38 protein-coding genes and 3 pseudogenes (1 of these 41 running past the window's edge) are annotated in these 57,671 nt (G+C 44.9%); 24 read left to right on the top strand and 17 right to left on the bottom strand.

The window, feature by feature from the left end; all coding sequences use genetic code 11:
* On the bottom strand, positions 1-1,376 hold the beginning of the coding sequence (locus VM932_RS12135; protein WP_326279053.1) for a CheR family methyltransferase. 2,626 nt of this gene lie to the left of the window's left edge; the window shows 1,376 of its 4,002 coding nt (coding positions 1-1,376); the start codon lies at positions 1,374-1,376; its stop codon lies beyond the left edge, outside the window.
* A gap of 260 nt (positions 1,377-1,636) precedes the next feature.
* Between VM932_RS12135 and tnpA the strand changes: the two genes are divergently transcribed.
* The 4 genes from tnpA to VM932_RS12115 are packed head-to-tail and all read left to right on the top strand — an operon-like array spanning position 1,637 to position 4,292.
* The gene (tnpA, locus tag VM932_RS12130) at positions 1,637-1,906 is read left to right on the top strand and encodes an IS66 family insertion sequence element accessory protein TnpA (RefSeq protein ID WP_275650454.1); all 270 of its coding nucleotides are present in this window, start codon (positions 1,637-1,639) and stop codon (positions 1,904-1,906) included.
* Positions 1,906-2,259 (top strand): IS66 family insertion sequence element accessory protein TnpB, encoded by a 354-nt coding sequence (tnpB, locus tag VM932_RS12125; RefSeq protein ID WP_326279052.1) that lies wholly within the window; start codon positions 1,906-1,908, stop codon positions 2,257-2,259. The genes tnpA and tnpB overlap by 1 nt, the downstream gene beginning before the upstream one ends.
* A 42-nt stretch (positions 2,260-2,301) precedes the next feature.
* Positions 2,302-3,777 carry an IS66 family transposase gene (gene tnpC / locus VM932_RS12120; protein WP_326279051.1) on the top strand — a complete coding sequence of 492 codons (1,476 nt, stop codon included), beginning with the start codon at positions 2,302-2,304 and terminating at the stop codon, positions 3,775-3,777.
* A gap of 11 nt (positions 3,778-3,788) precedes the next feature.
* On the top strand, positions 3,789-4,292 hold the full coding sequence (locus VM932_RS12115) for a DUF6398 domain-containing protein (RefSeq protein WP_275650457.1): 504 nt from the start codon (positions 3,789-3,791) through the stop codon (positions 4,290-4,292).
* Positions 4,293-4,805: 513 nt separating this feature from the next.
* Here the strand turns inward: VM932_RS12115 and VM932_RS12110 are convergent.
* The 3 genes from VM932_RS12110 to VM932_RS12100 all read right to left on the bottom strand — a co-directional run bounded on the left by VM932_RS12110 (position 4,806) and on the right by VM932_RS12100 (position 11,696).
* Positions 4,806-10,817, bottom strand: coding sequence for a PAS domain S-box protein (locus VM932_RS12110; RefSeq protein WP_326279050.1), 6,012 nt, complete (start codon positions 10,815-10,817; stop codon positions 4,806-4,808).
* 291 nt (positions 10,818-11,108) lie between these two features.
* Positions 11,109-11,510: a response regulator gene (locus tag VM932_RS12105; RefSeq protein ID WP_326279049.1), complete on the bottom strand. Its 402-nt coding sequence runs from the start codon at positions 11,508-11,510 to the stop codon at positions 11,109-11,111.
* A 42-nt stretch (positions 11,511-11,552) separates the two neighbouring features.
* Positions 11,553-11,696 carry a hypothetical protein gene (locus tag VM932_RS12100; protein WP_326279048.1) on the bottom strand — a complete coding sequence of 48 codons (144 nt, stop codon included), beginning with the start codon at positions 11,694-11,696 and terminating at the stop codon, positions 11,553-11,555.
* Positions 11,697-12,153: 457 nt separating this feature from the next.
* Here VM932_RS12100 and VM932_RS12095 point away from each other — a divergent pair, with 457 nt between their 5' ends.
* Positions 12,154-12,561 (top strand): hypothetical protein, encoded by a 408-nt coding sequence (locus VM932_RS12095; RefSeq protein ID WP_326279047.1) that lies wholly within the window; start codon positions 12,154-12,156, stop codon positions 12,559-12,561.
* Positions 12,562-12,798: 237 nt separating this feature from the next.
* Here VM932_RS12095 and VM932_RS12090 read toward each other — a convergent pair whose 3' ends face one another.
* Both VM932_RS12090 and VM932_RS12085 read right to left on the bottom strand, forming a co-directional pair.
* Positions 12,799-13,677, bottom strand: coding sequence for a sugar phosphate nucleotidyltransferase (locus VM932_RS12090; RefSeq protein ID WP_326279046.1), 879 nt, complete (start codon positions 13,675-13,677; stop codon positions 12,799-12,801).
* Positions 13,678-13,778: 101 nt separating this feature from the next.
* Complete coding sequence (locus VM932_RS12085) at positions 13,779-14,807, bottom strand: mevalonate kinase family protein (RefSeq protein ID WP_326279045.1); 1,029 nt, start codon at positions 14,805-14,807, stop codon at positions 13,779-13,781.
* A 134-nt stretch (positions 14,808-14,941) separates the two neighbouring features.
* On the opposite strand from VM932_RS12085, the gene VM932_RS12080 reads away from it, so the two are divergent.
* Positions 14,942-15,970, top strand: coding sequence for a LacI family DNA-binding transcriptional regulator (locus tag VM932_RS12080; RefSeq protein ID WP_326279044.1), 1,029 nt, complete (start codon positions 14,942-14,944; stop codon positions 15,968-15,970).
* Positions 15,971-16,083: 113 nt separating this feature from the next.
* On the opposite strand, the gene VM932_RS12075 is transcribed toward VM932_RS12080, so the two are convergent.
* The 8 genes and pseudogenes from VM932_RS12075 to VM932_RS12045 form a co-directional block, all read right to left on the bottom strand.
* Positions 16,084-17,184, bottom strand: coding sequence for an acyltransferase family protein (locus tag VM932_RS12075; RefSeq protein ID WP_326279043.1), 1,101 nt, complete (start codon positions 17,182-17,184; stop codon positions 16,084-16,086).
* 44 nt (positions 17,185-17,228) lie between these two features.
* Positions 17,229-18,554, bottom strand: a complete 1,326-nt coding sequence (locus VM932_RS12070; protein WP_326279042.1) for a vanadium-dependent haloperoxidase — start codon at positions 18,552-18,554, stop codon at positions 17,229-17,231.
* Positions 18,535-20,514 (bottom strand): annotated as a pseudogene (locus tag VM932_RS16785) (FG-GAP-like repeat-containing protein); the annotation flags it as partial. The gene VM932_RS12070 and the pseudogene VM932_RS16785, both read right to left, overlap by 20 nt.
* Before the next feature lie 108 nt (positions 20,515-20,622).
* A pseudogene (locus VM932_RS16780) lies at positions 20,623-21,897 on the bottom strand (FG-GAP repeat domain-containing protein); the annotation flags it as partial.
* Between the two features lie 173 nt (positions 21,898-22,070).
* Entirely contained in the window at positions 22,071-25,595 is a 3,525-nt protein-coding gene (locus VM932_RS12060; RefSeq protein ID WP_326279040.1) for a VCBS repeat-containing protein, read from the bottom strand.
* A gap of 132 nt (positions 25,596-25,727) precedes the next feature.
* Positions 25,728-27,266, bottom strand: a complete 1,539-nt coding sequence (locus VM932_RS12055; RefSeq protein WP_326279039.1) for a RagB/SusD family nutrient uptake outer membrane protein — start codon at positions 27,264-27,266, stop codon at positions 25,728-25,730.
* A 22-nt stretch (positions 27,267-27,288) separates the two neighbouring features.
* Entirely contained in the window at positions 27,289-30,387 is a 3,099-nt protein-coding gene (locus VM932_RS12050; RefSeq protein WP_326279038.1) for a SusC/RagA family TonB-linked outer membrane protein, read from the bottom strand.
* A gap of 240 nt (positions 30,388-30,627) precedes the next feature.
* Complete coding sequence (locus VM932_RS12045) at positions 30,628-31,791, bottom strand: AgaS family sugar isomerase (protein ID WP_326279037.1); 1,164 nt, start codon at positions 31,789-31,791, stop codon at positions 30,628-30,630.
* Between the two features lie 174 nt (positions 31,792-31,965).
* On the opposite strand from VM932_RS12045, the gene agaR reads away from it, so the two are divergent.
* From agaR to VM932_RS12015, 6 genes are all read left to right on the top strand, one after another.
* A complete protein-coding gene (agaR, locus tag VM932_RS12040; RefSeq protein ID WP_326279036.1) occupies positions 31,966-32,751 on the top strand; it encodes a transcriptional repressor AgaR in 786 nt (261 codons plus the stop codon).
* 595 nt (positions 32,752-33,346) lie between these two features.
* On the top strand, positions 33,347-34,303 hold the full coding sequence (locus VM932_RS12035; RefSeq protein WP_326279035.1) for a carbohydrate kinase family protein: 957 nt from the start codon (positions 33,347-33,349) through the stop codon (positions 34,301-34,303).
* Positions 34,304-34,306: 3 nt separating this feature from the next.
* A complete protein-coding gene (locus VM932_RS12030) occupies positions 34,307-35,122 on the top strand; it encodes a class II fructose-bisphosphate aldolase (protein WP_326279034.1) in 816 nt (271 codons plus the stop codon).
* A 5-nt stretch (positions 35,123-35,127) separates the two neighbouring features.
* Positions 35,128-36,195, top strand: coding sequence for an amidohydrolase family protein (locus tag VM932_RS12025; RefSeq protein ID WP_326279033.1), 1,068 nt, complete (start codon positions 35,128-35,130; stop codon positions 36,193-36,195).
* A 1-nt stretch (position 36,196) separates the two neighbouring features.
* Positions 36,197-38,254 (top strand): glycoside hydrolase family 36 protein, encoded by a 2,058-nt coding sequence (locus VM932_RS12020; protein ID WP_326279032.1) that lies wholly within the window; start codon positions 36,197-36,199, stop codon positions 38,252-38,254.
* A gap of 30 nt (positions 38,255-38,284) precedes the next feature.
* Positions 38,285-39,637, top strand: a complete 1,353-nt coding sequence (locus VM932_RS12015; RefSeq protein WP_326279031.1) for a Gfo/Idh/MocA family protein — start codon at positions 38,285-38,287, stop codon at positions 39,635-39,637.
* Between the two features lie 415 nt (positions 39,638-40,052).
* Here VM932_RS12015 and VM932_RS12010 read toward each other — a convergent pair whose 3' ends face one another.
* Positions 40,053-40,217 (bottom strand): hypothetical protein, encoded by a 165-nt coding sequence (locus tag VM932_RS12010; RefSeq protein ID WP_326279030.1) that lies wholly within the window; start codon positions 40,215-40,217, stop codon positions 40,053-40,055.
* A gap of 672 nt (positions 40,218-40,889) precedes the next feature.
* Between VM932_RS12010 and VM932_RS12005 the strand changes: the two genes are divergently transcribed.
* The 9 genes from VM932_RS12005 (at position 40,890) to VM932_RS11965 (ending at position 51,332) form a co-directional block, all read left to right on the top strand.
* A complete protein-coding gene (locus VM932_RS12005) occupies positions 40,890-41,996 on the top strand; it encodes an amidohydrolase family protein (RefSeq protein ID WP_326279029.1) in 1,107 nt (368 codons plus the stop codon).
* A gap of 26 nt (positions 41,997-42,022) precedes the next feature.
* On the top strand, positions 42,023-43,363 hold the full coding sequence (locus VM932_RS12000; protein ID WP_326279028.1) for a Gfo/Idh/MocA family protein: 1,341 nt from the start codon (positions 42,023-42,025) through the stop codon (positions 43,361-43,363).
* A gap of 14 nt (positions 43,364-43,377) precedes the next feature.
* The gene (locus VM932_RS11995; protein WP_326279027.1) at positions 43,378-44,250 is read left to right on the top strand and encodes an MBL fold metallo-hydrolase; all 873 of its coding nucleotides are present in this window, start codon (positions 43,378-43,380) and stop codon (positions 44,248-44,250) included.
* 59 nt (positions 44,251-44,309) lie between these two features.
* Positions 44,310-45,398 carry an amidohydrolase family protein gene (locus VM932_RS11990; protein WP_326279026.1) on the top strand — a complete coding sequence of 363 codons (1,089 nt, stop codon included), beginning with the start codon at positions 44,310-44,312 and terminating at the stop codon, positions 45,396-45,398.
* Positions 45,399-45,556: 158 nt separating this feature from the next.
* A complete protein-coding gene (locus VM932_RS11985) occupies positions 45,557-47,038 on the top strand; it encodes a flavin monoamine oxidase family protein (protein WP_326279025.1) in 1,482 nt (493 codons plus the stop codon).
* Between the two features lie 28 nt (positions 47,039-47,066).
* On the top strand, positions 47,067-47,849 hold the full coding sequence (locus tag VM932_RS11980) for a c-type cytochrome (protein WP_326279024.1): 783 nt from the start codon (positions 47,067-47,069) through the stop codon (positions 47,847-47,849).
* A gap of 19 nt (positions 47,850-47,868) precedes the next feature.
* A complete protein-coding gene (locus VM932_RS11975; RefSeq protein ID WP_326279023.1) occupies positions 47,869-48,603 on the top strand; it encodes a LamG domain-containing protein in 735 nt (244 codons plus the stop codon).
* Between the two features lie 273 nt (positions 48,604-48,876).
* Positions 48,877-50,415 (top strand): hypothetical protein, encoded by a 1,539-nt coding sequence (locus VM932_RS11970; protein ID WP_326279022.1) that lies wholly within the window; start codon positions 48,877-48,879, stop codon positions 50,413-50,415.
* Positions 50,416-50,426: 11 nt separating this feature from the next.
* The gene (locus VM932_RS11965; protein WP_326279021.1) at positions 50,427-51,332 is read left to right on the top strand and encodes an EamA family transporter; all 906 of its coding nucleotides are present in this window, start codon (positions 50,427-50,429) and stop codon (positions 51,330-51,332) included.
* Between the two features lie 30 nt (positions 51,333-51,362).
* Here the strand turns inward: VM932_RS11965 and VM932_RS11960 are convergent, their stop codons facing one another.
* Complete coding sequence (locus VM932_RS11960) at positions 51,363-52,049, bottom strand: 3-keto-disaccharide hydrolase (protein WP_326279020.1); 687 nt, start codon at positions 52,047-52,049, stop codon at positions 51,363-51,365.
* Positions 52,050-52,171: 122 nt separating this feature from the next.
* Positions 52,172-53,113, bottom strand: coding sequence for a 1-phosphofructokinase family hexose kinase (locus VM932_RS11955; RefSeq protein WP_326279019.1), 942 nt, complete (start codon positions 53,111-53,113; stop codon positions 52,172-52,174).
* 217 nt (positions 53,114-53,330) lie between these two features.
* On the opposite strand from VM932_RS11955, the gene VM932_RS11950 reads away from it, so the two are divergent.
* The 3 genes and pseudogenes from VM932_RS11950 to VM932_RS11940 all read left to right on the top strand — a co-directional run.
* Complete coding sequence (locus tag VM932_RS11950; protein ID WP_326279018.1) at positions 53,331-55,622, top strand: carbohydrate binding family 9 domain-containing protein; 2,292 nt, start codon at positions 53,331-53,333, stop codon at positions 55,620-55,622.
* A gap of 44 nt (positions 55,623-55,666) precedes the next feature.
* On the top strand, positions 55,667-56,941 hold the full coding sequence (locus VM932_RS11945) for a hypothetical protein (protein ID WP_326279017.1): 1,275 nt from the start codon (positions 55,667-55,669) through the stop codon (positions 56,939-56,941).
* A 581-nt stretch (positions 56,942-57,522) separates the two neighbouring features.
* Positions 57,523-57,671: pseudogene (locus VM932_RS11940) on the top strand (xylose isomerase); the annotation flags it as partial.

Below are 57,671 nucleotides of genomic sequence, written 5' to 3'. Positions count from 1 at the left end.
CTTTTGCTCAACTCCAAAAAATTATCTTGCGCCCTTCCCAAGGATTCGCTAGTGCCCAAAAACAAAATGCCCTGGTTCCTTAAGGCATACTGGAAAACCGAAAAGACCTGCTGTTGCAATGAGTCATTGATATAGATCAAAAAGTTTCTGCAGCTGACCAAATCAATTTTATTGAAGGGGGGGTCTTGTATCAAATTATGTGCGGAGAAGACCACCATATCACGGATTTCTTTGGTTACCGTGAATCCGGATGGCTTTGAATAAAAATAGGTTTCCAAATATTCCGTGGGAACATCACTGACTATACTCTCCGGGAATATTCTGTTGCCTGCAAATTTAATGGCCTCACCATTGAGGTCGGTTGCAAAAATACTTACATCATAACGTAACTTGTGCTTCCATAAATAATCCTTGATAAGGATAGCAATGGAATATGCCTCCTCCCCCGTTGAGCAGGCCGGAACCCAAACACGGATCGTCTTGGTATCCCTGTTTTGCTCCACTATCCTAGGTATTGCCTTTTCCTTGAGTGCCATAAAAGCTTCCTGGTCCCTAAAAAAACGGGTCACCCCAATGAGCAGCTCTCGGGCAAGCTTGTTGGCCTCGGTAGGGGTATCTTTCAAAAATTCTCGGTATTCTTCAATATTGGTATATCCTAAAAGGCTGATTCTCCTGTGTATTCTCCTATGGACCGTTGATGGCTTATAAGCGCTAAAGTCCATACCTGTTCGTTCAAAAAGCAAGCGCAATACAGCCTGCGTATTTGGTTCATCCTCTCTTTTGGGTGGCCCCATTGGGTCCATTTTCATCAGGTTGTCGAAGAACGCAGTGATCTCAGTGCCCATTTCCTCTACGCGACAGACCTTATCGACCATTCCGCTTGCAATCGCGCTGTTGGGCATACCATTGAACTTGGCCTGTGCCGGGTCCTGTGCCAAAATAAGTCCCCCGTACTCCTTTACATCCTTTATACCATTGGTCCCATCGCTTCCCGTGCCCGAGAGGACAATTGCACAACATTTGCCCTCGCTGTATTCCGCCAAGGAGCTAAAAAATGAGCTTATGGGAAAACTGAGTTTTTTGTTCGGCTTTTCCACGAGCACAAAGGCACCTTCATCCAAAAGCACTGTTTTCTTTGGTGGATTCAAATAAATGCAACCGGATTTTGGCACCATGCCATCTTCGATGATTTCAATCGGCAAGTTGGTATGTCTGGCCAAAAGCTCGTCCATAAGACTTTTATGGTCCGGGGCAAGATGCTGTATCACTACAAAGCACAAGTTTGTCCTGGTGGGTACCAACTCAAAAAAGTCTTCCAATGGCTCCAGCCCGCCTGCAGACGCCCCTATACCTATTATACAAAGCCTGTCATTCATGTTTTTCCTTTTTTAAGGCACTCTTTTATATAAAAGGCACATCGCCGCCCCATTGATGGAATGCACCAATAAGCTACCGATACCCAATAATCTTTTCACTTGTGGCCATACCAACTCCATTACCCCCTTTACCATGCAATCTACTGAAAGTTTTGAAAATTATATCAAAGTGATCATTTGATATTCCGTATCCGTCCGTCCAAGTGCATCTTTTCTAAACCCTCTGTGGGTTATAATTTAGCTTTCTAAATATAATCAAAATGACCCGATCTTCAATTGCCACAGAAATGCGTGAGCTGGTCAATAGCTATTATGAATCAGGACAGAGCCAATCGGTTTTTGCCCGTGCCCATGGAATCAGCAAAGGAAAACTCTGCTATTGGCTCCAGAAGTTTCCCAGGGAGGGGGTTGCCAAACCAACAAAAAGTAATTTTGTTCCTTTATCGGCGACCCATTCTTCCCGGCCAACATCCTCCCGGAGTATGTACATCCGGTTGGGCAACGGTGTAGAAATCGAAATTCCCCTGTAATGTTCGCTTTAAGTTCCTCCCTGAATTACCAATTATATCTTCCCGGTACCGATATGCGGAAGAGCTTTGACGGATTATGTGGTCTGGTCCTTGGAGAATTGGGACATAGTCCCCTGGATGGTTCGGTCTATATCTTTATCAATAAAGCCCGCAATAAGGTCAAGTTGCTGCATTGGCAGTCCGGAGGCTTTGTTTTGTATTACAAGCGCTTGGAGGGAGGCACCTTTGAGTTGCCAAAATACGATGCATCCGTGGGTGTGCTCCAGTTGGATTACACCCAACTGGTGATGCTCATCGACGGGGTGGCCATCACCAATATTGCCCGAAGAAAACGCTATGAAAAAGCCTGCTGAATACTGGTGTATTTTTAACAAGGGTAGTATTTTAGCTATCCGATGACCTATCAGGAGCTACAGAGAGAAAACCGGCAACTTAGAGCGTCCAATGGAGCCTTCAAGGAGAAGATCTCCGCTTTGGAGGTACAACTCGGGCAACTCTACAAACTGATCCAGGGCTTTAAATCGGAACGTTTTATTCCTGAGATCTTGGAGGAGCAACTATCGCTTTTTTCCGAAAACGCAGATAAGACCGGGCAAGTGGCCATTCCTAAAGAGACCATCACCTATACCCGGGAAAAACAAAAACACCCTGGGCGCGGTAGTTTGCCGGAACACCTTCCGGTACGGGAAGTAATTCTTGAACCGGAAGAAGATGTAAGCACCCTGAAAAAGATTGGCCAGAAAGTCAGTGAAACTCTGGAATACACCCCGGCCAGTCTGGTCAAAAGACGGACCATTCGTCCTAAATACGCCAGAAAAGACCAGCAAGGGGTGGTCATCGCGCCACTTCCCACACGTCCTATCGAAAAATCCATTGCCGAGGCCTGTTTATTGGCCTATATCCTGGTAAGCAAGTATATTGACCACTTGCCGTTCTATCGTCAGATCCAGCGTTTTAAACGGGAGTTTGGCTGGGAACCCGCTTCCAGTACCTTGAGTGACTGGATGTCGGGTTGTTGCCGATTACTGGAACCCCTCTACAATACCTTAAAGCGGAAAATCCTCGAAGACGGGTACATCCAGGCCGACGAAAGTCCGATCAAGGTATTGGACAGTGATAAAAAAGGCAGTACACATCAAGGGTATCAATGGGTCTATCATGACCCCTTGCGAAAACTGGTGCTCTTTGATTACCGCAAAGGACGCGGGCAACATGGCCCCAAGGAACTCCTTGACGGGTACAAGGGTTACGTCCAATGTGATGGATATAGTGTGTATGATAAAATCGGCGTAGATCCGGACATTGCCATGGCGGGCTGCCTTGTGCATGCCAGGCGAAAATTTGTGGATGCCCGGGACCAGGATAAAGCAAGGGCAGAAAAAGCATTGGCTTTATTTAGTGAAATTTATAGCCGGGAACGGGCGATCAAAGAAACAGCGGCCGGGGATGCCGAAATGCGCAAAGAACTAAGGCTGCAAAAGGTGCTGCCGCTACTTCAAGAGGTCAAGACCTGGATACAGGAAGAGCAATTTAAGGTGTTGCCCAAAAGTGCCATGGGAAAAGCAATGACGTATTTTTTAAATCAATACCCCAAGTTCGAGGTGATCTTTGAGGATGGCAGGATCGAACTTGACAACAACCTTATCGAGAATGCCATTCGTCCGCTGGCCCTTGGCCGAAAAAACTTCTTGTTCGCAGGCTCCCACAAGGCTGCACAAGATGCGGCCATGTTATATTCCTTTTTCGGTAGTTGTAAAATGCAAGGCATTGACCCTCAAGAGTGGTTAGAGGACACACTCCAAAAAATACCTGATCACAACATCCAAAAACTGGAGGAATTATTGCCAGGGTACCGTGCAGACAAACCATAAAAGATAAAACAATGACCAAAGACCAAGTTAAAGAAAGACAAAAACACCTTCTGGAACTTACCGGGGCCTTTTGCGCCCAGAAACTTGATGGGGAATATTTTGAACTCTGCGAAAAGCTCATCAAAAAAATGGGCAGAAAAAGGGAAGTCCCATTTAAAAGGGGAAAACTGGAAATATGGGCTGCTGCGGTAATACAGTCCATAGGTTCCATCAACTTCCTGTTCGATAAATCCTTTGAACCCTATATCCCTTCCAAGGAAATCCACGATTATTTTGGTACAAAGCCTACAACAGTATCCAATAAAGCCAGGGTCATAAAAGAAATGTTCGATATGTGGCATTTCAGCCCAGAGTTCTCTACTTCCAGAATGGAAAAAGACAACCCTTTTAACAATATGGTCATGGTTGATGATCTTATCCTCCCTATTGACTCCCTCCCTGAAGATATGCAACAAATGGTACGTCAGGCAAGGGCTGAAGGCAAAGACATTAGCTTTACCACAAAACAGGGATGATTAATCTCCCCAGAAAAATGGGCTAAACCCAGATATGAGGTGTAGTTGCTCGGACGGATACGATATTCCTATGCCTTTATCAATGGCCTTTATCATGTGGTGCCTTTGGCTTGGGGCAAGGGGCGTGTGCAATGTTATTGTTCGGGCCTTCCCCATAACAGCGATACTCAAGGGCCTTGTCGGTCAAATTTTGAAGAAGTGCCCTTATCGCCATATGTTGGCACAAACCTTTAGAAATTGATTTGTTATGGCCAATACATTTTTTTCAGAACCCCAATGCCCAACAAACTTTCCGCCTCCTTGCATACCCCCTTTATATCCGCCCCCGTGGAAATGTCAGGGGCCTGATCCCAATCTGACAAATTCAATCAAATCAGGGGTGGGCCAAATTATTCGGGGATACACATCCTTATACCTGAAATGCCCATATCACCGCGAATATCTTATAAAACAAGTTACATCCAAATCCAGAAATGGTATTTATTCTATCCGGGACAACAACGGTTCATCGCACTATTTGGGAATGGTAAAATAGAATGTGGAACCTTTTCCCGGTTCCGACTCCAACCAAATCTCGCCCCCTAAATGCTCCACTTGTTTTTTCACGATTGACAACCCCATACCTGTTCCCTCGTAGGCTTCATCGTTGTGAAGCCTTTGGAAAATCAAAAATATTTTATTGAAGAACTGGGGCTTGATCCCTATGCCGTTATCGTCAACACAAAATTCCCAATGTTCTGTCCGATCTCGGACCGTTAGTGAGATTTCGGGACGACGGCCCTCCTCAACATACTTGATCGCATTGTCCAAAAGGTTATATAGAATCTGAGTAAGGCTGGATGGGTTCGCCGTAACGATTGGCAGTTGTTCAAAGGTGATTACCGCGGAAGTCTCGTTAAGTGTCTTTCGGCGTAAATGTCCATAATCCTCCATAAGCAGGTTCAAATCCACAGCCTCCTTTTCTGAGGATGGGGAGTTGGCCCTCGAATACTCCAAAAGATCCAAAATGATCCTTTTCATACGCTTTGCACCGTCAATGGCATAATGAATATATTGATGCGCCTTCTCATCCAACTGATCGCCATATTTTCGTTTTAGCTGATCCATAAAACTGGAAACCATGCGCAGGGGTTCCTGCAGGTCATGCGAAGTCACAAAGGCAAATTGTTCAAGTTCTTCGTTGGAACGTTCCAATTCCTTGGTATAATTTTCCAAAGAACGGTTTAGTTCAAATAGTTGCTGCTCGTTTTCTTTACGTTCGGTAATATCCGTTATGGCACCTACCATTCGGATAGGATCCCCCTTTACATTTCGGATGACAATGCCACGGTCGACCACAAAGGCAAAATCGCCATTGCTTTTTTGATATCGGTACTCCCCTGTCCAGGTCGACTGCTGGCTTTTTAAGGCATCGTCAAGGCTTTCCAGGACCCGCTCCTTGTCATCAGGGTGGATGTGGTCCGTCCAGGATTTCAAGGTGGGCGTGATTTTTTCCACTTCATAGCCAAACAGTTTTTCAAAACCGTCGCCCCAAAAAAGGGTGTTTTCCTTGATATCGAAATCCCAAATGGCATCATTGGTCGCTTGGGCCACCTTTTCAAATCGTTCATTTGCACGTTTCAATCGAATATCCGCCTTTTTGCGAAGTGTGACATCCTTAAAATAAACGGATATTCCATCCTCCGATGGATAGGCCGATACCTCGAACCAACTGTCCAAGGCTGGGTAATACTCTTCAAAACTTACCGATTTCCCGGTATCTTTGGCTTTATGGTATTGACTGTAAAAGTCCGAATCAATGGCGTCATCATATTCTTCCCATAGATTTTTCCCAATGATTTCCTCGCGTTTTTTGCCCAGTACCTTCTCGGCTTCCTTGTTCCAATATTTTACAACCCAGTCCGTATCTACCGAGAAAAAGGCATCTCCGATACTTTCCAAGATCGTTTCTTTCTCCAAGTAGGCCTTTTCAAGTTCCCTCTTGGCCTTTCGGCGCTCATCAATATTTTTAAAGTAGGCGGAAATCCCATTGTTGCCTGAATAGACATTGATCTCATACCAGCAGTTATCTCCGGGATATAGGTATTCAAAACTCTCCGGTTTACCGGACCGTGACACCCTTTTATAGACTGTTTCCAATTCGGTGTTTTTGGCCGGTGAAAATACCTTCCAAATATTCTTTCCGAGCACTTCCCGACTCGACTTTTCCAGTAGAAGTTCAGCTTGTTTGTTGTAGTATCGAAAATTCCAATGTTCATCAAGGGCATAGAAAGCGTCAGAAATACTTTCCAGCACTTCCACACGTTCTGCTTGTTCGCGAAGATAATTTTGTTCAAATATTTTTTGATCGGTAATGTCCAAAATCAGGGAATTCCAAAGGATGGCTCCATCCGGCAATTCCTGGGGCGTACCAATGCCTTGATAATAGCGTCTATCGCCTTGAGGGGATTGGTTCCACCAACTAGCGTTCCAGGTGGAAAGGTTTTTTGCGGATTCATCGATGGACTCAACTACTTTATCCATGTCTCCCCCCGCCGCAATCTGAGACCATATTTTCTCAGGATGTTCGCGACATTCATCTGGAGTCATCCCCCATATCCGGCGACTTCCCTCACTTATGTACAAAATACGGTCCATACCTTCGCCCAAACGTAAATATTGAAATACAACGCCAGGCATATTATCGGTCATGGTTTTCAACTGTATCTCTGCGGTCTTTCTTTCATCGATGTCCTGATAGCTTCCAAATATGCGCTCGCAGCGGCCATTGACAAACTCGGCCTTTCCTATACAGCGCACCCATTTTACATGGTTTTGGGCGGTCTTGACCTGCAGTTCTAAATCAAAGACTTCCCCTGTCTCGATCAAATTGGACACTGCCTCTTGGATTTGCATTTTGCTATTTTCTTCATAGAACTCAAAACCACCGGTCAAACTGGGGTTGTAATCCTCATCGACCTCTAGGATCTCCCTAAGCATGGGGGACCAAAACATTTCATCGGTGCCCCCTTGATCAAGGACCAATTCCCAACTGCCGATCTTGGCCAAGTTGGAGGCCTCATTGTATAGGTTGACGGCCTTTCGCTTTTCGGTCACATCGAAAACCATGGAATTGAACACAACTGTCCCATCGGGCAAAAAACTCGGGGTCCCATATCCTTCGTGCCATCGTTGCTCCCCATTGGGCAAAATATTGCGCCATACACTGTGCCACTTGGATTTTCCTGCAATGGATTCATTGATGTCCTTGACCACAGTATCAAAATCCCCGCCATTCCTTATCTGATCCCATACAAGGTCGATATTCTGTTCACAGTGCCCAGGGGAAATATGCCAAATATCATGGGCGCTCTCCGAAACCGATAGCAATCGATCACTGCCGTCCGGATACAAGTGGTATTGGAAGACAACCCCCGGCAGATCATTGGTAATGGATTGCAGGCGAAGCTCCGTCAATTTGCGCTTGTGAATATCTTGGATACTGCCATATATCCTGATGGGGACACCTTCGACTTTTTCCACTTGACCTATCGCCTTTATCCATCGCTCGTTCCCTTTAAGGGTAATTATGGGCGCCTCGATTTCCCAAGGATTATCGGATGCTATTCCCCTTGCTATCTCATTTTTGACAAAGTCGCGATGATCTTGATGGTAGAAATCGATCGCCTGATCCAATTCGAGCTGAACCGCCTTGTCCATTTCATGTATTTCCCTGGTAATCTTTGAAAAGAACACTTTTTTATCGGAAAGATTTACTTCCCAACTGCCCATACGCGCCAGCTGGGCAGTTTCCTCATAGAGTAAGGTCGCCCTTTTCTCTTCGGTGATATCAAAAATCAAACTGTTAAAGACCACTGAACCGTCCGCCATGGCATTGGGGGTACCAAAACCTTCATGCCAACGTAGCTCCCCGGATGGAAGTACATTTCTCCATCTGAAGTTCCACTTTTCACCGGTTTCAATGGACTGGGCAATCGAATTATTCACCTCTTCCCAATCACCTCCCTTTTTGATCTGTTCCCAAACCAGTTCATTGTCGGCCTCGCACTCGGATGGCTTGAGTTTCCAGATGCGACTTGATGCCCTGCTTACACTCTGCATGGAGTCCGTGCCGTCAGGTCGGATGACGTACTGAAATGCAACTCCCGGCAAATCATCGGTTATGGACTGCAAACGCTGCTCCGCAATCTTGCGTTCATGGATATCTTGAAAGCTACCATACATTAAGACGGCCCTGCCATTGCCCATATTTACATTTCCGATGACCCTTACCCATCGTTCCTTTTGCTTGGTCGTGATCAATATGGCCTCAAAATCAAATCCCTCACCGGTGCGTATAGATCGATCTACATAATCCTTGACCATGCCCCTATATTCGGGATGATAAAAATCGATTGCTGTTTCCAAATCCGGCCGAAAGCTTTCGGGATCGGTTTCATGCAATCGATGTACAATCTCCGACCAATATACCTCCCCATTTATCAGGTCCACCTCCCATCCCCCAATTTTGGCCAATTTACCAGCCATTTGGTTGAGCTCACGGAGTTTCTTCTGTTCGGTAATGTTCTTGGCCGTTGCATAAACAATCTGTTCCCTTACCGAAGCCCTGCTGGTCCAACTCAGCCATAAAACATCACCTGATTTGGTAATGTAGCGATTCTCAAACCCTAAGGTACGATGACCTTTGGTAAGACTTTCCAAATCGGCGTTGGAAGCCGCAACATCGTCAGGGTGGACAAATCTATGGTAGGAAACATTGAGTATCTCTTCCTCTTCATACCCTGTAAGTTCACAAAACGCTTTGTTGATTTTGAGAAATCTACCTTCCAAATCGGTAATACAGACAATATCCGGCAAGGTATCCAGCATTTGGCCCAGATCGCTCTCCAGTTGCTTTCGGTAAAGCTCAGAACCCAATTGGGCCTTTAGATGGTCAAGTATCTCCACATACCTCCTTAAACTCGTCCGTTCCAGTTGACTCCCGATGACCAGAACACCTACAACTGTATTGCCATGCATCAAAGGAAGGCCCAATATCGATTTTAACCCTATGGTCTTGGCAGCGGCTTGTCGGACAAAATGCCGATCCACTTCCCGCCCGGACCAAAGAATTCGCTTCTCGCCCGCCCAGACCATACCGGGCAATCCCTCCCCCTTCTTAAGGGTATCCCTGGTTGGGGTCCCTTTGTAGAACCCTTCCACGGAATCGTCCTTGGTTTGATGTCCAAGCTGTCTTAAAAGACTGTTTTCAAGGTTCAGTGCCCATAGTTCGACAAAGAGGAAATCACCAAATTGTTTGATTGAGCTACATAGCCTATTTACGGTAGCTGGGATATCGGGCGTTGTATTGAAGCTTCTGGAAACCTCCGCAATGAGTTCTTGCTCCAACGCTTTGTTTTTTTGGGTCGTGACATCTCGTTCAATGGCTATCCAATGGGTATACCACCCTTTCTCATTGGCCACCGGGGTAATGGATAGGTGTATCCAAAACTCCTCCCCATTCTTTTTGTAGTTGATCATGGTGGCTTCACAAGATTCCCAATTTCTCAGTGATCTGCCCAACTTCCCAAGTTCTTCCCTATCTGTTTTGGGGCCTTGCAGGATTCGAGGTGTTTTCCCAATAACCTCTTCTGCCCCGTACCCGGTCAACTTGGTAAAAGCTTCATTGACATATAGGATTCTAGGGCCAGGCTCATCAAAAGGTTCCGCTTCGGTAATCAAAACTGCATCATTGGTATTGGTCACTACACTTTCAAGTAGTTTATGCTGCTGCTCATGTTCTTTGATAGTCGTAATATCCTGTACCGTTCCCTCAAAAACAATCGGATTACCCTGCTCATCCTTTATCAACCTACCCAATTCATGTACCCAACGAACACTTTTGTCCGGACAAATGATACGATGGACAAAATCATGGGGCCTTTCTCCTGAAGATGAAATACGCTGCTCTTCCTCAAAAACTTCCTGATCGTCCGGGTGTATGCTATTGAAAAAGTTCTGGTACGTTAGTTCGAATGTTTCCTTGTTCACGCCCCATATGACATATACCTCATCTGACCAAGAAAGTGTCCCATCCTCCATATCCAGACTCCAGTAGCCCAATTTGGCTATGGAAGATGCCGTTTTGAGCCTGGCTTCGGACTCCTGCAACCTTATTAACTGATTTTCTTTCTCTGTAATATCATGACAAACCACCAAAATACAGGGCTTATCATCAAAGTCGAGGATATGTCCATTGATTTCCATTCGCACCAATTCCCCGGATTTTTTTTGGTGGGTGAAGATCCCGAAATAGAAATTTCCTTCAGATTGGCCAATACGCTCATTTGCTTCAAGCAGATGGGGAATTTCTTGTTTGGGCTGGAGTTCCTTTAGGGTAAGCCCCATAAACTCCTTTTGAGTGTACCCATAATGATCCATAGCGGCTTGGTTGACCTCCAAAATCTGAAATGTTTTGCGATCATAAATCCAACTTGGCAGGGGATTTAAATAAAATAGATTACTGAGGTTTTTCTCTGAGCCCATGATTTTTTATTAATTGACCATTACATACTATAAACAAACGTGCCCGAGCACAAATGTGAACAGTACCGGGTCTTGTTTTTTTCCGGCCCAATGGTCCGATGGCCTTTGACCCGAGCAACAAACCTGTTGCTCTGGAACATGTTTGCATATCCCTCATCGACCAAAATAATTCAGTGCCAAGGTTAAAGGTTTTTAACCAGTGGCATTGTAAGCCATCCTATGCTTCCACCTCGACCGAGCATTAATCTTAAGTCGGGTAGGTCAACAAAAGATTTCCTATTATCATTACCGTTAGCAATAGTTCCAAAAGTGAACGACTTTCTTGATCGTTTCCAAAAAATCGTCTATTTCCGAAGGCTTGGTCACAAATGCATTCACCTGATGCCGGTAGGCAAAGTCAATATCCCTTTCATCGTTACTCGTGGTCAATATGACTACTGGAATGGAAGCATGGATACTGTCCCCCTTAAGCTGCTTAAGGATTTCACGGCCATTTGGGGCAGGAATATTAATATCCAGCAAAATCAGTTCATACCGCTTCGAAGTCTTAGTTCCCACAGAATCTTTGACCCTATCCAATACACTGCTACCTTCCTTTACAAAATCCAATTGATAACCACTTCCCAATTCCTCAAATGCTTCTTGGACAATAATAATGTCCGCGATATTGTCCTCTACGAGCAGAACCCTCATTCTTAACTTTTTTTTAAGGGAAATTTAAGGAATGAAAATAGATTACAAAAAGAAAGTACCTGAAAATCCATTCAACAATGCAAAAAAAAGAATCCGCTTCTCCCCAACCGGATATTCCACGCTCCCGGCTCCCCTGATGGCAGTTGTGTGGCCACCGTGAAGATCGACACCGGAGAGATCGAACATCTCCCTCTACCTTTTTAAAATGGTGGTCCGACAATCCAGAAATGTGCGGAACGGCAGCATTTGCGATAATGGTAGCAGACCCATGGCCAGCTCTGTACCTTTTGGCCTTGGTCAGGTACTTCCATTGTAGGGCCATCTCCAACTTGTATCATATCGCATTGACAATCTTGCACAAGGGTGCCGTTGGGGCAAAACCTCTTTTTTTGGTCAAAGGCAGGGGGGTAATAATTTCCCCTTTGATTTCCTTGATACTTGCTTCCTAAATTTTAAGGGGGCTGTTTGGTTCTTTTATTGGGGACCCATAAAATTTGATGGGCGCCCGAACGGATCTAAGGTCTTCCAGAGCAAGGCCCCAAGAAGGGATTGCAAAGGAAGGACGCCCCAAAAATACGTTTGGACGAACCTAGAGTTTGGCACAGCTTTTGAAACCTCTAATATGAACCCAAAATGAAAGCTTATGAAAACGTATATATTGTTTATAGTGTCCCTGCTTTTCATTTCTGGAGATGCCTTGGCACAGCATCGGGGCAAAGAAGATTGGAAAGCCCATAAAAAAATGCAGAAGCAAGAAAGGAAATGGCAAAAGGAACAGGACAAAAGAAAGGCCGAGTACCTTAGGGAAATGCGAAAGAACGAGCAGGAATACCATCGTGAACTTGCCAAGGATCAAAGGGAATATTACAGGGAACTGAGGAAGCGTGAACTGGAGCACCTTAACGAGTGTCATCACTGTGACCATGGTTTTTACCACAATGACGGCCATTATTACCGGGACGGGGTCTATTATTCCACAAGGACCCGTGCCCCGTTGACCGTGGATGCCGAGCTTGTGCTCCCCAACGGTTCCATACGGGTAAGGCTATAGTGGGCCACCGGCCATGATCCACATAAAATTACAGTGCACAACCCCGATCAGGCAAGCTTGGCCGGGGTTTTCCCCTCTTGTCTCGGGTCGGGTTCCAAGGGCTGCTCCACCATCGATGCCCCTTCCAATCCATAATGGCCGAACTCTTCGGTCACCATATCGATAAAATCACCAAGGATGTTCCGTTAAATTAGATTGCACATCCACAGAATCCATTGCCGGATTTAATGCTCGTCATTACCAAGTAAGATCTGGATAATGTTCCTTTAGATAAATCTTCACGTTCACAATATCGTCTTTGGCCGTAAGATCCGGAACGTGTTCAGAGAGCGGTATACCAACAGCTGATCCTGGATAGTTGCGCAACATATTTAAAAATGCCGTGGGCAGTTCCTTTTCGCCGCGCTCAGGATGTATGGGACAATCCTGCAGAAATGGCTGCATGGTGGCACCATCGAAGGTAAAGGCGTTCATACTCACCCGTAGTTTGCCCGATTTATCCCTATAGGAATCCACCTGTTCCGGTCGTGGCTTTTCCAGAATGTCCCTAACGTACCCAAGATCATCCAACTTGAGCAGTGCAAAACCTGAAATACGTTCCTCTGAAAACTCCATGGCCTCCCTGTCATAGGCTATCAACGCATTGGGGGAACCAGTCTCCCGTAGGGCCCTTAAAGCCTTTTCCGAATATAAATTATCACTGTTGCAAACAGTATACCTTTCCGATTTGAGTTCTGGGTATTGTTGGGTGGCCTGATACAGCGCATCGGCTGTTCCCAAAGGTTTTATCCTATCTTTGGGTATATGTTGGACAACAAAACGTATTTGTAGTCCATGGAACGAGCCTCCGCTATCGGTTCCCCCATAAAACTCCTTGAAGAGCTGGCCATTTTCTCCAATGACCATATATATCTTGGCATAACCGGCCAGCTTGGCATTGTACAACAGGTAATCCAGTAAAGGTCGGCCTTCCTGGCCCACTCCAATGAGCCCTTTACTACGTTCGTTGGCCTGTTTGATGTCTTCTTGACTAAGGCCCTCCCCTTTGGATGCCTGCTTTTTCATTCTGGAAGATGCCCCCCCAGCTAAAATCACTAAACTTGAAATTGCGTCCATTTTTACAAATTTGGTTGGTTAACGATAACTTCTGGATCAACATTTACCCCATAGGCGTCCCTTGCCTTAGCCCGCTTGATGGCGTCGATCACATCTTGTTGCTAATCTGGTAGTGCCAATGCCACTATGCTCCCTCCACGGCCGTACCCGACGATCTTGCCCCCCAGAGCACCTGCTCTCAAGGCGGCATGCACCATATCGTCTATCAACGGCAAGGTAATCTTTAAGTATTCTTTCAACACATGATAGTGTTCATTCATCAATTTACCGATCGTTTCCAATTCCAAAGAGGGTTTTCGAAATTCCAATAGAGCCCTTTGGGTTATGTCGTGATTGAGAACGGCCGCTTCGAAACATATTTTTAAATCATCCGGTATATATTCGGCGTATTTGGGAAACTCTTGCCCGGACACCTGTCGAATATCGAAAGTCGGCAACCTTTCCCTGACCTTTGCAATGGCCAGCAAAGCCTTTTCCTTAAGTTCCCACAATACCCCCGTGGTCTGTTTGGGTATTCCTGATTCGCCAACAATGGGCCCGGGAATTCGTGTTTCAAATATTTCATGGTAATCGGTTCCCGACGTTTCCAGATAGATTACATGTCCCAGAGCGATACTGTATTGGTCCATTTTACCTCCTGACGATCCATGGAAAGCCACTTCGGCCTCATAGGCCAAACGCGATATCAATTCCTTTGTCACTATCCGTTCACAGCCAAATGCCGTGGTCATGAACCGTATCCAGGCCACCACTACCGCACTAGAACTGGAAGTACCCGCATTAATGGTGATATTGCCCTTTATGCAAATATCATATCCGGAATTTGGAATACAACCATATGTCGCCAATATTTTTATGGCAGCCAATAGATGGTCCTCTTTTTCGACATACTCGATTTTATCCATTATGTCTATGACCCGATATTCCCCAATATCAGGTTTATGGATACGAAATTTTCCCGCCGAATTTTTGGTGGCCCTAAGGACAATATGCCTGTGTATGTCGCAAGCTATTACAGGTAGTCCCAAATAATCCTGATGATTTCCGAACAAACAGGTACGACCTGGTGCTTGTACGAGAATGGACTCTGATTCCTCAGTGGTATCCATAGATGTATTCAACAATCCCATAGCATTGACAATGATTTATTTAAACGTACTGTCATCTTCCATTAAAGTGCAAGATATAAAAATTAGTGTGTACGTACACACTTTTCACTTTATAATGAAAGGCAAACGAACACCTTTCTTTATATTTGCTTGGTATGAACAAAAAAATAAGGATCAGGGATATTGCAAGCATAGCGGAGGTATCCATCGGGACCGTGGACAGGGTCCTTCATCAAAGGGGAAAAGTTTCTGATAAGGCCCTGCAAAGGGTCAATGCTGCCTTGAAGGAACTCAACTACAAGCCAAACCCTATGGCCAGGTCTTTGAAAAACAACAAAGTCCATTCCATCTGTGTACTGGTACCCGACCCCAATAAAGATTTGTATTGGTTGCCCTGCCAGCAAGGAATCGTTTCGGTTATCAAGGAATATGAGGCCTTTGACCTGGACATCACCGTTGCATATTTTGATCCGGAGGCACCCGATACTTTGGTTCACGAGGGGCAGGTCCTGATCGACAGATTCCCGGATGCCTTTTTGTTCGTTCCGTTGTTTGAGCAGGAGAGCGATATATTGCTCAAAAAGTTATTTAACAGGAACATACGCAGCGCCACCTTCAACAGTTTGCCAAAAAAACATGTAAATCATCATGTCGGACAAGATCTTCACAGAAGTGGCAGGGTCGGGGCCAAGCTCATCTCCAGTTTTCTTGCTGCGGATTCCAACATAGGGATCATCCATATGGACGAGGCCTTTGGCAACGCCATCCATATGCAACAAAAGGAAAAGGGGTTCAGGTCCTATTTTGAGGGTACTGAAATCAAGGCGAACATATATACAAAAACCCTTGACTCCGATGCCATGGGAGATGACTTGTCCAGTTTTAAGGAAACCTATGACATAGACGCATTCTTTGTAACCAATTCCAAAGCATACAAAGTGGCGCATATGCTTGAGGTTATGGACAAAAATGCCTTTGTCATAGGGTACGACCTACTGCCCCGCAATATAGACTATCTGGAATCGGGGAAAATCCAGTTCCTTATCCATCAGGCACCACGGCTACAGGCATCACGGTCTTTGAAGCATTTGGCAGAGCTTTTATTGTTCGGAAAACATACGCCCACAAAAGAGTTCCTTCCCATCGAAATCATCAATTCTGAAAATTTGATGTGTTACCTGTAATGCCGAACCTGCATATAACGGGAAGGGTTTGCATCAAAGAACGGGCGCTTGGCAATGGCCCCCGTTACAAGGTCGACCCAAGCATCGACCTATACCCAAAACGACCGGCTTGATTATACCTTAAAGTAAATTTTATGCTTATTGAGAAAATACGTAAGATACCAAAAGATAAACAGCACCAAAAGTGCATTCAACACAAGAACTGCATCATGGGACAGTCCGATGGCACCAAAGATACCTTCGGTAAAGATCAAACCAAATCCCCGGAACCACTGTATGCCCAAGGTTTCCGAGAACAGGTATATAAATATGGAGTTGGTGCCCACAACAGCAAAGATCTTTAACGCTTTTCTTGGGCCTTTCCCCATATCTATATACCAATAAAAAAGGGCCAAAGCCAAAAGGGTATAGCCACCGGAAACCAAGGTAAATGAAGTCGTGGCTATTCTTTTTATGATCGGGGTGATACCTGTCAAGTCCAACAAATAACCACTGGCTAAAAGAATCGCCCCACCGGCGATAAAAATTTTGACCTTTTTATTTTCCCCTTTGTCGGATAGCAACAATTGTCCACAGATCACCCCCCAGATGGTATGGGCCGCTGTAGGTATGAAATTTATGGCTACCCAGCCACCGTCATTAATTTTGCCCATCAGCAACATATCCATGAAGGAACCAAAACTTTCACCGTTATTGTAAGGGTCGAGGGGATTATAGCTACGGTACAAAACCTCCGTTAGGATCAGCAGGCCGACAGAAAAAAGGAGTTGGTATTTATGGGGCAGACCCATTATGGCATATGCGATAAGAATTGTAAAAGCGAGCTGTACCAGTACATTCCACAATTCCCAAACCAAATCGTGCCGGTAGACACAGTGCAGCAGAACACCAAAGGTGAACAATAAAAAGCATCTTTTTACAATGTGACCGGTCACTTGGGAACGGGTTCTGGTTGCCAATCGTTTACGCAATGAAAATGGCATCGCCACACCTACGATAAACATAAAAAAGGGTTGTATCAGATCCCAAAAACGAAGACCGTGCCACGGATGATGGTGCAATTGTATTGCTATGGGCTCCCAAAACGTGCCTTTGGAGAATTCATAAAAATTGTGGTGAAATCCGGCCGCTTCAGCAATGAGGAGAAACATGGTAAGCCCCCTGAATACATCCAGTGAGAATAAACGATTGGTAGTAGATTGTGTTTCGGACATTTTTTGGTTAGGTTAAATTATGACTATGAAATGACCATGTTCGATCATTCCAGTTTGATGTTTTCCATGACAAACGCTCCTATGCGTTTGCCTTGAACCAAGCCTTTCTCAATGGCAGGACGGTAATGGATACCGCCGTAGAGCCTGCTAATGGCCGCTTCTTCGGCAGCTTGCATAAAGGATCGGTATTTTCTTTTCGGAAGCCCATAAGGAACCTCTGTGGAATCGATAAAGGCATACTGCCCGCCGATCAATTCCGTCAATACCGTTGCGGCCGCACCCGAGGCCACGCTATGGCCCGATGTATGCTCGGGAAAGGCCGGAGTTTGCAGCACTGGGTCCCACTCTGGGTCTATATAGGCGTTGATGTAGGTTTCAGGTCTTATAAGGTTGCTCTTGTACTTTTGATCCCAACAACTTATAAACGCATCCGCCAAGGCAATGCTCACAGAGGCCATGACCCCTTGTTTCTCCGAGGTACTGCCTTGCATATCCTCTGTTGCCTGACAAGCAATGTGCATCCAATGCCCTCCAGGGGATATCTTTTGTTTAAAATACATCACATGCCCCTGGGTCACCGAAACATTTGGATTACAATCCCAGAATTTGGCAATGGCCACCTGCTCTTCATTCAGTCCCTTGACGGTAGCGTACACTTCTGTGGCCTCCTCATAAAATATCGTCCCCTCTTTCTCACTGAAATCCGTTGGGGGACCAGGGTCGAATTGTTGGGCGGAATCAAGGACGAAAGGTCTTAAGGTGTTCCAATTGGGCTCAATGGCATCCATATAGCCCGGAGGTGTGGGACGCCAACGCCCATGGTCTTCCGTTACACTGTATCTGGGCAATGCCGTTCTTTTGTTATAGCCATCCTCTTTGGCCCATTTCAAAATGCGCTCTGCGATGGCTTCTCCGAATGCCACGGAATTCCGATAGGTTTGACTATCGATTCCTATTTCCTGTATTTCGGCCAATATGCCGGCCTGAAGCTCTTGAATGCCTTCACGGTTGAATACCAGTTCTTGCGCCACATCAGTAAAGGCTACCATTGAAGCCAACGGGAAATAATAGGATTTGTCGGCTAGCGGAACCGGTAAAGGCCCCAAACCGTTCAATTGACCTGCAAGTGATTTTAACGACTTCTTTTGGAATCGGATGGCCTCATATCCTGCAATATTGGCATATGCATATATGCGACTGGCCACGGGAGGGGTAAAAATATCCGAAACTATTACATCGGTGAGCCCATGGTTGAGCTTCGTTGTACCTTTTTCAACATATAGGTCCAAAGCCTGTTTATCGTGCTTTTGTTGGCACGAGCTTAATACAATGAAAAGTAATACATAGAATCTACTGAAATGCTTCTTCATACACTATCTTTTTGCTGTTCCCCTTGTTGTCTTTCCATATAATGGCCTGTATCCCCTTGTTCAGCAACATACTCCTGCCATGTTGCGACAAGTACCCCTCACCATGATAAAATTCCATTTTGTAACTTGAACCATCGGTGAGCAAGATCTCCGCGCTTTCGATACCTTGGGGGATGTCCAGTCGAACCGCTTGGTTTTGGTCCTCCCTGAGATCAAAGATTTTTAAGGCATTGTCATTGTTTGCCACAAGCACATAAATGGTTCCATCGGCCTTGCCAAGTTTGGATAGTCCATTGGTATCCCAATCATTCAGGAATCCGCTTGTCTCCGGCGTCATGGCCGTGAACCTGCCCTTGCCATTTCCTTTCAGGAAAATCCCTTTGATGGCGTCATATCTTCCAATGGACACTTCCGTGGTATATGAATTGCCCGTTAGCAATGCGTCCAAAGCCCCATCCCCATCGAAATCCTCGACGACGATACCCTTTATAGGGCCCATTTGGCACATCTTGGGCAAAGCACTTATCGAGAATTGTCCATTACCAAGGTTTTCCAAAAGCGAGCTCTCGAACCATGTACTCCGTATAATGTAGCTTCCGTCTATTTCTTCGGGAAGGAAGGATTCCTCAAAAGTAACATCCGAGTAGGACTCGTAGGTCTTGAAACGGGCCCGCATGGCATTAATCTGCCCAATGATCTCATCCCTTGAATGTACCAAATATTCCTTGCCATGGATATATTGGCTCATTATCGGGTCCATTTTCCCATCCTTGTCAAAATCCTTCGCATAGATGGAGAGCGGAGTGTTCCCGGAAACGTTGTAACGGTTATTGAGCCCCAAATTACCGACAAGGTAATCCACGTCCCCATCCCTATCAAAATCGCCTCCGGCAATGCTGTTCCACCAACCATTCGTGTTAGGCAGTTGTGTTTGTCCTTGATCCATGTATATCAATTCGCCCGCATTGTTTTTAAAAATAGTGATCGGCATGAACTCACCGACAACGATAAGGTCTCGCCAACCATCGTTGTCAAAATCCGTCCAAAGGGCAGATGTAACCATGGTAAGTTTGCCCCATTCTGGCACTTTGGGGCCCCTATCGACGAAATTTATGCGTCCCGAATTGGAATCGGACCTATTTTCAAGTAGGTAACTTTTGGCCGGAGTGGGATAGGCGCCCGGGGAGACCCTGCCCCCGACGAAAAGATCAAGGTCGCCGTCATGGTCAAAATCGGCGGCCGTTACCACGGATCCGCTGGTTTCGATTTTTGGCAATGCCATATCTCTGGAGAAATTGCCGCTGCCATCATTGATATAAATCCGGTCTTGATACAGTTCGATTTCATTGGATACCGACACCCCGCCGCTCACCACGTAGAGATCCAGATCTTGGTCCCCGTCCGCATCAAAGAAAAGGGCCCCCATATCCTCAAACTGGGGCTCAGTGGTCAAATTGCCTTCCTGGAAGTCGCCCGTGGAATCCTGTAAAAACAATTGGCCAGAGGAGCCCGCCGCTCCCCCAACATAAAAATCGTCCAAACCATCATTGTCAACATCACCTACCGCTATACCCGGTCCATTTCTAGAATGCATATGCGGCAATATGGATTGCATTTTAAAATCCACCGTTGCATCCTCTTGATGCTTAAAATCAACATCCAGGGAATCTGTGACATCCCTGAACAATCGTGGGCTGCTGCCCATATTGGAATTCCTTGAGCCTGCCGATGCCTCGGATTGCACAAGCCTCAAGGTCTGATTGGAGGGAATGTCCACAAGAACTTGATGACGATTATCGGGCCATATAATTTCAAGGGTATCTATACGCTCGGATTGGCCCAGGCCAAAATGTACGGTACGATCAACGGCTGACTCATAACCTCTGCTCAGGTAATGTTCATAATGTTGGGTCGCCCCGTCAATGGTGACTTCAATTCTTGAGCCAATACCATCAAGATTGCCTTTTTCCCCACGCAGTTCAATCCGTAAGAAATTCGAGCGATCAAATTGGCTCGTCCGGTTCTCATAAAGAAAGGCAGGTTGGTTGACATTGTTTACGACCAGTTCCAAATCCCCGTCATTATCAAAATCCGCATAGGCTGCGCCATTGGAACAACTGGGACTCTCGATACCCCATTCTTTGGTAACATTCTCAAAGGTTAGGTCTCCTTTGTTCCTATAGAGGTAATTGACCAATTTTGCCGGAGGCAGTTCACTGATGGATTTCAGTTTTTGGTCAATCTTTGTTTGGGCATCACCCAAGGGATTATCATAAATGTTTTGGTAATGGATATAATCCAGGTTACCCAAATCCCTAAGAAAACCGTTGGTCACAAATAAATCCTTGGAGCCATCGTTGTCAAAATCCGCCAATAGAGGGCTCCAGCTCCAATCGGTACTGCTTATCCCCGACATAAAGCCAATTTCACTGAATTCATCGCCCCCCATGTTCAGTTGTAATGTATTTCGGCTATACTGGGGGTCGTACCCTGCCTCCAACATCATTTGAAATCTATCGTACCCTGTTGAAGAAATGATCAATTTTTGTCTTTTATTGTCCTCCGGTCTCATATCGAGCACAACTATATCGGGTTTCCCGTCATTGTTGATATCGGCGATATCGTTCCCCATCCCGGCATAGCTGGTATGGTTGATATAACGGCTCAGTTCGTTCTTGAAGGTTCCATTCTGTTGATTGATATATAGGATATCACTGCCAATAAAGTCGTTGGATATGTAGATATCCGGCCATGAATCGTTGTTTATATCCGAAATTCCTATTCCAAGTCCATAGCCCTCGGTCAAAATTCCCGCCTTTAGGGTCACATCCTCGAAGGTACCATCACCATTGTTATGGTACAACCTATCGTTGCTGATCGACTCCCCGTTCAGTTTTCTGGGTTGACTTACGTTAACACGTTGTTCATAGGCAGCTGGATTGACCATCAAATACATATCCAGGTCGTTGTCCTTATCGTAATCAAAAAATGCAGCTTGCATGGACTGTCTCCTATCGGCCAGACCATAAGACTCTGCCCGTTCCTCAAAGGTCATGTCCCCATTGTTAATGTACAATAAATTGGCCCTATCCGACTCCTTCCCTCCACCGGATACACAAACGTAAATATCCAGCCAACCATCCTGATTGATATCCACCATGGTGGCTCCAGTACCCCACCTGGCATTAAGGATACCTGCCGATTCACTGATATCCTCGAAACGGAGTCCGCCCTTATTGAGAAAAAGTCGTCCGGAGACCATATTGCCGCTGAAATAGATATCGGGCAATCCATCATTGTTGATATCGCCGACCGCTACCCCCGCACCCGTATACACATTCATGAATTGAAAGACGTTTACGGTGTCATTCTCTATGATGGTATTTTCAAAATGAAGACCAGATCGCTTGGGAGGGTGCAATTTGAACAGTTCCTTCCCAGTCTGATCACAGGAGACAAAAAGTGCCAGCACCACAATAAAAAGCGGGACGGTATATATATGTAATAAGGTCTTTTTCATTGTATTCGCATAATTTCATGTTTATTGCCCAATTGGTCGATGACCATGATCGAGCTAGCCCCCTCTGGAAGGGCAAAAGCCCTACTGGACTGGGACAGATACCCTGATGCCCGACCGAACTCAAAACGTTGGACCCTTCCATCCCAATAGGTCACAAGGGCACCAATCTCATCATCGGTCGGGTAGTAGCGTTTCCGGTTCTTGCCTTGATGTTGGAAAATGGCCAACGGGCCGTTGTTAATACCAGAAAGTACAAGCTCCTGGTCACCAATATGTATATTGACCAAGGATTTAGCGTCCCCTTTAAGGAAGAATCCGCTTTCGCGGAAATCGACACTGGTGAAGTTTCCCTTACCGTCACCAGCCAAGAACCATCCTTTGGAGGCATCGTACCGACCGGCAAATACCTCGCCACTATAAAAGTTGCCAACGGAAAGTATGTCCAAATTCCCGTCTTGGTCATAGTCACCGACATGGGTTCCGTACATAGGGGCAATTTGGGCAATTTTGGGAAGTGCACGTAGCTTAAATTTGCCATTTCCCAGATTTTCCAGATAACTGTTGGCAAATTGCTCACATCTAAATACCACTGCATCTTCGAGTTCTTCCTTCAAAAAAGTTTCCGAGAACGGCGCTTCTGCATAATCCGTGTAGGTCCTGAACCGACCGCGCATGGCATTGATCTGTTTGATCAGGTCATTGCGGGAGTGTACCGCATAATTTTCACCGTTAATGTAGCAGCTCATCACCGGATCGATCAGTCCATTATTGTCAAAATCCTTGGCATAGATACGAAGCGGTTCACTTTCACTGACCTCAAAACGGTTGTTCAGTCCAAAATTTCCCAGGATATAGTCCATATCCCCATCGGAATCAAAATCCCCGGCACTAATGCTGTTCCACCAACCATAACTGTTTTCCAGGCCATGTTCATTGGAAAGCTCCATAAGGGAGCCCCGGTTATTTTTAAAGATACGTACAGGCATAAACTCCCCTACCACAATAAGGTCGATCCAGTCATCATTATCTATGTCCGTCCAAAGTGCGGCCGTCACCATTCCCAGTTCCTTCAGAGCGGTGTTTTTAGGATCTTCCACAAATTTAAACTCCCCCGTACCCCCTTTGTTCTGCAGTAGCATACTTTTGGGCGTCAACGGATATTCACCCGGCCTCACCCTGCCCCCGACAAATAGATCCATGTATCCGTCCCTATTATAATCGGCCCCTGCCACAACAGAACCACTGGTCGCATTGGGAGGCAAAATATCATTTTTCAAAAAGTTTCCTGAGCCGTCATTCAGATAGACACGGTCCCGATATAACCCACTATCCTTTCCAAAACTGCTACCTCCGCTAACTACATATAGATCCTGATCCCCGTCATTTTCAACATCAAAGAACAAAGCACCCATATCTTCATATTGCGAATCCTGAAACTCCTGTTCCACAAATTTTCCATCCTCCTGTTGTATCATCAATGTACCGGCCTGCCCGGCAGCCCCGCCAATATAAAAGTCTTCCAAATGGTCACCATTGACATCGCCCACTGAAATCCCCGGGCCATTTTTGGAGTGCATATGCTGTAAAAGGGGCTGGACCTTATAATCCACAAATTTGTCTTCTTTATGATGATGACTTAAAAAAGAGGTGTCCTTCCGAACGAACAAGGAAGTCTCCTTTGGCATTGTCCGTTCCAATGCAATGGCTTGGGAAGCCTTGGATTCATCCAGTTGATATACCTTGTTTGCGGCCAAATTTTTCAATAATTGTTTTTTGCCATCCGGCCATGTAACGATTACCGTATCAATCACCTGCGTGTTTCCCAGACCAAAATGGAGGCCCTGTTCCACCGAGGAAAGATATCCTCTGTAAGGGGTGTGATACCCCACTTGCTTTTTGTCGCCATAACGGATCTCCAGATGGCTACCGATTCCGTCCCGATTGTTTGGCTTACCCTTGAACTTGAATTTGATAAAATTCGAGGCGGTGTTCCTTTCACTTTGGTTTTGGTATACCCCGGCGGGGTCATCTATATTGTTGATGACCAAATCCAGGTCCCCATCATTGTCCAGGTCCGCATAGGCGGCCCCATTGGAATAGGTGGGCATATCAAAACCTGCCTTATCGGTTGTATTTTCAAAACCAAGTTCCCCGGTATTGCGGTACATATAATTTTTTATTTTAATCCCCGGCAATTTATTGAGTTCCTCGAGCCGGGCTTTCCTATTTGCCTCTTCGGTACCCATTGTCAGAACTCTATTACCGTAGACCATGAAATCCAGGTTGGTGATATCTTGCCTGTAGCCATTGGTCACATATAGGTCCCGTAACCCATCTTGGTCAAAATCCGCAAATAGGGGGCTCCAGCTCCATTCGGTCGCTGAGATGCCCATCAACTGCCCAACTTCACTGAAGGAGCCATTGCCGTTGTTCAATTGAAGTGTGTTCCTGATGTATTGCGGCCGGTAGCCATAGGAGAGCCATTCTTGGAATTCATCATATTTATTGCCCATCATAGTCAGTTTCCAGCGCTTGTTATCCTCGGGCAACATATCCAGCACAACGACATCCATGAACCCGTCGTTGTTGATATCGGCAATATCATTGCCCATTCCATTGAAGGTGTGATGTTCAAAATAGTCGGCCAATTCGTTCCTGAACGTTCCATCTTTCTGGTTTACATAAAGTAGGTCGTTGGTCAAAAAATCATTGGATACATAAATATCAGGCCAACCATCCCTGTTCATATCACAGATTTGGACCCCCAGTCCAAATCCTTCGATCAGGATATTGGCATCTTTTGAAACATCGGTAAAGGTATTGTTACCGTTATTGCGATAAAGTTTGTCCGTCGAGGCGACCTTACCAGAGATATCGATGGGACGGGCGGTATTTCTGTTATAATCGACCAAAGCGTTGTTAAGCAAGTACATATCGAGATCGCCATCCCGATCGTAATCGAAGAAAGCCGCCTGAATGGAATAACCTTCATAGTCCAATCCCCATTCGGCTGCCGATTCGGTGAACGTAAGGCCTTTTCCCGATCCTGCATTATTGATGAACAATAGGTTTTTTCTGGCCTGCCCGCTACTTCCCCTAGGACCTCCGCAACTCACGTAGATATCCGGATATGAGTCTTGATTGATATCGACTATGGCAACGCCGTTGGACCAATTGCTCGTGCTGGTATTCGAGTTCAAGGTAACGTCCTCGAACTTCCAGTCACCCAAGTTTTTGTACAGGGCATTACTTGACATATTGGCCGTAAAATAGATATCCTGAAGTCCGTCCAGATCAAAATCCGCTACGGCAACGCCCGCACCATTGTACATATACTCAAATTCAAGTACGGATAGTTCATCGCTTAAATTCAATTTATTGGAGAAATGGATCCCGGTCTGTCCCGGCGTCCTGGCCATAAAAAGTGTACCATCATCCCCACAACCCACTAGGAACAGGGTCATATATAACAACACCAATGCCCTATAAGGGATAATTCTAAAAATTGGACTTAAGCGCATAATCAAATTTTTATTTAGCATGTCCGAAAGCAATAAACAGACAATCCAATCTATAAAAATAGATTGGATTGTTGAGTTAAAATAACTAAATCAAACTACTAAACACTTAAAACAACATTTTTGGACGGATTGCTAGTAACCCTGATTTTGTTGGAGAAGACCGTCCGATCGCTCAATCTCTGATAACGGAAAGGGGAAAACATTCAACCTTTCGTCCCAGTTTGCACCAAAAACGTCAGGGCCAATACCCCACCGGGTTATATCAAACCATCTATGTGGCTCAAATGCTAGTTCTATCCTTTTCTCTTGTCTCATGGCCGTCAAAAGATCTGCTCCGACCTCCAAGTCCGGCAATCCGGCCCTGTTGCGTATGTCGTTGATCTGGCGTTCCGCAATTCCCAAATCACCCCCACCTTCGATCAATGCCTCGGCGTAGAGCAATTTAAGTTCGGCAAATCTAAACCATCGTTCATTGTTGAATTCAGACTGCCCGTTGGGCGAACGGTTTCCAGGTACCGTATTGACCTCCCCTTGGTATTTGCTCGATGTCAAAGAAGTTGATGACCAGGTTGGGTCATAAGGCTGTACAATTTGTCCTCCGGCATCATAACTATAATAGGTATCACCTTCTTGGTAGAGCATGGTCCCCAATCTGGTATCTCCCGCTTCAAAGGCATTTAACAAATCCTGTGTCGGGGCGAACCATCCATTCTTACCTCCCGGCACGCCGTTACCGCCGGCATCCCAGTAATAAGAACGGGCAATTCCTTGCGAGGCTTTGAAATCCTCAGAATGGGTATCGTCGAACACCCATAGGTTATCGTCGGAGAAGGGCCCTCCAAATTGTATTTCAAAAATGGATTCGGCATTGTTTTCCATGGTGTAGTTAAAGTTGTCCCCATAATTGGGCATCAGACTGTACGGACCATTGTTGACTACATTTTCAAAGGCGGTAATCGCTGCGGGCCAATCCTCTTTCCAGACATTCACCTTTCCTATGTATGAAATGGCGGCCCAAGATGTAGCCCTTCCCGTATTGCCACTATCCCATACCGGCGGCAATCCTGCCGCAGCATCGGACAAGTCTGTCAAAATCGCATCGAACAGCTCGTCCTTGGTAGCATTGGGCAAGGCTTGGTCATTAATTCCCGGAATGATTTCCATGGCCAATGGGGGTGTCCCGAACATTTTTAGGGCTTGAAAATGGAACCAGGCCCTAAGGAACTTAGCCTCTGCGGCCAAAACCGTCTTATCCTCCTCTGTAAGCTCATTTTCAGCATTCAATCTATCGAGTACGATATTGGCACGGTAAATACCCTCATATATTTGGGTATACGCAGCTGCGTAGGGCACGTCAGCCGCCCGTATCAAAAGAGCGTCGATATCACGTGACCTCTGATCCGAGGTAACGGCATCTGCAGCTACATCATCGGTGATGACACACGTTAGCTTCCAGAATTCCCCGCGCTCCCCCAAAGTTTCGGTACTGGTTCCCCATAAATCCTGTATGGAGGAGTACGATGCAAATATGGCACCGTCAAAGTCGGCCCTGCTTTTATAGAAAGTGTCAGTGGTCAACCTATCAAGAGGCTGCAGATCTAATTGATCGCTGCATGAGAACAAAGCACCCAAAAAGCAAACGGCAAGTATTAATTGGTTTGATTTTTTCATGACTAAATTGATTATAATATTTTTAATTAAAGTTCACTGTCCATCCTAACTGTATAATCCTGGGCAACGGAGACTGCCCCCCATCTTGACCTGTGGCCAGCGTAAAATCACCTTTTTGAAAACTTTGATCACGGCCCACTTCCGGATCATATCCGGAATACTCAGTGAAGGTAGCCAAGTTTTGTGCACCGATATAAAACCGCATATTGGTAATGAAGTTATCAGTCCAATTTTTAAGTTTTTCCTGAGGCACAGTGTACCCAACAGAAATGTTCTGTATACGAAGATACCCCGCATTTTCGACCCATCTGTCCGAGAATCGGTTGTTGCCGTTAGGGTCGTTGACGGCAAGTCGGGGATTGGAACTTGAATTCGTAGTGCCCTCACCTGTCCATCTATCGAGGATTTGGGTACTGAAATTGCCCTGTCCCGTCATTCCTTCCAAACCAATTCGCGCAGAATTGAATATCTGTCTATCTCCCACTCCCCTCAAATTCATGGAGAGGTCAAATCCCTTATATTCGGCATTAAAAGCAAATCCGTAAAAGAATCCAGGGAAGGGACTGCCCAATATAGTCCTATCCTCGGCATCCACTACACCGTCATTATTGACATCCACAAAGCGAATATCCCCAGGTGAAGGGGTGCCCAAGGCATCAGGGACCGCTGCTGCCACCTCGGCGTCATTTTGGTAAAGACCATTTGTTCTGTATCCATAAAAATGACCGAGACTTTCCCCTACAATGGTCCTGTGGGTGGAAGCACCACCGATCCCGCTGATTATGGAAGGAATCGATCCCAGATCGGTTACCTCGTTCTTTACCGTTGTCAGGTTACCTCCAAAACTATATTTAAAGTCCCCAACGGAGTTTGCATAATTAAAGGAAAATTCAATACCTGAGTTTTTTATCTGTCCTATGTTGGCATCAGCAGAAAGGAAGAAACCAGAAACATACGGTAGGGGAAATCCAATCAGCACATCATCCGTGGTTTTGTTGTAATAATCAATGGTGGTGGTCAATTTACCATCATAAAAACTGGCATCGACACCAATATCAAACTGGGTACTTGTCTCCCACTTTAGGTCAGAATTGGCAAATGTTGTGGGTGCAGGCGCCACAACGGTCTGCTGATCATCGCCAATTACATAGCGAACATTGTTGTCAATGGCGCTCAGATAGGCAAAATTGAGCCCTGTAAACTGGTTGCCCGATTGACCCCAACCGGCCCTTAGTTTGATATCGTCAATTTTAGTGTCCTCGGGAAAGAAGCTCTCGTCGGTAATCCTCCAACCTACGGAAACCGATGGGAATACCTGATCTCTGTTTCCAGGGGCAAATCGGGAAGTAGCATCCCTCCTAACATTGGCCGTTGCCAGATATCTCCCCTTGTAATTGTAAGTCAGCCTTCCCAACCAACCTTGCAAGGTCCAAAGGTCGGCTTCATTGGCACCGGCAACCGTTGTACCGGTAGCGGCAAAGTTTTCGTTGAACAAATCCCTTCCCTGCAAACGTTGCTTATCATACCTGAACTTGGTCTGCTCAAAACCGAACAGAGCACCTATATTATGGTCACCATCGCCAAATGTCTTATCGTACTGCAGTGTCGCCGCACTGGTCAAAGTCAATTCAATGGGTCTTTCAGACACCAACAGGGAGGAACCCGAAGCACCGTTCAGCAGATCAATGCCACTGGTGAAATAATCCCCGACACCGACATTATAGTCGATACCCAATGAGGTCCTTGCCTTAAGGCCTTCCACAATGTTGAGTTCACCATAGAAATTGGCCAGCACTTTACGGGTCTGTATGGTCGTTTTGGTAAACCGATCATCGGTATTAAAAAGATAATTGGTAGCAGAACCCTGTCCAACCGTCTGTTGATTGATCAAGTTGTAGCCCAGCGGTCCATCCCCATAAGGCTGATAATATGGCGCATTGGTCGCGGAATTAAAACCGGCGAATATACCCGGCTCACTTTGTACCTGCCTATCTACTTGGCTGATCAAAATGGATTCCCCGAATTTAAGCCTTTCCCCCACTTGTATATCGGAGTTAGCCTTAAAGGAATACCTTCTAAAACCCTGGGCCCTTTCGACACCCTCTTGATCCATATATCCCCCTGAAATAAAATAAGTGGCTTTTTCGTTCCCACCACTGACCGAAACGTTGTGATTTTGCACAAAACCGGTCTTAAACATCAAATCCTGCCAATCCACAAAGGACTGCCCGCTAAATTGGGATAGATCGGTGCCAAGCTGCCCCTGAATGTCGATATACTGCTCGACATCCAACACATCTATGGTCTTCCTTACAGTGGCAAAGGAAGTATATCCATCATAAGTCACCCTTGCATCGCCCCTTTTACCTCTTTTGGTAGTTACAATAATAACACCGTTGGCCGCCCTGGCCCCATAAATAGCAGTTGAAGCCGCATCCTTTAGGACATCGATGGACTCGATGTCATTTGCGTTCAGACCAGCGAGCGGATTGGAATCGGTAGTGGAGGAGGTGTTAACTGTAATGTTGGTTGTTTGCACGATGGGAACTCCATCAATAACCCATAAAGGGTCGTTCACCCCAGGTGTACCCACACCCCTGATATTGACACTGATAGGTGCCCCCGGGTCACCGCTTCGGTTGGTAATGTTGACCCCGGAGATCGTACCGGCCAGTGCTTGGTCAGGACTCGTTATTGGCTTGGTGACTATTTCAGAAGAACCTATAGAGCCCACCGAACCAGTCAAATCGGCCTTTCGTTGGGTGCCATACCCCACAACGACCACTTCGCTCAGGGATTGGGCATCCTCGGTCATAACAACATCAACTGTTGTTCTGTCATTGATGGCAACCTCTTGCTTTTGATAACCGATATAGGTAAAAACCAATGTGCCTTGACCCTGCGGAACTTCAATGGAATAGTTACCGTCAAAGTCAGTGGAAACACCGACGGTCGTGCCCTTGACCACGACGTTGACCCCGGGCAAGGGTCCTGTTGCGTCCGATACGTTACCTGTTACCTCAGTTTGGCCATGCACGCTTGGGGCCACCAAGGCCATGCACATCAACATGAAAACCGAAAGTACCGGAATCCGAATGCCCATAACTAGAATTCGTTTCATAATTTACGTTTAGTTTAGATGGTTTTTTATTAAGTATTAGCACCCTCCCAAGCAATGCGCCCTGAAGAGCGTTTGAACAATAGCCTGCTCGCTTTGGCGATTTAATGGCTCAAAACAACTTTTTATAAGATGTGTAATTATCTTACGGCTTCCTCAAAGTTAAAAAAATATTAACATTATACAACCTTTTCATTAAAATTTATTTTCTTTTTTTTCCTTTCTTTTTATTATAATTTAACTTCATGTTTGATAAATTTTAACCCCTTGGACCACGCGCGAAATAGCCCCTGATTTTGATGGGGAATCCGGTTCGAGCCCCAGATGCAGTGACTTGAACAAGCCAAGAAGCTGACCGAAGAGAATAAAACAGACGCAGAGGAATTCCTCCGGAACGGCATCGACCTGCCCTTCGCCCAACACAATCAAGGTGTCGACCGAAAGCCCATCGATAGGCACGGTAGAAATTCCAACTTGTTTCAACGGTCTTTTGCCGATTGCCATTCCTTCCACGAGATCCTTTTCGTATCGAAGCACTTTGGCATTGTTGGAGAAATAGTATACCAACAGGGTACGCTCGTTGACAACAGCCTTGGGACCGTGGCGAAACCCAAGGTAGGAATCATTCTTACAAACCACATCGCCATCGGTCAATTCCTGTAACTTGAGATGGGACTCCATAGCGGTACCGAACAAAGGTCCCGACCCCAAAAAGACCGCTCGGTCAAAATCAAGCCCCGCCAAGCCTTTGATGTCCCCAAGGACATTTCTGCCGAGCAATTGATTTCCATAGTCGACAATTGCATCAACGACCCCCCGTTGAGCGGAAACATCCCTGTAATCACACAAAAGAATTGCCGCTAGAAGCATGCCCGAGTAACTACCGGTCATAGCTAGGCTCTTGTCATTTGCCTGAGGGGGCAAGAGCACGACATAGGATTTCTCCTTTGCCTTATATTTTGCCAAACCACCCTGCTCATTGCATGTAATGACCAAATGGAAACACCTATCGATATGGGAATCCGCCAGGTTTACGGCAGCCAAACTTTCCGGACTGTCCCCGGACCTTGCGAAGGAAACCAGTAACGTACTCACCTCTCTTTGGAAATAATCCTGCGGGTGGGACACCAAATGGGTGGTCGGGACAGACACCGTCGTTACACCCAATTTTCTTTGCATGGCACCCTCGACAGAGTGTCCAATATAAGCACTTGTTCCGGCACCGGTCAAAATTATTTTTCCGGCATCCTGCAGCACAAGGTCAATAAACCCACTTATCTCCTTGCTGTCAACCACCAACCGTTCAAAAATACTCTTCCAAAGTGTTGGTTGGCCGGCAATTTCCTTGGCTGTGGAGAGTGCACCCGAGGCCTTGAGCTGGGTCTCCTCCATATTTAGGTATGTCATCAATGGTCTTTTTTTACTGTCTTAAATTGCATATAGTTTCGTATACTTATTATACAAATATATATAAACTTATTTATTCTTTCTTTACCCTGTTATTATTTATTTTTACTTTTTGAAAGTTTTATGTGACCTTATAAGTTCATATCTTCGCAAAAATTATCAAAACCGGACTGGATGAAAGGCAAAAGGACAAAGCGGTCTACCGTTGAGAGACGCAAACAGATATTGAGCATGCTCGAAACCAATGGCCAAGTGTTTGTCCACGAGCTAAGTGAGCAATTCGGGGTCAGTGAGGTCACCATACGGAACGACCTGGAGCTTTTTGAGACAAAGGGCCTGCTTATCCGATCAAGAGGCGGCGCCATGATAGTTGAGAATACCGTAGGCATGGATTTTCAGCTCTCCGATAAGGACAAAATGAACTTTCCCGAAAAGATCCGTATCGGAAAGAAGGCCGCTGAACTAGTGAACTCCGGAGAAACCATTATTTTGGATTCGGGCACGACGACCATGGAAATAGCAAAGAACCTTAATTCCAGCAAGTCCATCAACGTCATAACCAATGCCCTGAATATCGCCAATGAACTGCTAAAGAGTGCCAATATCAATGTTATTGTACCGGGAGGCACCCTGCGTAAAAGCTCACATTCCTTGGTCGGCCCTCTCGCAGAAAAAAGTATGCGCAACTTCTATGTCGACAAAGTTTTCCTTGGCGTGGATGGATTTGATGCCAACGAAGGAGCCTTTACCCCCAATATCGAAGAGGCCTCGTTGAATCAAATCATGATCGACATCGCAAAGGAGGTCATCTTGGTAGCCGATTCCAGCAAGTTCAGAAGAAGGAGCCTGGCCTTTATTTGCCGCCCCCAAAAGATCAACGTTGTGATCACCGATGACAGGCTTGACCCCGAGGATAGAAAATGGTTGGAAGAACAGGGTATACGGCTCATTATTGCATGATATCAGGGAGAAGGGCTTATTGGGCATTGGTATCGGCCGAACAAGGCGGAAGCCACCACTGCCCCCATTGACGGAACAAAATCAAGGCCCACCCCTAAATCCAAATACCTTTGGGCGATGCCCCCTCCCCCTGTCCAAAAGACTATCGCCCAATCTTAAGATTGGGCGATGTACAAATTTCCAAAATACCCTTTTTACCCGGATATGCAATATCCCATGACCTAGGATTGCCCCTTATAATTCAACCCCAGAGCCCCTCTCTTATTGTATCCCGCTTCAAGTCAGGTTACCTAATCTGCACCTACCTACAATCGTCAATCCCTTTCAAAACCAACGTAAGATTAAAAACGAAACCATAAGTAAGATTTATTTTTATTTTAATAAGGTTATATAAGTTTATAATACTTATATTTACAAAAACAAACACCACTCAGCGCCATTTGGCGTACTTTATTCTTAGGACTGGGGACCTGAGGTCGAAGGCCTATTATAAGAACCTTGGTGCTTAACGCCCCCTGTGTACTTGTAAAATTCCTTGGACAAAACGGACGACCGAACTCGGAAGTAAAGAAAAGTGGCGAATAAAACGATCGGAGTGAAAAACACAATGACTGCTTTTGATGTACTGGTCATAGGGGAATTGAATGTCGACATCATTTTGGATGACATTCAGGGCTTCCCGGTAATCGGGAAGGAAATCTTGGCCAATGAACTAAATGTAACCCTTGGGAGCAGTTCTGCCATCTTTGCCAGCAACCTGAGCACCATGGGCCGTTGCGTGGCTTTTGCAGGCCTCATCGGCGAGGACAGCTTTTCCCAAATGGTCTTCGATAGCTTAACACAAAAAAAAGTGGATACCGGCTTTATTGCAAAAACAACCCATTACGGCACCGGGCTGACCATTGTAATGAACTATGGTATGGATCGGGCCAATGTTACCTTTCCGGGAGCCATGGAACAACTATCGGAAAAAGATATTACCAATTCCATGCTGTCGAGTTCAAAACATATGCACCTCAGTTCCATTTTCTTACAAAAGGGAATCCGGAAAGAAGTAGTCCGGCTCTTTGAAAGAGCAAAAAGACTTGGCCTAACCACATCAATGGATCCGCAATGGGATCCGGAGGAAAATTGGGACCTTGATCTGGACGTACTGCTTCCCTACATCGATATTTGGATGCCCAACGAAGTGGAGTTCAAAAAAATAACCAAATCCGGTTCCTTGTCCGAAGGTATAGAAAAAATCAAGCAATATGCCAACCATATCGTTATAAAGGATGGCGCCCGGGGTGCCCATCTTTGGACGAACGGGGAATTGATCACTCGGCCAGCGTTCATAAACCGGGACGTAGCGGATTGCATTGGGGCCGGAGATAGTTTTGACGCCGGTTTTATAAGCGAGTTTATCGCAGGCAACGATTTGGTTCGATGCTTGGAAATAGGCAATATAATGGGTGCCATCAATACGATGGAACCAGGGGGCACTACTGCTTTTAAAAACGCTCAACAAATCAAGGAATTGGCAAGGGAGAAATTTCAATTTACGTACTGATATATGGGATTAAAGGAAAAACTACACCAAAATAAACTTTCGGGCAAAGCATTGCTCGCTACCAATTTTTACAATTTTGAAACGATTTCGGCGGTATTGACCGCAGCACGGGAAACCAACTCGGAGCTGATCCTGCAACTTTCGGAAAGTTCAATACATTATATGGGCTTGGATGTAGCCACTGCACTTGCAAGGGCGGCCATTTCGCAATTTGGTGTAAAGGCCTGGCTCCATTTAGATCATGGTCAGGATACAACCTTGGTAAAACGTTGCATCGATGCCGGCTTTGATTCCGTGATGATTGATGCCAGTGAAAAATCGTTTTCAGATAATATCAAGATTACCAAAGAGATAGTTGATTACGCTGCGCGATACGATATCAATGTTGAGGCAGAACTCGGCTATATTTCAAAATTGGGCCAGGAACAAAAAATGATATACACGCGGCCCGAGGAAGCCAAAACCTTTGTTGAGGCCACAGGTATAAACGCATTGGCAGTTGCCGTGGGCTCTGCCCATGGATTTTATAAGAAGGCCCCCAGATTACAACTGGACCTAATCGGCGAGATCAATAAGGCAACGGATGCCGCACTAGTCTTGCATGGCAGTTCTGGAATCCCGGACGATCAATTACAGGGCGCAATCAAAAAAGGTATCACCAAAATCAACCTGGCCACCGAGATCAAGAATGCATTTATGAAATCCCTTCAGGGAGTTTTGAAAGATACGGACAACATAGACTTGAGGGAAATATTCCCCAAGGCTACGTCCGCAGCCACTGAACTGGTAAGCAATAAATTGAAAACCGTAAATTTTTAAGAATTATGAATAAAATATTAATGTTCCTGGTTACCATGGGCACGGGAATTCTCACCTGCCAGGCCCAAAACGAAATCCTATTGAAAGATTATCGACCAAAATCTGTTTATAATATTCAAAAGACCAAGGTTTCCAAGGCCAAGTTCCCCGTTATCGATGTCCATTCCCATCCATACGCCAAATCAGATGAGGAAATAAGGGATTGGATCAAGACCATGGATGCCAAAGGGATTGAAAAAACGTTGATACTGTCATATCAAACAGGAAAGAAATTTGACAGCATTTACCAAGTATATTCCAAATATGGCGACCGTTTTGAAGTTTGGTGCGGATTCGATTATTCCGGCTACAATGAAAAAGGGTGGACAAGGAAGGCCATCAAAGAACTTGAGCGCTGTTTTGAAGTAGGGGCAAAAGGTGTTGGTGAACTGGGTGATAAAGGATCCGGACTTTTTTATTCAGGATCCAGCCCGGCACCGGGAATGCATATCAACGACCCTCGGATACAACCTTTGCTCAAACGCTGTGGTGAACTGGGAATGCCCGTAAACATTCATGTTGCGGAACCTATTTGGATGTATGAACCCATTGATAATGAGAACGACGGTTTGATGAATGCCAAAAATTGGCAAATAGATACGTCCAAACCCGACCTGCTCCTCCATGGGGAGCTAATCGACACTTTGGATGAAGCGGTGGCCAATAACCCCGGCACCACCTTTATTGCATGCCATTATGCCAATTGCAGTTACGACCTGGATATTTTGGGCAAACTCTTCGACAAACACGACAACCTTTATGCGGATATCTCCGCCAGATACGCGGAAACCTCGCCTACTCCGAGGACTACAGCTGCCTTTTACAAAAAATATCAAGATCGGTTGTTGTATGGTACCGATATGGGAATGGATGCATCCATGTACGAGACTACCTTTAGGATCTTGGAAACGGACGATGAGCATTTTTATGCACATGATCAGTTCGGTTATCACTGGGCGTTGCACGGTCTTGGGCTGGATGACCAAACGCTGCGGAAAGTATACGGTGAAAACGTAAGAAAAATTTTAGAATAAAATGAAGCACTTAACTATTAGAATCACGGCCCTTACCGCTATCATGGTTCTTATCGGCTGTACCTCCGATACTGACAATAATATTGTTCTGAGCATAGAACATGGGGCCTTGACCTACGAGGTAAATGGCAATCTACAGACCAAAATAACCTCCAAAATCCCTACTTCCAAAACATTGACCCCCCATTTCCAACCATCGGAAACCATAGAAGTGAACGGTATTGTTATCGATAGGTTCAACTATCAGGCCGTGCAAGAAGACAGTGTTGCGGGAGAGATGTCTGGAAAACAATGGGTAATCGAGGGAGGGTTCGAAAACGAAGGGATAAGCATCCTTAAAACGGTTCGGTTAAGGGCCTACGACTCATTTCCCGACCTGATTTCCACCCAAGTGACCTATGTCAATACTTCATCGGAAAACCTGATCGTAGATCAATGGTCCAATAATGCATACCGTGTTCCTGCCCAAAATGACGCCCCTCCTTTTTGGGCCTTCCAGGGAAGTTCATCCTCGGCAAGGAGTGATTGGGTCAAACCTCTGGAGGCAGGTTACTATCAGAAAAATTTTATGGGCATGAACGATTCCGATTACGGTGGCGGTATACCTGTAACTTCCGTTTGGAGAAAGGATATCAACCTTGCCGTGGGTCATTTGGCACTGGTACCCAAACAGGTCAGCCTACCAACGGAAGTCCATTCAAACCCCATAGAGGTCAGGGTTGGGGTACAGGAAGAATTTGAAGATCACACCCTTTTCAAGCCAAAGGATACCATCCAGACCTTGGAAACCTTTGTTTCCCTAAGTACGGGCGATTATTTTGCCAATTTATCCAAATATTCAAAGCTTATGCAGGCCAAGGGAATCTCCATGGTAGAAGCCGAAGAAGGAGCCTTTGAGCCCATTTGGTGCGCCTGGGGCTATGAACGGGACTTTACTCTGGACGAAGTGATAGGAACCTTGCCAAAGGTCAAGGAATTGGGAATAAAATGGGCTGTGCTGGATGATGGCTTTCAGATCGCAGAGGGGGACTGGAACGCCAATCCCAAAAAATTTCCGCAAGGCAACAAGGAAATCAAAGGTTTGGTCGATAAAATCCATGACCATGGCCTTAAAGCCAAAGTATGGTGGGCCCCCTTAGCTGCCGATCCGGACAGTAAAGTATTGATGGAGCATCCCGACAGCAAAATTCGCATGGAGAATGGTGCACCGCAATACATCACCTGGTGGAATTCCTACTACCTATCACCTACCAAGGAAGCCACCATAGAACATACCAAAGAGACCGTTCGCCTATTTATGGAAGAATGGGGCTTTGATGGTTTGAAAATGGATGGCCAGCACATGAACGCCGTAGCAGAGGACTATACCTTGGAACATCCCGAGGAATCTGTGGAAGGGGTTCCTGGCTTCTTTCAAATGATCTATGACCAAGCCAGGAGCATCAAGCCCAATGCTGTTGTGGAAAACTGTCCCTGTGGCACCTGTATGTCCTTCTATAATATGGCCTCCATGAACCAAGCAGTATCCTCCGACCCTCTTTCCAGTTGGCAGATTCGTCATAAGGGGAAAACCTACAAGGCCTTGGTTCCGCACACAGCCTATTATGGAGACCATGTGGAGTTGAGCGATGGAGCAGATGATTTTGCCACTTCATTTGGTATCGGAGCTGTGCTCGGCACCAAGTTTACTTGGCCCGATGACAATCCCAAGGCCTCCGGCAGCTACGTTTTGACCCCTGAAAAAGAAAAAGTCTGGAAGAAGTGGTTCGACCTATACAATCAAATGATGCTCTCAAAAGGAACTTATTTGGGCGGCATCTACGACATTGGATATGACAGACCGGAAGGCCATTTGATTCAAAAGGACGGGATTCACTATTACGCCTTTTACGCAGATACATGGAACGGCCCCATATCACTAAAAGGGCTCGATACCGACAAGGACTATGCCATAAGGGATTATTTTAACAATGCGACCTTGGGTGAAATCTCCGGAAAGGATCCCGTTTACAATGGGTCCTTCAATGATTTTCTCCTTTTGGAGGTGACACCCAAATAGTATCCGATATAACAACCAAGAACAATGATTATGAACACCAGAAGAGATTTTGTAAAAAACACCACTTTGGCAGGAGCCGGCCTTTTTGCCGTGCCCGGTTTTGCCACCCAGTATTTTAATGAAAACGATAAATTGAACGTAGCATTAATCGGTGTGGGACTTCGGGGCACCAACCATCTGATGAACCTTCTGTTACGCAAGGACATCAATGTAACCGCGATATGCGACATCGATCCCGAACGCATCAAAATAGCACAAGACCATATTGAGAAAGCAGGATTCAAGGCTCCAAAGGTGTTTGGCAGCTCCGAATACGACTACCGTAACCTATTGGAGTTGAAAGAAGTGGATGCCGTTATCATTGCCACGCCCTGGCTTTGGCACACGCGCATGACAGTGGATGCCATGAAAGCGGGCAAATATGCGGGGGTCGAGGTTTCAGCAGCCAATACCTTGGAAGAATGCTGGGATCTGGTCAACACCCATGAGGCGACTGGAACACACATGATGATTTTGGAAAACGTGAACTATCGAAGAGACATCTTGGCTGTTCTAAACATGGTAAAACAAAACCTGTTCGGTGAACTGGTACACTTTAGATGCGGCTATCAGCATGATCTTAGGCACGTGAAATTCAACGACGGAAAAACAGCTTATGGTACAGGTGCTGAATTTGGGGAAAAAGGCATTTCTGAGGCCAAATGGCGTACGGCACATTCCGTAAAAAGGAATGCCGACCTCTATCCAACACATGGGCTAGGGCCCATAGCCGTAATGGCCGATGTGAACCGTGGCAACCGAATGGTCTCCTTGACCTCCCACGCCACAAAAGCCATTGGCCTGCACAACTATGTAGTTGCCGTGGGAGGTGAAGAACATCCCAATGCAAAGGTCAACTTTAAACTTGGCGATGTGGTCACAACGACCATTGATACGGCAAATGGGGAGACCATTATCATAACCCACGACTGCAACCTGCCAAGGCCCTACTCACTGGGCTTCCGGGTGCAAGGGGCCAACGGGCTTTGGGAAGTGGATGGAAACAGGATCTATATTGAAGGTAGATCCAAATCGCATGAATGGGATGAGGCCACATCTTGGTTGGAGCAATATGACCATCCCCTTTGGGAAAAATATGGGGAGTATGCTCTGGGTGCCGGTCATGGCGGCATGGACTTCTTTGTGCTCAACTCCTTTGTCGAATCTGCAAAAGCAAACATTGCACCGCCAATGGATGCCTATGATGCCGCAGCTTGGAGTGCAGTGACACCATTGTCCGAGGCTTCAATTGCCAATAATGGGGAACCCCAAGATTTTCCTGATTTTACCAGGGGCCAATGGATAAAAAGAACACCCTATCAGTGGATGAAGGAAAACTATTAGGCCGTACCATTTTTTCCTTCATGGCTTCTGATTGACCATATAGGTATTCCCCAAAACAGGACATACGCTCCCTACTTTAAAAGTATATGTGAAAGTATGTCCTAATTTTTAACGGCAGCCTCTCCAAACTTTGGGAGATGTACGATCAATTACAACAAAAACATTGCCCAATGACCCAAAGATTATTTTAACAACACAAAGCTGATAAGCCACTGAAATAGATCACAACGAAAAAAAGTCTTGGATCATAATAGTTTATCGATCCTTTGCCTAGTCCCCATGCGGCCAAACCAGCTTCGAAGAAGACTTGTTGGAAATGGTAATCAATTCCTGAGTACTTTTTTCATTGGGGAGACCTATTCGGCCCGATCCAATAATAGTTCCGGTCCCGAATCTTCCGTGAACCGACAGGCCGTTATGATATTTTGTGAGAGCCGATCAAGACGGCTCCCTTGTATTTGGCCTTATTGGCAAGGCTTTGGATTATGAACAGCTCATATTCTTTATCGCCGGGCTTCGCCCGAAACCGGGCAACAGATATACGCATGTCCCATATCTCGATAGAGATCGTTCTCATCATTTCTTTTGAAATTCTCGCACCCACATTGATGCGAAAACCATTAATATCCAATTCCCTAATTCCCGTCCAATTCCCATATTCCCGATGTGAACCACATAATAAGGGCAAGGCCCTACTGCGCAATATCTATAAAGGCAATCAGTCATATCAACATGGTTTTTTCCTCGACAAGTGATGTGACATCCAGCAAAATGTAAATGAAACCGCATGAAGAATCCATCATGCGAGTGGCAAACTTCATACACTTCAAATTTAATAACCTTATGAAAGAATAAAAATAAAGTAAAGAAAGTATTTGAAATGTTAAATATTATTTTTACTTTAGTTCATATCACCGAATTAAACAACCTAAATCGAGACAGGTACGTAAAATAGCTGCCGCTACCTTAAGAAGTCAATTTTGCCCGGCGGAAGAATACTCTCAAGCGAACTTTTAGGGGTCGTATCCCAAAAACAGTGGAGAACATGAGTATTATTGATAAATCGGATTTCCACAAGGTAGGCCCAGTTAAACAGCATTTGTCGCTGAAATGCCAAAACCCTTCTTTGTTCCATCTGTTCCACATGGACCCTTGGCGACCAAAGAGGTGTTTCAACGCTAGAACAGGGATAGGCCCTTAAAGACTTGTATAACGCTAAATTTTAAATAAAATAGCACAGATTAAATCCACTATGCAAAAAAAGTTCATTTTTTTACTATGCATTTATTCATTGGGGGGCTTTTTTGCGCTTCAGGCCGTAATCGACCCATCACCCAATGTGAAAAAGCAAGAAGATTATTATAAGCTTGAAGATTTCGGGAAGGTCAAAAAATTCGATGTCCACATCCATATCAACACATCAGAAACTCATTTTATTGAACAAGCTGTTGAGGACAATTTCTATTTTCTGGACATTGTGGATGACCGTCCCTTTGGCTTACCGATGCGGAAACAACAGGAATTTGCCTTGTTGCACTTAAAAAACTTTCCGCGGCAAATGGTATTTGCCACCACCTTTCCGGTTTCCAATTGGGCAGAAAAGGATTGGGTACAAAACACCATGGCCGATCTTGAACGGTCTTTCGCCAAAGGGGCGTCTGCCGTTAAGATCTGGAAAAACATCGGAATGGACCTTAGGGATGAAAATGGGGCTTTTGTTATGGTGGACCATCCAAGAATAGATTCTGTGCTGACCTATCTGACCAGAAAAGGAGTGCCCTTGTTGGGGCATAACGGTGAGCCAAGGGATTGTTGGTTGCCTCTGGAAGAAATGACCTTCAGCCAAGGATATTACAGTGAACACCCTGAGTACCACATGTACCTGCATCCAGAATATCCCTCATATGAAGACCAGATTACAGCAAGGGACAATATGCTTCAAAAGCATCCTGAACTGAACTTCATGGGCGCACATCTCGGCAGCTTGGAATGGAGCTTGGATGAACTCTCAAAGCGATTGGACGCCTACCCCCTAATGAGGGTGGACCTTACCCGCATGCCGAACCTTATGTTACATACTTTAAAGGATCGGCAAAAGACACGGAATTTTTTTATGACCTATCAGGACCGACTGATATACGGGACGGATTCTGCAATAAATCCAACGGACAATCCTGGGGAATTGAAACAACGTATCCATGAAAAATGGTTGGAGGAATGGAAATTTTATGCAACGGATGCCCCTTTAAACCTAAAAGGGTTTGGTGAATTGCGAGGTTTGAAACTTCCGAGAAAGGTTATTGACAAAATTTACTTTGAAAACGCTTCAGAGCTATTGGGATTTAAAACCGGGGAGTGAGCAGCTCCCGCCAGAAACATAACTGTATGAGCAATAAGGACTACAACAGAAGAAAATTTTTAAGGCAATCCTCAGTTGCCATGGGGGGATTGACCGTTGCCGGCATGGGGGTTCCAATGAACCTTTTGGCACACGAAGCCCCCACACAATCAAACAGAACAATAAGGCTTGGCTTCATTGGCATTGGTGGCCGGGGCTCCTATCATCTTGATGTGGCCTTGGGAATAGAAGGAGTGGAAATACCGGCAATTTGCGAAATCAAACCCGATAGGCTGCACAGGGCCAAAAGATGGATCGAGGAAGCGGGGCAACCCACCCCGAGACTTTATGATCGAGGCCCCACGGACTTCGAGCGCCTATGTCAAGAAGAGGAACTGGATGCCGTGATCATCAGCACTTCCTGGAAATGGCACGCCCCTATTTGTCTGGCCGCCATGAACAACAACAAACATGCAGCTTGTGAAGTTCCGTTGATACAGACAATCGACGAGGGTTGGGATCTGGTGGAGACCTTTGAAAAAACAGGTAAATGGGCCAGTCTTGTGCTGGGTGGATTTGGTGATATGACCCTTCTTAACATGGTTCGAAAAAATCTGCTCGGTGATATTGTCCATGTTGAAAGCGGTTATGTACATGATCTGAGAAGGGTGAAGTTCGACCCTGATGAGGAACCCTGGAGATTACAACATGCGGTTGACCGAAATGGAAATCTATATCCGGATCACCCCATGAGAAATATGATGCCCGTAATGGACATCAATCACGGGGACCGATTCGATTATCTCGTTTCCATGAGTTCCAAATCCGTCATGCTAAACAGATATGCTGCTTCCATGTATGGTGATGACCACCCGTATGCCACTAAAAAAATGGCCTTGGGTGATTATAACGCAACCCTGATAAGAACGGTGAACGGCAAATTGATCACCCTAAACCACGATACGCACACCCCCCACCCCAGAGAGAACTTTCGCGTTCAGGGCACAAGTGGGGTATATCTAAGGGATAGGGCCGATTCCAAAATATATATCGAGGGACTGAGCCCAGAGGAGCATCAATGGGAGTCTGCAGAAAAATATGTGCAAGAGTACGAACACCCCATGATCAAAAGTTATACCCCCCCAAAAAGAAAAGGTGGAGCCATTCGGGGCCATGGAAGCAGCGACACAAAGACACCCATCAACTGGCACCGATTGATTGCTGCACTACGTGAAAACACCTTGCCAGATTGGGATGTATATGATTCAGTGACAAGCAGTTCAATTTCACCACTTTCAGAAGCTTCAGTTGCGGGAAGGAGCAAAGCTGTGGACATACCCGATTTTACCAAGGGCAAATGGAAAGAACGAACTCCTTTATACAGTTAGAATTCCAAAAAGCAATGAGACCATTCCTTTTTTTTAAAGCAATGCTACCCCTGGTCGTTTTTTTGGGAACCACGGTCTGTTTTTATGGACAGAAATCGTTTCTCAAAGGAAAGCTCCTGGCCGAGATCAAATCGCACAAGGAAGGTTTGGCGGTATGGTGGACTGGCCATAACGGTTGGCTCATCAAATACAATGACATACTGATAGGCACTGATCTTGCCCTGGAATCGAAAGACCGAGCCGTAGAGGCTCCCATTTCGGCTGAGGAACTCGCCCAAGAACTGGATATATCCTTTATAAGCCACGAACACGGTGATCATTTTGAGAGGGAAACCAGTAAAATCTTATCGCAAAATGGACATTGTGCTTTTGTCATGCCGGCCAATTGTAAAGAGACTGCAATAAAGGAACTCAACATTCCGGAAGACCGCATAGAAGTGGCTTCCCCAAGAACACCTTTTGACATTGGCAATGTCAAAATTGAACCTCTCAGGGCCATTCATGGCAATCCAAAGTTTGCCGTGTTCTATGGTGCCAATCTGGAAGATTGTGGTTATTTGATCACCATCGGGGGGACGCGTTTTCTCCAAATGGGCGATACCGTGCTGCTTGAAGATCATTTGTTCCTTAAAAATGTGGATGTGCTTTTCTTCTCTCCCACCGAACACAATACCCATATCGATCCCTCCATAGTGCTGATAAACGAACTGGAACCGGCTTATATATTGCCACAGCACAGGAACACCTTTACAGTAACCGATCAAAATAGGTACTGGACTACTGGATATGCGCATGAAGTGAAATTTCGCCTGTCAAAACCGCTCCAAGAGCGGTACCATATATTGGAAATAGGTGAGCGAATCGATATTGACACAAACAAAGATTAAATGAACATGTACCTTTAAATTCCAAGACCTCCAGACAAACATTATTAAACCAAGAGATTATGATAAAACTCAACAAAAGCGGTATACTACCGATCCTATTCATGTCCATTTTGATGGATGTGTCAGCTCAGACAGGTGATCTAAAATTGGTGGAATGGCAACCCGTTAGCCAACTGGTCACCAAAAAAACCAACATCACCAAAGCCAAATTTCCTGTCATTGACATCCATAACCACCTTGGTGACCTTGAGAACACGGAACACTACCTTGCCGAAATGGATAAAGCAGGAGTATGGAAATGTGTCAGCCTCGATGCCCTGTCAAAGGATGATTTTTACAAGGAACACATTAAGGTGTCAACTGCCGTGGGCAAAGATCGTTTTCTGCCTTTTTTCAGGCCGGATTTCAGCAAAATAGATGAACCCAACTTTGGTATAAAGGAAGCCAAAAAATTGGAAGAAGCATATAAAATGGGGGCTCGGGGAATAAAAATATCCAAGGCACTCGGTCTGGGCCATAAAGATGGATCAGGAAAATTTATCGCGGTTGACGACCCCCGCATCGACCCAATTTGGGCGAAATGTGGTGAACTCGGAATCCCGGTTGTGATACATGTTTCGGACCCCAAGGCCTTCTTTACACCTATTGACAAATACAATGAGCGGTATGACGAATTGGGCGAAAACCCCGAATGGTCTTTTTATGGAGAGGAGTTCCCATCCAAAATGGAAATCTTGGAAGCCCGTAACAGGGTCATTGAAAAACATCCAAATACTATTTTTGTTGGAGCTCATTTTGGAAACCTTCCCGAAGACCTGTCGGTTGTGGGCCGTTGGCTGGATACCTATCCCAATTTTTATGTGGATATAGATGCCCGGATCAGTGAACTGGGAAGACAGCCCTATACTGCCCGGAAGTTTTTCATTAAATATCAAGATCGCATCCTTTTTGGAACAGATACACCCTGCGATGCCGAGGCATATCGCCTATATTTCCGTTTTTTGGAAACCGATGACCAATATATAGACCCCACTCCGGCACACAAATTACAGGGCCGCTGGATGATCTACGGGCTTTATCTACCGGATGAAGTGCTGGAAAAAATTTACAACAAAAATGCCCTCAAGGTCTTGGGCATATCAGAGTAATGGCATCAGACAAAACTCAACAGGAAAATGGTCTTATCCACTTGAAAATCAAATAGTAACAACATGACAGGAGTAAAGACAGCGCTGGCCCTTAAATAAAAAAAAACTGCCCTTATCCAAAATCATGGTCAAGGTTTTCATGTTAAAATATTGTAGGAATGAAACAGATTAAAAGAAGGGGATTTATAAAGAACACCATATACTCCGGATTGGGGGCATCCCTGATACCATCATACCTGATGGCACAGGGACAAGCTGAAATGGGAACCCTTGACATCAAAAAGCCAGCGTCGGGCAAGGCCAAAAAAATTATCGTCGCAGGAGCAGGGATCAGTGGTCTTTGCTGTGCATACGAATTAATGAAAAAAGGCCACGAGGTAACAGTACTCGAAGCCTCTGGCAGATTGGGCGGTGCGGTACTTTCTGTCCACGATGGACTGGCAGATGGACTTTATGCCGACTTTGGGGCCGAAAACTTTACCAAACCCGGTTATAAGAACTATTGGAAATATATCGAAGAGTTTAAGCTTCCTGTCCTTCCCTATCATCACAGGGAGGATAGGTTGACAAGAATTGATGGCGTGTGGCACACTGAGAAAATGCAAAAAGATGCTCGCGAAAAAAAGGTGCAAGAGATGGGAGGTTTCAATAAGAATGAATTGAAATTTCTTCAATCGAACCCTGTCGGCAACCTGCAATTGCTCTATCTGGAACCTTACTTTGAAAAGTTTACTGACGAATACCGGCCTTTCGGAATTGGTTACGACCATTTGGAAAACATACAGGTCTCCCAGATTTATAAAAAAGCGGGGGCATCCAAGGCAGCAATGTCACTTTTGGGAGGAGATCAGACCTCGGCACTTTACAGTATTTGGCAAGCCTATATCATGCACAAACGGGGTTACGACAATCCATTTGAACTATTTCGTCTCAAAGGAGGAAATCAAGTATTGACCAATGAACTGGGAAAACGCTTGGGAACAAAGGTAAAGTTGGGTTGCCAAATTCTGGAAATTGAACATAATGATTCAGGGGTCAATGTAACCTATAGAGAGCTTGGGGAAGTAAAGAAAATATCAGCTGACTATCTTGCTTGCTGCCTAAGGACAACAGCACTTAAAAAAATCCTATTCACTCCCGCCCTACCACCCCAAAAGCAATTTATTATCGATAACATAAAATATGACCAAACAACCAGAATCGTATTTCAAGCCCGGTCAAAATTCTGGTTGAAGGACAACATAAGTATCAATCTGTCATTTGACCATCCGGCCCTCGCCCATATTTGGCAAGTTGCCGATGAAGTTGATACGGACAGGGTATGCTTGATGGCAAAAGCTCCGGGAGGGACAAATCCACTTCGTACTTTGGAAGCTTTCAGGGAACTCTATCCCGGCAATAAGTCCAATATAGACATTGAACAGACCTTGGTAAAGGATTGGTCGAAAGATACTTTTGTGCACGGTTGCGAGCGCCATGGCTTTTCGGGATTGGGCGAGCTATCCAAATTTTGGCCCCACACCATGTCAGCCCATGGCAGAATCCATTTTGGTGGAGCACACACAGACAACAGAAGTTGGGGAATGGAAGCCGCCACGAATTCGGCCAATAGGGTTGCCACGGAAATCGATACCGCTTAGTGGTATAACGGATTAATTAAAAAAAGTGATGAGAACTATCGTACTTCTGCTTTTTGTTTCGATTGGCTGTACATGGCATAATTTGGACTGTAAAGTAGTGAAATCACAAAATAAAAGCATTTCTGATGCTTTGCCCATCTTTTCTGCTTCCACCATTTTCACAAAAGAAACACAGGAAAAATCCACCCCAAAGGTCAAGTTGCATCTCTTCCAAAATGATCATGAAAACCTTTCTTGGGGCTCTTTCATAAGGTATGCCATCGAAGTTTCGGACAAGGAGGACGGAGACTCAAAATACGGCGAAATATTGAACAACAAAGTGCTGTTGGAAATCGAGTTTTTGCCCATCCAAGATGAAAAAGCCCCCAACAAAAATTTGGGTGCGACCCATAAGGGGCCTTATCCTGAAGGATTGTCATTGATGATGGGATCCACTTGCTTTGCCTGTCATGGAGATAAAGAAGTACTGGCCGGTCCCTCCTTTTCACAAATTGCCGAGAGATATGGAAAAAACCTTAACAACATTGCGCTCCTTGGGCATCGCATATTGACAGGCTCTACCGGGCAATGGGGCAGCATGGAGATGCCCGCCCATCCAGACCTTACAGCTGAAGAAAGCGAGAAAATCGCGGCATTCATCCTTACCCAGGGCAGTAGAAAAAACCACAGAATCTTGACCGGTTTGGAGGGGACATTCCAAGTCATGGAAAAACCCGATGGCCAAACACAGGGAGTATATATCCTTACGGCGAGCTATACCTCCAATTCCTCGGTAAAAGGTCAAGACCGCATTACCTTGCAAATCCAATAAATAAACTAAAAAAAATCTGATGAATTTCCAGAAAGACCGAACACTACCAGAGTCCTTGTCCTTAACATTCATAAAATCTATAGCACTATTATTGGTACTCACTTCATGTAGCAGAAAAGAAACAAGCGCACCACTGATCCACTATTCCTTTTCCGGCAACACAGCGGATGAACAAGTTTACTCAGGCAGTCTGGAGAACAATGGTGCCGGGCCCAGCACAGACCGCTTTACCCATGCAGAGAGCGCATACTATTTTGATGGCGCGTCTGCCAGCATGAAGGTAAAATTAAATGAAATGCCATCCATCAACAGTCCCCTTACAATTTCTTGGTGGTTTAAAGCTGAGACCGAACCCATTTTTAAAGATTCCATGGATGCGGGAAATATGATTGCCATTGTGGACACCACCCAAGCGATCGGCATCCAGTTTGGTTACAGGGCCCCAGGTTATAAAACAAAAGGTCTCGATGTATGGAACTGGGGAGGTGGAACCATCCTTGAATCCCCCAAACCGGCCATAAACCAATGGCACCATTGTGTTTATGTCTATGATGGAAACGAGCACCGCTTTTTCCTTGACGGAAATCAAATTTCAAGATCACAAATGAAACCCCAAAGTGGCAGTCCCAATCTTTTAATGATTGGCAACTATCCTGGTGGCAAACAATTTTTTAAGGGCAGTATGGACGAAATCCAAATTTATGATCATACACTGACCGCCGACCAGATTCAAGAGTTGTTTAAACTTAAATAAATCCAATCTTCCAAATAAGTTTAAAAAAAGACCCACTTTCCTTCATTGGACTGATTTTTTTCCTTTTCCATCATGGATGATTTCAATTCTAATACTATTTACGCAACGTACCTTATATTACGATTGCTTATTTTAAAATATAATATACTTTCATAACATTTCTATACTCATTTTTAGAAAGTATATGAAATATTTATATATTTGATTAAAAGGCTCAACAATATTTATGTTGATGGTAAACAAACACCCCAAGTCCGTTTTAACCCAAAAATTATGAAACGTAGATCATTTATGGTGACCAGCGGACTCACCGCGCTTTGTTCCGGTATCAATTTTGGATTTGCCTCCCCTAAAGGACAGGCAGATGGAATAATGCACAAAGATTTTGGTCCGCCCCCTCCCATAACAGATCGTTTATATCAAGGCCCATTTATAAACTATGGTCCCGCGGCGAATGTACCCGGAAGTTATGTTGTGATGACAACAACCCCTGCAACGGGTCAGGTCAGAAATTTTGGTATGGGCTTGGTCACCTATGTCTGTGATGAAGTCGGCCCTCCAAAACCAAAATATGGAAGTCTTCGCAGCACAATAGAAAAATTGGCGAAATGGGAGCTCGGTGACGTCCTTTACATAAGGGTGGATTGGCGGGATATTCAAAAGGAACCGGGTAAATTGGAGTTTCCCGAGCATTGGGACCTTACTTTTGAAATGGCCAAAAAATATGGGAAAAGGGTTGCTTTTCGCATCCAATTGATGAGTCCTGTAATCCACCCCCAATCCATGCCCGATTTTTTAAAAGGTAAAGTTCCCATGGTAGAATTGGGCACTACCGATGAGATAGGGATAAAAGATAAAGTTCACTATGCCCCACGTTATGACCATCCCGAATTTATAAAGGCCTTTAAGGAGATGGATGACCTATTGTCCGAAAAATACAATGGCCATGAGCTTGTGGAATACGTGGACACCTGCATGTATGGGTTTTGGGGAGAGGGCCATACCTGGCCGTTTGAAGGTTCACCGCTCCCCGATTATTACACCGCCAGAAACACCTTTGTCGAACTATTTGAACATCAGGCAGCCAATTGGTCCAAAACCCCTTTAACCACCAATACACAACCCGACTATAACCATGTAGGAAATGCCGAAGTGCTCGAGAAGACCATCAGGTCCTACAATTGGCTCAGGACCGATACCATTTTTATTGAAAACGAACAAATCGACATCCTCAGCAATAGGCCTCCTTGGGTCGGTGCCACCATTGAACAGGGAATAACCAAAGGTAACACGGAAGATTTGCGCATGGTTGATGGTATCATGAGAAATGAAAATATCATTGCACATGTAAAAGACGTAGGGCCCAATTATTTTTCACTTTGGAATTGGCATGACATTGCTTTGGAAAACCTTTTGAGCTATTATGAAAAGTACCCCAAAGCACTCGATGATTTATCCAAAAATATTGGGTACCGGGTGCGGCCTTCTTGGATCTGGTCCTTCGAAAAAGAAGGGTATCCAGGTCTCGTACTTGGAATGGTCAACGATGGTGTGTCGAGCATCCCGGGGGCCTTGCGCATCAATGTAAGCGATCCTGGAAAAACATTTCAAGTAACGGGAAGCTTAGACCCGGGATACCCCTTTCCGGGAAAAATCAGGCAAGCGGTGATCATGTTGCCCAAAGATACCCGGTGGGAAGGTCTGAGCTTGACCGCGGAGATAGAAATCAAAGGAGCAAGACGCCCTCTTACTTGGGCCTGTGCCCAAGAACTTGATGATGATGGCGCATTAATTTTAAAGAGAAATTTATAATTACATTTTTTATGAAATCAAAATTATGGTTGGTTTTTGCAATAGTAACAACAGTTTTTTGGGGTATTTGGGGCGCTTTTACGGGTCTGCCTACGGAAAATGGTTTTCCTGAAACCTTGATATATTGTGTTTGGGCAGTTACAATGGTTCCACCGGCAATCATTGCATTGAAATTAGTGGACTGGAAGCTCCACAGGGACAAAAAATCCATTTTTTATGGTTGTCTCATAGGCTTGTTGGGTGCCGGTGGTCAAATGGTTCTCTTCCATGCGGTTACCCAAGGCCCAAGCTATCTTATTTTTCCCATCATTTCATTATCCCCGATGGTGACAATAATACTTTCATATACCTTCTTAAAGGAACGGACAGGTATTCTGGGAACCATCGGCATCATATTGGCTTTGTTGGCACTCCCCTTGTTTGACTATTCGGATGGAAGCGAAACCACGGACTACGGATATCTGTGGTTTATACTTGCCGTTATCGTTTTACTCGCATGGGGCCTACAAGCCTACTTCATGAAGTTTGCCAACGAATCAATGAATGCAGAGAGCATTTTCTTCTACATGGCCGTGACCGGATTGGCCATTATTCCAATTGCACTTTTAATGACCGATTTTTCAGAAGACATCAATTATGGAGTGGATGGTCCGGTTTTGGCAGCAGCAATACAAATCTTAAATTCAATTGGCGCCCTTTGTTTGGTCTATGCCTTTCGATATGGAAAAGCAATGGTGGTGTCCCCAATGACCAATGCCGGAGCTCCCTTGATTACTTCGGTGATCTCCATGATCGTACTGGGCTTCGTGCCGGGCACGTTTAAGGTCATCGGCATAATTTTAGCGGTATTGGCTGCCTTTTTCTTGGCTTTTGATCCAGGTGATTCTGAAATTCAGAAGAAGAAAGCAGCCAAATAAAACCACTAAAAACATGTGGCGGTTTACCGCCTATTTCGATAATTTATCAATCGGTGTAAGGGCCACTTTCCGAAATTCAACCTCAGCCCCTTCTGCCTGCAGGGCAATCTGTCCACTGCTGGCCGTGGCATTGTACCCATAATTGACCATATCTCCGTTGACCCATACCTTTATTTCATTGCCAACGCACTCAACGACCATCTCGTTCCATTCACCCAGCGGACTTTCTGAATCATCGGTAAGGTTTGGGATTCTTCGCTTTTTGCCCTCTGTGGTCCCCCACTCTGCCCTAGGCCCCCTGCGTTCTTCCATGTTATCGACTTCGATATCTTCCACAATGACCCAAAAATCCCCGGCATCGCCATGTTGCATTTGCACTTCGATTGATTTGGGAAACATCTTGTAAAGAGCTCTTGGGTCGGAGGAATGAACCAAAACACCGCAATTGCCCGGTTCCCCTGCAAAACGATATTCCACCGATAACCTATAATTTTTATAACCGGCATCTGTGATAAGATGTCCCCTTGGATCGCCCAAACTGACCAGCATTCCGTTTCTTACCAGAAATGGATTCGTTGCGTTCGGAACTGTATCCATCTCAGGTACATCTACATGCCAGCCCGTTAAATCCTTGCCATTAAATAGGCTTATTGTCTTTTCACTTTGGCAAGAAGTCATTGTTGTCATAATCACAAGAAGTCCAATTGCAAACCTCATGATGTTTTTTTTAAATTCCATAATATTCCATTTTAGTTAGTTGTTACTTCCTTTTCTTCAATTTCGGTTTTTAAATGATTAGCCCTAGCTTCTTGTAGCAAAATTTCTTGCCTAAAAATTCTCTAGTGTTCGGAAATTGCTTGATGGCCATTTTGGGTCAATTTGACCAATGGGAGCAATTCATCTACATCCTTCCTTCGCAAAATTCCCAGATCCTCGTTCATGCAATTCGCTGCTCCACACGCAACCCCGTAGCTAGCAATTTGATCCAATCTCAATTCATTGAAAATGGCATAAGCAATCCCTGCGGTCAGGCAATCCCCACTCCCTACGGTACTTTTGACCTCTTTCAACACTACATTGGCGTGGATATAATCATTGTCCCTATAGAGAAACAGGCCGTCTTTTCCTTTGGTCAGTGCCAGTAAGGATACCCTATTTTTCAAAATCTTGTTTATCTCCGAATGATCGATGGTGCCAAAAATGGCTTTTGCTTCGTCCTCGTTTATATGTAGTCCAAAAAACTTTCCCTTTAAGGCATTATTCAATTGACTTCCCGAGCAGTCCAAAATAGCCTTCTTGCCCGCTTTTTCACATAATTGCAATAGTTGGTGGTAGGCATCCTCTGGTGCACCCTTGGGCCATGACCCTGACAAACAGACCAAATCACAGTGATTCAAAGCTACGTTGAACTGGGACAAAAACAACTCCCAATCTTGGGCGGTCATATATGGACCTGGTTCCAGTAGTTCGGTGTTATCAATTTTTTTATCAATATCCGATCGAAACGTAAAGCACTTTCTGGTATTCCCCGAAAGTTGTGGGCCCACAATTTCGATCCCTCGCAGCTTCGGACTGTTTTTTATCCAATCCCCATTGGGACCTGCCCAATTTCCCATAAGGGAAACCGGGCAATCCAGTTCCTTTAAAGCCATTGCGACATGTATCCCCTTTCCTCCAGGATATTCCTTAACCTGACCAATACGGTTCGTTTGCCCCAGTGCAAAGGTTTCAAGCCATGCATAGGTATCGATTGATGGGTTCGGGCACACAGTCAGCACCATAATAGTTAAGATTAAAGAGCTATTTAAAAATTAACAATACAAATTAAATGAAAGTTAATAGATAATCTATATCTTTCGTAACCTTTTTTTTATTAAATTGTTTTGTAAGTTTACTATGGTTTTGTCCAGTTTTTCAAAATAGCAATTGGCCCAGAGTTTAGATTATGTATGTGGTTCCATTCAAATTCTTTGAAATGTTGAAACGGATTTCGAATGTATGGCCTATAAATTATTGAACACCAAATCCATGAAATGTCTTCTTCTTTTAATCCTGATGCTACTGTTCTCAATGGGGCATGGACAGAACCTTCCTGGAACAAGATTGAAGATCAAAAAATCTCCTGGGGAAATTGTGTTGGATGGGGTTCTTGATGAAAAAGCTTGGGAGCAAGCCGATGTAGCCAATAATTGGTATCAGAACTTTCCTGTGGACAGCCTACCTGCACCATTTCAAACCGAAGCCCGAGTAACATTCGATGATGAATTTATTTATGTTTCGTTTGTTTGCTATGAAGATGAAACGCCGGATGTTGTCAGCACACTACGGAGAGACTTCAATTATTCTTTAAATGACAACGTTTCATTTATTTTTGGTCCGTACAACGATCGTTTGAACGGATATTTCTTTAATGTTACCGCTGCGGGAGCAAAACGGGACGGCACTTTGTCCAGTGGAGGTGTAGGAGAAAATGCGTTCAATATCTATTGGGATAATAAGTGGTATTCGAAAGTAGTGCGGTACAAAGACAGGTGGATCGCAGAGTTGGCCATCCCGTTCAAAAGCTTTAAATACAAAAGCGATGTAAAAGAATGGAATGTTACTTTTGATAGACTGGACAAAAAACGGAACATTAAATCGGCTTGGGTGAAAACACCCCGACAATTCTATACAGGCACTTTTGCCTATGCCGGACAACTTGTTTGGGAAGACCCGATTCCAAAAGCCAAGTCAAATATTTCCATAATTCCATTTCTATCAGGTGGCGCATTCCAAGATAGGGAGCAGGAACCCATGGCCTCTTCCACTAGACTACAGACAGGATTCGATGCTAGAGTGGGCATAACCCCTTCCATGAATTTGGACCTTACCATAAATCCCGATTTTTCCCAAATTGAAGTCGATGAACAGATCCTTAATCTATCAAGATTCGAATTCCAGTTTCCCGAACGAAGGCAGTTTTTCCTGGAAAACACCGATCTTTTTGCAAATGCAGGTTTTGAATCTGCCAGACCATTTTTCTCAAGGCGGATCGGGATTGTGCAAGATACTGCCGGCATTACCCAAATAGTACCCATTTTATACGGAGCCAGACTCAGCGGTACGTTAAATGAAAAGTGGAGATTGGGTGTCATGAACATGCATACCAAAAAAATGTTGGAATTGGGGCTGCCCGCCCAAAATTATACTGTCGCCACGGTTCAAAGAATGTTCTGGGAGCAATCCAGTATTTCCATGACTTTTGTCAACAAACAAAGCTTGGGAGTTCAAGAAGGTGATTCCCTTAAATATTTTCACCCAAGCATCTTTCGCAAGATAGATAGAGAGGGCATTCGAAGACCGAACACATACAACAGGGTGATCGATGCCGATCTTGTTCTCCGCAGCAAGGACAACAAATGGTACCATAGCTCGTTTTGGGCTCAATCTTTCGATGCTCAAAACAAAGCCAAAACCATGTCAGGTTCCGCTTTTTTTGAGTACGCAGACCGTAATTTGAATGCAAATTTGGGAGGGTTCTTGGTTAATGAGAACTTTAATGCGGAAGTCGGGTTTGTTCCTGGAAGTACAGTGTACCCGGGGCAAATTGGTTATTATTCCGAAATAGGCTATAAAGCATACCCAAATAGCACCCGTATTTTATCAACTGGGCCACGGATAGGAACTAGCAGTATTTTATTGCCCGATGGAACCTTGGCAGATCGAGAACATACCATTGGCTTCGGTCTCGATTTTAAAAACTCCTCGAACCTATTGATCGAATATAGCAATACCTTTCAGCGATTAACGATTGATTTTAGCCCTATCAACAATAATGATAACAGAAAATTTTTGAAAGGTGAAACATATCGTTGGAACACTGTTTCTGCATCATATCAGAGCAACACAACAAGAAAATTCAACTTTTTATTGAACGCTGCTTATGGAGGGTTCTACAATGGCTCCAACCTTAATATGGGCGGAGAGTTCAATATGCGCTTTCAGCCTTATGCGACCATTTCTATGCGCTTCGACCACAACAACGTAAAATTGCCCGGGGATTATGGAGATGAAGCATTATTTCTTTTGGGTCCAAAGTTAGATGTGACTTTTACGGACAAAATATTCTTCACGGGCTTTTTCCAATACAATGATTTGATCGACAATATGAATTTGAACGCAAGGATTCAATGGCGCTATAAACCGGCTTCAGATTTCTTTATAGTTTATACGGAGAACTATTTCCCGGTAAATTTTGCCAGTAAGAACCGTGCATTGGTTTTTAAATTTACCTATTGGCTCAACATTTAGAAAATGATTTTAAAATTGATAATCAGAAATTAAAAAAAGTTTTGATGAAAAATTTAACCAGACGTGAATTCACGGTAAAATCAGCACTGATCGGTGCCGGACTAGCTACTTCCAATTTGGCGGCATTGGCTTGCAGACCCTCTGTTCGTAATCATGCATTGGGCATGTCCATACCCATGCCAATTCAAATAGTTATCGATGATGTTGGCTGGTGGTCCGGCGAAGATGGCCATACTGTTCAGCAGCCGTACCGGACAGGAATAAACAGAAACCATGTTCCAGCAGATTATCAGGCCATCGTGGACTTGGGAAAAAAATTGGGAGTACGACCACAAGCTGCCACTATTCTTTGTGAATGGGACAGGGAGAATATTTTGAAAGATGTACCTACCATTACTTGGATGCGGGAGAAATGGGACAACAAAAAATGGGTGGGTCCATGGTTGGATGAGGCTTCGGACATCATCACAAAAAATAAAGATCATTATGAACTTACACTGCATGGTGTTGGACACGAGTATTGGAAAGATGAAAATATGACTAGGGCAGAATGGGCCGATAGTTCAGGAACGATGCGCCCGCTCGACCAGGTTGAACTTCACCTTGACTGTTTTGAAAAAATATTGGATCAAAATCATCTGGGCCCTTTTCCAACATCCTTTGTGCCAACCGCCTTTTTACATGGTTTTGGTTTGACCGGTGATCATCAAATCAGTATGGCCGGAGTATTGAAAAAACGTGGGGTCAATTATATCAACACGCCCTTTTCGAATATGTATAATGCCGAAGGTGTCCAATTTGGGTTGTTCGGTATAGACGCCGGTGTAATTACGGTTGACCGGGGGAAGGACCTGCTCGGTTGGGATGACTTTGGCAAGAAACCGACTGGAACACTCACTGGGCCAACCTGTGGATTGCATTGGCCAAACCTGTTGCACGAAGACCCGAACCGCAATATAGAGATTGTAGATGCCTGGGTGAAATTTTTAAAACCCTATGATGACAAACCTGAAACACTTTTAGCCAAAAATTCCGCATCATTTAGGACACAGCTCATACACCACGTATGCACAAATTTCCAGATCATTGAAAATAAAATTGTACTCGACTTTCTTGAAACCAACAAGTTAAAAGGTCAATTGGCAGATGATCGGTTGACCGTTAAAATCGAGTCCAAAAGAAAACTGGCCTTCAGTTCGAATGAGGTGGAGCTATCCGTATCAAAAATTAAGGAAGAAAAAAGTGCCTATTTGCACACGTTGGAGATAAAGGGCATCAAAAATATTGAAAAAACAGTGGTGGGTTTTGATACAAAATGATATTATTTTATAGATATAAAGCTTCGTTCGGCAGCTCTATTTTTATACCTTAAAATAGCAAGGGTATCATCTTGGAATTTGATTGTGTTTAGCACTCCTTTTGCAATTTGGACGGCCCATTAATGATCATAAAATCAGGGGAATCCAATTTTCGTCCTACCATTGCCAGCGAGTTCCCTTTCCCGAGGAAATTCCTTCATGACATCGATACGGTCGGCCTGCCCCTTTTCAAATGTGGGCAAGCACGCATAGGCCTCACTGGATGGGTTGGGACAAACTGTAAGAACCAAAATAATCTGTACTTTCCGTTCCGACCAGAGTGGCAAACGTATTTGGATCGGTTAAACATATATTATATATTCCACGAATGAATTCTAAAGTTAAACAAAACAATATACAAGTTTTATATTTTTTCTATCTTTCGTTGTTTCTTTTATATTTTTATTAAATTGCGAATTAAAGTATTGATTGCTTGGGCAAATCAGGTCTTAACCCAAATAATTCCGTGAAACAATTATTGAATGAACCGTAGAAATTTTGTAAAGGACAATGTATTACTCTCGGGAGCCTTGGGTCTGGGGATGACAGGGGTGTATTCCCATAATAAAAAAGGGGATGACAATTTGACCAATGTACCGCCCCAGTTCAATCTTAAATATGCACCGCATTTGGGCATGTTCAAGGAATCGGCCGGGGACGATCCCATCGATCAATTGAACTTTATGGCAGA

Origin of the sequence: Flagellimonas halotolerans, assembly GCF_035818535.1 — a bacterium.
GTDB lineage: Bacteria > Bacteroidota > Bacteroidia > Flavobacteriales > Flavobacteriaceae > Flagellimonas > Flagellimonas halotolerans.
Note: the sequence above shows the minus strand (reverse complement) of the source record. Positions and strands in the feature narration are given on the sequence as shown.

What these genes read in the sequence shown, in the direction of transcription:
- tnpA (WP_275650454.1), top strand. Translation starts at nt 1,637, where the DNA reads ATGACCCGATCTTCAATTGCCACAGAAATGCGTGAGCTGGTCAATAGC.
- tnpB (WP_326279052.1), top strand. Translation starts at nt 1,906, where the DNA reads ATGTTCGCTTTAAGTTCCTCCCTGAATTACCAATTATATCTTCCCGGT.
- tnpC (WP_326279051.1), top strand. Translation starts at nt 2,302, where the DNA reads ATGACCTATCAGGAGCTACAGAGAGAAAACCGGCAACTTAGAGCGTCC.
- VM932_RS12115 (WP_275650457.1), top strand. Translation starts at nt 3,789, where the DNA reads ATGACCAAAGACCAAGTTAAAGAAAGACAAAAACACCTTCTGGAACTT.
- VM932_RS12110 (WP_326279050.1), bottom strand. Translation starts at nt 10,817, where the DNA reads ATGGGCTCAGAGAAAAACCTCAGTAATCTATTTTATTTAAATCCCCTG.
- VM932_RS12105 (WP_326279049.1), bottom strand. Translation starts at nt 11,510, where the DNA reads ATGAGGGTTCTGCTCGTAGAGGACAATATCGCGGACATTATTATTGTC.
- VM932_RS12100 (WP_326279048.1), bottom strand. Translation starts at nt 11,696, where the DNA reads ATGTTCGATCTCTCCGGTGTCGATCTTCACGGTGGCCACACAACTGCC.
- VM932_RS12095 (WP_326279047.1), top strand. Translation starts at nt 12,154, where the DNA reads ATGAAAACGTATATATTGTTTATAGTGTCCCTGCTTTTCATTTCTGGA.
- VM932_RS12090 (WP_326279046.1), bottom strand. Translation starts at nt 13,677, where the DNA reads ATGGACGCAATTTCAAGTTTAGTGATTTTAGCTGGGGGGGCATCTTCC.
- VM932_RS12085 (WP_326279045.1), bottom strand. Translation starts at nt 14,807, where the DNA reads ATGGGATTGTTGAATACATCTATGGATACCACTGAGGAATCAGAGTCC.
- VM932_RS12080 (WP_326279044.1), top strand. Translation starts at nt 14,942, where the DNA reads ATGAACAAAAAAATAAGGATCAGGGATATTGCAAGCATAGCGGAGGTA.
- VM932_RS12075 (WP_326279043.1), bottom strand. Translation starts at nt 17,184, where the DNA reads ATGTCCGAAACACAATCTACTACCAATCGTTTATTCTCACTGGATGTA.
- VM932_RS12070 (WP_326279042.1), bottom strand. Translation starts at nt 18,554, where the DNA reads ATGAAGAAGCATTTCAGTAGATTCTATGTATTACTTTTCATTGTATTA.
- VM932_RS12060 (WP_326279040.1), bottom strand. Translation starts at nt 25,595, where the DNA reads ATGCGCTTAAGTCCAATTTTTAGAATTATCCCTTATAGGGCATTGGTG.
- VM932_RS12055 (WP_326279039.1), bottom strand. Translation starts at nt 27,266, where the DNA reads ATGAAAAAATCAAACCAATTAATACTTGCCGTTTGCTTTTTGGGTGCT.
- VM932_RS12050 (WP_326279038.1), bottom strand. Translation starts at nt 30,387, where the DNA reads ATGAAACGAATTCTAGTTATGGGCATTCGGATTCCGGTACTTTCGGTT.
- VM932_RS12045 (WP_326279037.1), bottom strand. Translation starts at nt 31,791, where the DNA reads ATGACATACCTAAATATGGAGGAGACCCAGCTCAAGGCCTCGGGTGCA.
- agaR (WP_326279036.1), top strand. Translation starts at nt 31,966, where the DNA reads ATGAAAGGCAAAAGGACAAAGCGGTCTACCGTTGAGAGACGCAAACAG.
- VM932_RS12030 (WP_326279034.1), top strand. Translation starts at nt 34,307, where the DNA reads ATGGGATTAAAGGAAAAACTACACCAAAATAAACTTTCGGGCAAAGCA.
- VM932_RS12025 (WP_326279033.1), top strand. Translation starts at nt 35,128, where the DNA reads ATGAATAAAATATTAATGTTCCTGGTTACCATGGGCACGGGAATTCTC.
- VM932_RS12020 (WP_326279032.1), top strand. Translation starts at nt 36,197, where the DNA reads ATGAAGCACTTAACTATTAGAATCACGGCCCTTACCGCTATCATGGTT.
- VM932_RS12015 (WP_326279031.1), top strand. Translation starts at nt 38,285, where the DNA reads ATGAACACCAGAAGAGATTTTGTAAAAAACACCACTTTGGCAGGAGCC.
- VM932_RS12010 (WP_326279030.1), bottom strand. Translation starts at nt 40,217, where the DNA reads ATGATGAGAACGATCTCTATCGAGATATGGGACATGCGTATATCTGTT.
- VM932_RS12005 (WP_326279029.1), top strand. Translation starts at nt 40,890, where the DNA reads ATGCAAAAAAAGTTCATTTTTTTACTATGCATTTATTCATTGGGGGGC.
- VM932_RS12000 (WP_326279028.1), top strand. Translation starts at nt 42,023, where the DNA reads ATGAGCAATAAGGACTACAACAGAAGAAAATTTTTAAGGCAATCCTCA.
- VM932_RS11995 (WP_326279027.1), top strand. Translation starts at nt 43,378, where the DNA reads ATGAGACCATTCCTTTTTTTTAAAGCAATGCTACCCCTGGTCGTTTTT.
- VM932_RS11990 (WP_326279026.1), top strand. Translation starts at nt 44,310, where the DNA reads ATGATAAAACTCAACAAAAGCGGTATACTACCGATCCTATTCATGTCC.
- VM932_RS11985 (WP_326279025.1), top strand. Translation starts at nt 45,557, where the DNA reads ATGAAACAGATTAAAAGAAGGGGATTTATAAAGAACACCATATACTCC.
- VM932_RS11980 (WP_326279024.1), top strand. Translation starts at nt 47,067, where the DNA reads ATGAGAACTATCGTACTTCTGCTTTTTGTTTCGATTGGCTGTACATGG.
- VM932_RS11975 (WP_326279023.1), top strand. Translation starts at nt 47,869, where the DNA reads ATGAATTTCCAGAAAGACCGAACACTACCAGAGTCCTTGTCCTTAACA.
- VM932_RS11970 (WP_326279022.1), top strand. Translation starts at nt 48,877, where the DNA reads ATGAAACGTAGATCATTTATGGTGACCAGCGGACTCACCGCGCTTTGT.
- VM932_RS11965 (WP_326279021.1), top strand. Translation starts at nt 50,427, where the DNA reads ATGAAATCAAAATTATGGTTGGTTTTTGCAATAGTAACAACAGTTTTT.
- VM932_RS11960 (WP_326279020.1), bottom strand. Translation starts at nt 52,049, where the DNA reads ATGAGGTTTGCAATTGGACTTCTTGTGATTATGACAACAATGACTTCT.
- VM932_RS11955 (WP_326279019.1), bottom strand. Translation starts at nt 53,113, where the DNA reads ATGGTGCTGACTGTGTGCCCGAACCCATCAATCGATACCTATGCATGG.
- VM932_RS11950 (WP_326279018.1), top strand. Translation starts at nt 53,331, where the DNA reads ATGGCCTATAAATTATTGAACACCAAATCCATGAAATGTCTTCTTCTT.
- VM932_RS11945 (WP_326279017.1), top strand. Translation starts at nt 55,667, where the DNA reads ATGAAAAATTTAACCAGACGTGAATTCACGGTAAAATCAGCACTGATC.